The 57,671-nt window shown below is 44.0% G+C and carries 37 protein-coding genes and 1 tRNA gene (2 of these 38 cut by a window edge); 24 read left to right on the top strand and 14 right to left on the bottom strand.

Going from position 1 to position 57,671, the window contains the following annotated elements; genetic code table 11:
• Positions 1 to 698 carry the 5' portion of an NfeD family protein gene (locus ACZ5ZC_RS00415; protein ID WP_085344417.1) on the bottom strand. Its footprint begins 679 nt before the window's first position, so only the first 698 of its 1,377 coding nucleotides appear in the window; the start codon lies at positions 696 to 698; the stop codon falls past the left edge of the window.
• Positions 699 to 953: 255 nt separating this feature from the next.
• Positions 954 to 3,677, bottom strand: coding sequence for an EAL domain-containing protein (locus ACZ5ZC_RS00410; RefSeq protein WP_464931617.1), 2,724 nt, complete (start codon positions 3,675 to 3,677; stop codon positions 954 to 956).
• 645 nt (positions 3,678 to 4,322) lie between these two features.
• Between ACZ5ZC_RS00410 and ACZ5ZC_RS00405 the strand changes: the two genes are divergently transcribed.
• The 3 genes from ACZ5ZC_RS00405 (at position 4,323) to ACZ5ZC_RS00395 (ending at position 8,207) form a co-directional block, all read left to right on the top strand.
• Positions 4,323 to 5,291 (top strand): cytochrome-c peroxidase, encoded by a 969-nt coding sequence (locus ACZ5ZC_RS00405; protein WP_065645877.1) that lies wholly within the window; start codon positions 4,323 to 4,325, stop codon positions 5,289 to 5,291.
• Positions 5,284 to 7,641, top strand: a complete 2,358-nt coding sequence (locus ACZ5ZC_RS00400; protein WP_054867443.1) for an ATP-binding protein — start codon at positions 5,284 to 5,286, stop codon at positions 7,639 to 7,641. The genes ACZ5ZC_RS00405 and ACZ5ZC_RS00400 overlap by 8 nt, the downstream gene beginning before the upstream one ends.
• Positions 7,642 to 7,739: 98 nt before the next feature.
• Positions 7,740 to 8,207, top strand: a complete 468-nt coding sequence (locus ACZ5ZC_RS00395; protein ID WP_167427412.1) for an OsmC family protein — start codon at positions 7,740 to 7,742, stop codon at positions 8,205 to 8,207.
• 75 nt (positions 8,208 to 8,282) lie between these two features.
• Here the strand turns inward: ACZ5ZC_RS00395 and gdhA are convergent, their stop codons facing one another.
• Complete coding sequence (gene gdhA, locus ACZ5ZC_RS00390; protein ID WP_039437518.1) at positions 8,283 to 9,635, bottom strand: NADP-specific glutamate dehydrogenase; 1,353 nt, start codon at positions 9,633 to 9,635, stop codon at positions 8,283 to 8,285.
• A gap of 302 nt (positions 9,636 to 9,937) precedes the next feature.
• Here gdhA and ACZ5ZC_RS00385 point away from each other — a divergent pair, with 302 nt between their 5' ends.
• Both ACZ5ZC_RS00385 and ACZ5ZC_RS00380 read left to right on the top strand, forming a co-directional pair.
• Positions 9,938 to 10,948: a DUF2804 domain-containing protein gene (locus tag ACZ5ZC_RS00385; RefSeq protein ID WP_395204745.1), complete on the top strand. Its 1,011-nt coding sequence runs from the start codon at positions 9,938 to 9,940 to the stop codon at positions 10,946 to 10,948.
• Positions 10,949 to 10,955: 7 nt separating this feature from the next.
• Complete coding sequence (locus ACZ5ZC_RS00380; protein ID WP_464931616.1) at positions 10,956 to 11,813, top strand: sterol desaturase family protein; 858 nt, start codon at positions 10,956 to 10,958, stop codon at positions 11,811 to 11,813.
• Positions 11,814 to 11,830: 17 nt separating this feature from the next.
• Here ACZ5ZC_RS00380 and ACZ5ZC_RS00375 read toward each other — a convergent pair.
• A tRNA-Gly gene (locus tag ACZ5ZC_RS00375) sits at positions 11,831 to 11,905 on the bottom strand.
• 371 nt (positions 11,906 to 12,276) lie between these two features.
• On the opposite strand from ACZ5ZC_RS00375, the gene ACZ5ZC_RS00370 reads away from it, so the two are divergent.
• Complete coding sequence (locus ACZ5ZC_RS00370) at positions 12,277 to 12,795, top strand: DUF4136 domain-containing protein (RefSeq protein ID WP_074190566.1); 519 nt, start codon at positions 12,277 to 12,279, stop codon at positions 12,793 to 12,795.
• 575 nt (positions 12,796 to 13,370) lie between these two features.
• Complete coding sequence (locus ACZ5ZC_RS00365; RefSeq protein ID WP_464931615.1) at positions 13,371 to 14,051, top strand: DedA family protein; 681 nt, start codon at positions 13,371 to 13,373, stop codon at positions 14,049 to 14,051.
• Between the two features lie 125 nt (positions 14,052 to 14,176).
• Here ACZ5ZC_RS00365 and ACZ5ZC_RS00360 read toward each other — a convergent pair whose 3' ends face one another.
• The 4 genes from ACZ5ZC_RS00360 to ACZ5ZC_RS00345 all read right to left on the bottom strand — a co-directional run bounded on the left by ACZ5ZC_RS00360 (position 14,177) and on the right by ACZ5ZC_RS00345 (position 19,222).
• Positions 14,177 to 14,500 (bottom strand): hypothetical protein, encoded by a 324-nt coding sequence (locus ACZ5ZC_RS00360; RefSeq protein WP_006741016.1) that lies wholly within the window; start codon positions 14,498 to 14,500, stop codon positions 14,177 to 14,179.
• A gap of 86 nt (positions 14,501 to 14,586) precedes the next feature.
• Positions 14,587 to 15,045, bottom strand: coding sequence for a hypothetical protein (locus ACZ5ZC_RS00355; protein WP_226420541.1), 459 nt, complete (start codon positions 15,043 to 15,045; stop codon positions 14,587 to 14,589).
• A gap of 330 nt (positions 15,046 to 15,375) precedes the next feature.
• Positions 15,376 to 16,017, bottom strand: a complete 642-nt coding sequence (locus ACZ5ZC_RS00350; protein WP_005397144.1) for a murein L,D-transpeptidase catalytic domain family protein — start codon at positions 16,015 to 16,017, stop codon at positions 15,376 to 15,378.
• A gap of 838 nt (positions 16,018 to 16,855) precedes the next feature.
• On the bottom strand, positions 16,856 to 19,222 hold the full coding sequence (locus ACZ5ZC_RS00345; RefSeq protein WP_257081274.1) for an EAL domain-containing protein: 2,367 nt from the start codon (positions 19,220 to 19,222) through the stop codon (positions 16,856 to 16,858).
• A 471-nt stretch (positions 19,223 to 19,693) separates the two neighbouring features.
• Here ACZ5ZC_RS00345 and rbsD point away from each other — a divergent pair, with 471 nt between their 5' ends.
• The 13 genes from rbsD to vctC all read left to right on the top strand — a co-directional run bounded on the left by rbsD (position 19,694) and on the right by vctC (position 32,295).
• Positions 19,694 to 20,113 carry a D-ribose pyranase gene (rbsD, locus tag ACZ5ZC_RS00340; RefSeq protein WP_005397153.1) on the top strand — a complete coding sequence of 140 codons (420 nt, stop codon included), beginning with the start codon at positions 19,694 to 19,696 and terminating at the stop codon, positions 20,111 to 20,113.
• A gap of 23 nt (positions 20,114 to 20,136) precedes the next feature.
• Entirely contained in the window at positions 20,137 to 21,642 is a 1,506-nt protein-coding gene (rbsA, locus tag ACZ5ZC_RS00335) for a ribose ABC transporter ATP-binding protein RbsA (RefSeq protein WP_104972464.1), read from the top strand.
• Positions 21,639 to 22,622, top strand: a complete 984-nt coding sequence (rbsC, locus tag ACZ5ZC_RS00330) for a ribose ABC transporter permease (protein WP_464931614.1) — start codon at positions 21,639 to 21,641, stop codon at positions 22,620 to 22,622. The genes rbsA and rbsC overlap by 4 nt, the downstream gene beginning before the upstream one ends.
• A gap of 77 nt (positions 22,623 to 22,699) precedes the next feature.
• Positions 22,700 to 23,578: a ribose ABC transporter substrate-binding protein RbsB gene (gene rbsB / locus ACZ5ZC_RS00325; RefSeq protein WP_464931613.1), complete on the top strand. Its 879-nt coding sequence runs from the start codon at positions 22,700 to 22,702 to the stop codon at positions 23,576 to 23,578.
• A 225-nt stretch (positions 23,579 to 23,803) separates the two neighbouring features.
• Positions 23,804 to 24,721, top strand: a complete 918-nt coding sequence (gene rbsK, locus ACZ5ZC_RS00320; RefSeq protein WP_005397162.1) for a ribokinase — start codon at positions 23,804 to 23,806, stop codon at positions 24,719 to 24,721.
• Positions 24,722 to 24,754: 33 nt separating this feature from the next.
• Entirely contained in the window at positions 24,755 to 25,777 is a 1,023-nt protein-coding gene (locus ACZ5ZC_RS00315; RefSeq protein WP_005397164.1) for a substrate-binding domain-containing protein, read from the top strand.
• 500 nt (positions 25,778 to 26,277) lie between these two features.
• Positions 26,278 to 27,009: a nicotinamide riboside transporter PnuC gene (pnuC, locus tag ACZ5ZC_RS00310; protein WP_464931612.1), complete on the top strand. Its 732-nt coding sequence runs from the start codon at positions 26,278 to 26,280 to the stop codon at positions 27,007 to 27,009.
• A gap of 10 nt (positions 27,010 to 27,019) precedes the next feature.
• Positions 27,020 to 27,751, top strand: coding sequence for a nucleoside phosphorylase (locus ACZ5ZC_RS00305; protein ID WP_046875984.1), 732 nt, complete (start codon positions 27,020 to 27,022; stop codon positions 27,749 to 27,751).
• A 132-nt stretch (positions 27,752 to 27,883) separates the two neighbouring features.
• A complete protein-coding gene (locus ACZ5ZC_RS00300) occupies positions 27,884 to 28,564 on the top strand; it encodes a Crp/Fnr family transcriptional regulator (RefSeq protein ID WP_006741007.1) in 681 nt (226 codons plus the stop codon).
• 163 nt (positions 28,565 to 28,727) lie between these two features.
• Positions 28,728 to 29,636 (top strand): siderophore ABC transporter substrate-binding protein, encoded by a 909-nt coding sequence (locus ACZ5ZC_RS00295; protein ID WP_048624947.1) that lies wholly within the window; start codon positions 28,728 to 28,730, stop codon positions 29,634 to 29,636.
• 22 nt (positions 29,637 to 29,658) lie between these two features.
• Positions 29,659 to 30,594 (top strand): iron chelate uptake ABC transporter permease subunit VctD, encoded by a 936-nt coding sequence (gene vctD / locus ACZ5ZC_RS00290; protein ID WP_041853077.1) that lies wholly within the window; start codon positions 29,659 to 29,661, stop codon positions 30,592 to 30,594.
• The gene (vctG, locus tag ACZ5ZC_RS00285; protein WP_012842333.1) at positions 30,587 to 31,537 is read left to right on the top strand and encodes an iron chelate uptake ABC transporter permease subunit VctG; all 951 of its coding nucleotides are present in this window, start codon (positions 30,587 to 30,589) and stop codon (positions 31,535 to 31,537) included. Before vctD ends, vctG begins: the two co-directional genes overlap by 8 nt.
• 2 nt (positions 31,538 to 31,539) lie before the next feature.
• Positions 31,540 to 32,295 (top strand): iron chelate ABC transporter ATP-binding protein VctC, encoded by a 756-nt coding sequence (gene vctC / locus ACZ5ZC_RS00280; protein ID WP_005397181.1) that lies wholly within the window; start codon positions 31,540 to 31,542, stop codon positions 32,293 to 32,295.
• A gap of 54 nt (positions 32,296 to 32,349) precedes the next feature.
• On the opposite strand, the gene cueR is transcribed toward vctC, so the two are convergent.
• Complete coding sequence (gene cueR, locus ACZ5ZC_RS00275) at positions 32,350 to 32,736, bottom strand: Cu(I)-responsive transcriptional regulator (protein ID WP_012842332.1); 387 nt, start codon at positions 32,734 to 32,736, stop codon at positions 32,350 to 32,352.
• 87 nt (positions 32,737 to 32,823) lie between these two features.
• Positions 32,824 to 33,792, bottom strand: coding sequence for a helix-turn-helix domain-containing protein (locus ACZ5ZC_RS00270; protein ID WP_047008259.1), 969 nt, complete (start codon positions 33,790 to 33,792; stop codon positions 32,824 to 32,826).
• Between the two features lie 116 nt (positions 33,793 to 33,908).
• Between ACZ5ZC_RS00270 and ACZ5ZC_RS00265 the strand changes: the two genes are divergently transcribed.
• The gene (locus tag ACZ5ZC_RS00265; protein ID WP_464931611.1) at positions 33,909 to 35,915 is read left to right on the top strand and encodes a TonB-dependent siderophore receptor; all 2,007 of its coding nucleotides are present in this window, start codon (positions 33,909 to 33,911) and stop codon (positions 35,913 to 35,915) included.
• A 42-nt stretch (positions 35,916 to 35,957) separates the two neighbouring features.
• On the top strand, positions 35,958 to 36,239 hold the full coding sequence (locus ACZ5ZC_RS00260; protein ID WP_046875989.1) for a DUF2218 domain-containing protein: 282 nt from the start codon (positions 35,958 to 35,960) through the stop codon (positions 36,237 to 36,239).
• 99 nt (positions 36,240 to 36,338) lie between these two features.
• On the opposite strand, the gene ACZ5ZC_RS00255 is transcribed toward ACZ5ZC_RS00260, so the two are convergent.
• A complete protein-coding gene (locus ACZ5ZC_RS00255) occupies positions 36,339 to 36,584 on the bottom strand; it encodes a YgjV family protein (RefSeq protein ID WP_005397186.1) in 246 nt (81 codons plus the stop codon).
• Positions 36,585 to 37,444: 860 nt separating this feature from the next.
• Between ACZ5ZC_RS00255 and ACZ5ZC_RS00250 the strand changes: the two genes are divergently transcribed.
• Entirely contained in the window at positions 37,445 to 52,816 is a 15,372-nt protein-coding gene (locus ACZ5ZC_RS00250) for a retention module-containing protein (protein ID WP_464931610.1), read from the top strand.
• Positions 52,817 to 52,975: 159 nt separating this feature from the next.
• Here ACZ5ZC_RS00250 and ACZ5ZC_RS00245 read toward each other — a convergent pair whose 3' ends face one another.
• The 3 genes from ACZ5ZC_RS00245 to yccS form a co-directional block, all read right to left on the bottom strand.
• Complete coding sequence (locus tag ACZ5ZC_RS00245; RefSeq protein WP_053807815.1) at positions 52,976 to 53,278, bottom strand: hypothetical protein; 303 nt, start codon at positions 53,276 to 53,278, stop codon at positions 52,976 to 52,978.
• An 80-nt stretch (positions 53,279 to 53,358) separates the two neighbouring features.
• Entirely contained in the window at positions 53,359 to 53,520 is a 162-nt protein-coding gene (locus tag ACZ5ZC_RS00240; RefSeq protein WP_005396671.1) for a hypothetical protein, read from the bottom strand.
• A 252-nt stretch (positions 53,521 to 53,772) separates the two neighbouring features.
• On the bottom strand, positions 53,773 to 55,926 hold the full coding sequence (gene yccS / locus ACZ5ZC_RS00235) for a YccS family putative transporter (protein ID WP_005396670.1): 2,154 nt from the start codon (positions 55,924 to 55,926) through the stop codon (positions 53,773 to 53,775).
• A 323-nt stretch (positions 55,927 to 56,249) separates the two neighbouring features.
• On the opposite strand from yccS, the gene helD reads away from it, so the two are divergent.
• Positions 56,250 to 57,671, top strand: the 5' portion of a protein-coding gene (helD, locus tag ACZ5ZC_RS00230; RefSeq protein WP_006742784.1) for a DNA helicase IV. It continues 648 nt past the right edge of the window; 1,422 of the gene's 2,070 nt are visible here — the first part of the coding sequence; it begins with the start codon at positions 56,250 to 56,252; its stop codon lies beyond the right edge, outside the window.

The following is a 57,671-nucleotide window of genomic DNA, read 5'->3' as shown; positions in this document are numbered from 1 at the left end:
TCGCGATTATTAACTTTAACAGTTTGTCCATCAATGGCTTTGACTAAATCCTCTGGTGAGTTGGCTATATAATCAATAACGTTTAATTCCAATGCCTCTGTGGCGTCCAAACTCGCTGCTTCGCTCACTGCTTTCTCTGCCCACTCTGCATTTCGGCCATGAAGCTTTGCTAAGCCTTTAATATAGGCTCTAGCATCATTAATCACCTTTTTCTCCATCGCGGTTTTCGCAGGAACTTTCTCTGAACTTTCGTTGGTTCCTTCTGACGTTTCTTCCGCGTTTTGATCTTTGCCATCATCCGATGAAGGGGGCTGAGGGGCACCACCTAACGCGACGGGTGTTGCCGCGCCAAGGTTAGTGGCTTCAGCCATGGCAGCAACGTGGCTGGCGAGTAAAATGTACGTCCCTGCGCTAGCCGCTCTAGATCCTGACGGGCCAACCCAAGTTGCAATTGGAGTGGAGGAGGTGGTAATTGCGTGAATAATATCTCTCATTGCGCTGTCTAAGCCGCCAGGAGTGTCCATCTCTAAGATCACTAAACTGACACCGTTGAGTTGTGCCTCTTCTATCTCACGAGACAAATAGTCGCTGGTAGCAGGACCTATAGCGCCTTTGACGGGAACAATCCAGACAGTATTGGCCAGTGCTTGACTAGCAAACAAAAGTAAAGGTAAGACCCATATCCATAGTCGTTTCATGCAGCCCTCCTTGTGCGGTCACAGGGACTTTTTGAAAACCTAATTCAAGTATATACGCAGTAATACTAGTGCAAATAAGTAATTGATCACTCGAATTAGTCATATCAGCATTTATCATGGCACATCTGAGGCTACGGGCCTTGATATGAATATCGGTAGCCACTAACCGTGGGGCGTCTGGTGTGAAGAGGCTCAACAAAAAGGCAAAGTGACGGGAAGCACTTTGCCTTCCTAATGTGTTTTAGAGGAGAGAGACTAACTGTTTACGTGGCGAGAAAATTGAACAAGTGCTTGCTCGGCAGGCATCGGTTTGTGGAAGTAAAACCCTTGCAACTCATCAATATTCCAAACTTTAAGCTTGCGTACTTGGCTCGCGGTTTCAACACCTTCGGCGACAATAGTTAACCCTAATTCTTGAGACATGTTGGCAATGTTTCTTACCAGTGTTTTCGCTCTGTCATTGGTTTCAATCTCGTCGATATAAGATTTATCCAGCTTCACAATATCCAATGGAAAATTACATACGCTACTGAATGATGCGTATCCAGTACCAAAATCATCCAAAGCGAGTCCAACACCAAGTCGCTTGATGTCTTGAATGCTTTGGATAGATTCTACTTCTCCGCCCATCAACATACTTTCAGTAATTTCAAGCACAAGCTGGCCCGCAGAGAGGTTGTATTGAGCCATCACTTTTTTTAGGTAGGGCATCAGTCCTGCATGATAAAAGTGCTGCGCGCTTAAGTTCACATGCACGCTTAACATCGACAGACCTTGCGCATGACGAACTCCGTTGAGCCGACTGATAAATTCGCACGATTGTTTGAGAATGGACTCTCCCAATTCGACGATAAGTTTTCCTTGTTCTGCCATCGGAATAAATACTTCTGGTGAAATCATCCCTAATGTTGGATGTTGCCAACGAGCAAGTGCTTCGAAGCTAATGACTTCAGTGGTTTTAGCATCCACGATAGGCTGGAAAAAAGGTTTAATCGCATCTTGTCTAATGGCATTTTCTAAATCGCGATTGATCACCATAGACGTTTCCGCTTGCTCTGATAGTTCTTCATCAATGACTAATACTTCGTGAGAGTGACGACCCTTAGCGGATTGCGATGAGAAACGTGCTGCAAGCAGCAAATGCTCGACAGATTGGTGAGTAATGTTTAGGTCCATCATCACCGCTTTACTGTCTAATGACATCATGATCCCAGAGAGCTGGACCTTATGTGACAAATGATTCAGTAATCGATTGGTAGCATCTATCGCTTTTTGGTGGTGCTCGATATCTGGAATCAAAACGATAAATTCATGCTCACTAATTCGGCCTATTTGGAATGCCCCTAATTGCTCGCGTATTGCGGATGCGATGTATTGAATCACTTCATCAAAAATGAGGTGACCGTATACCCCTGCAATTTGCTTGAGAGTTTTACTGTTAATGTACACAAACGAAAAATGGTTTGGCCGTGTCTCTACGAGCTCGTGCAGTGCATTGAGAATGACAGGACGATTACAGAAACCGGATACCGGATCAAAGTCGGTGAGTTTTTGGATCATTTCTGCTTGCTGTTTTGTCTCTCTCATATCCTGAAGCAACAACATCAGTGCACTCTGACCATGATGTTGAATGAGCGTGGCTTCTATCAAACAGTCGATTTCTTCGGTATTGCTATCGAGCACTTGCGCTTCGAATTGTGTTTTACCGTTTTTCAGCTCTCTGAACATGGCGTCAACTCGACATTCATCGTCCTCCGATGGGCACAAGGTGTCTAGAGGACGATCTATCAATTGCGATTTGCTGTAGCTCAACAGATCTAACGCTCGTTGGTTGACATCGACAATTTTACGATCGATAACAATTAGCATGCCTAGTGAGGAGCTATGGTACAGAGCACCAAACTTTTCCATCGAGTCTTTCAATTGCAGTTGGGTTAACGATGTATTTTCAGAGAGCTTTTGTACCAGTTTTGTCGCTAACTCTAATTCATCTACTTTTACAGAGTGCAACCCTTCAAGTTGGTATTGAGAGGCGATTTCGCTTATCCCTTCTGCAAAATGATTAAAGCGAGTGGCGACCTTATTTTTAAACGTGATGTAGGTGCCGGCAGCGATGATTGATGCCACAACGCCAACCGTTGCAAACAGATACATGAATAGCGTATTACCTTTCGCATAATGCTCTCGCTGTGTTTTCGTTTTTAGCCATGCGATCGGTTCACCAGATAAATCAGAGAGTGAGGCCCATTTTGTGATTGACCGCGAGGTCTTCTCTATATCCCGCATCTGACTACTGTCTGATTCGCTTACCATCTGCGTCTCTAATGAGTTTTCCGCAGTTAAAATGGATTTAAAGTCTCCAGGAAAGCGCAAAGATAGGTTTCTTCCCCAAAGCATCCATCCGTTAGAAGGGCGGTCGCCTTCACTGTTTCTAACTGGGCTGAGGCTAAGCCCCCAAATAGTATCGTTGATTTTAAACAACCCTGAGATGCTCTCTCTATGGATATCAAGCTTGTGATTCATGGACTTGATGTAATCTTGAAGAATAGGTTGATTCGCCATTTTAGCGGTGAGTTCTGAAGAAGTATCGGGGTTATCCTCACGAGTCAAGGAGAGCAGAGTTTGCCCATTAGTCGTGATAAACGCCATCATATCGAGGTTTAACGCATCAATGCTCTCTGTGTAAAGGTTTCGCTCGGTATATTTCGCAATATCACGATCAACAAACAGATCGTACGTTTCGTCCCAGTACGCCCAATCGTATGAGGCGCTTTCTTGCTGGCTCACCATCATGTCGATGACAGCGAGTGCTTGCTGATTCGCATGGTTAATTTCCATGTCTTCGAGCTCATCTAAGCTATACAGGAAAAAATAACGGCTAATAAAAAGGAAGCTGATGACCATGCCCAGCAGTCCTAATGAAAAATATAAGGCGGTTTTATAGCGAAGATTCAAGTTAAACAAGCGAAGTGTTTTCATTAAAAAATAGTTATAGATGTTAATTCACTGAAAGTGTACGACATGTTCTAACAGAAATTGTTGATATAGATTCAAATTATAGAGATAAAATGAAGGATTTGCTGAGCTGATATGGTAAGTGAAACGTTTGCTCTAATTACTAGATTTTCGTGTTTGCAATTAAAATGCTCAATAACGTACCGCGCATTCAAATTACGGTTTAATCGTGCAGCTAGTAAAGGTATAAATCTTTTTATAAAACAGTCTATTAGTGTAATTAGTGCTTTTCTTCTGTATCTAAACTTCTTTTGTAATAGTAAACTGCGAAAAAATGATGGGTAATTATGATGTTTATTGTTCAACGCTTGGTCAAACTGGCCATTATCTGTGCCATTTTCTTTACTATCTTCGATCTCATCTCCTATGGTGAGATTACTTGGGTTCAAAGGTTGCTGGCTTCTATAAGCTAAATCTAGAATTCAATATGCACACATAACTCCACGAAGCGAGTCAATTCTTCGTTACTCGCCTTCGTCATTTGCTCCTTATCTGAGCTTTAAATAAAAGTCCCTCCACGTGCAGCTCTGGTAACCGTTTTCCATTAATGGAAAAAACCTAAAAATGCAACTAACTTCATACTAATGGCAAGTGTAAGGTATGCAGTTGATGAGGCAATTCAGCATAATCACATTAGTTGTTGTGGCACTCATTTTGAGCCAAGCAACAATCGCAAGAAATGCTAAGGTGCTAGGTGATATTTCGTTAGTTCAGCCGATAGAAGGTGACCCTGTCGTAGATATTAAGCTGGCGAGAATTGGCTGGCATCTCTTTCGTGATCCTCAGCTATCTTCAAACGGTAGCGTCAGTTGTGCGACGTGCCACAACTTGCAAACCAATGGCGCTGAAAATACACCAGTTTCTACAGGAGTGAAAGGTGATGGAACTCGAAATTCCATCACAGTGTTTAATGCGGCGTTAAATTATCGTTTTTTATGGGATGGTACCGAAAACACCTTGATGGCTCAGATTGATGGGCCAATCCACAATCCAATAGAAATGGACTCAAACTGGCAAACAATAGAGCAGTACGTGAAAGGAAGCGAACGTTATCAAGCGCTATTTAGCCGTGATGGTGAGCTACCGATTAATATTCATAATATCAAGTCCGCTATTGTGGAGTTTGTCGAAGGGCTCCAAACTCCAGGTGCACCATTCGATGCCTACTTACTGGGTTACACCCATGTCCTCAGTGAGCAGCAAATTAGGGGGTGGAAAACATTTCAGTCTTCAGGTTGCGTACAGTGTCATCAGGGCAAAAATATTGGCGGAGCGATGATACAAAGGTTCGCCTATTTCAAAGATAAGCCAGTAGTAGAGGACTCGGGACGACACCTGATTACGACGGAAAGTGAAGAACAATTCTATTTTAGAGTCGCCAGTTTACGTAATGTCGCCCTAACGAGCCCTTATTTTCATAACGGGCGAGTTGACCAGTTATCCGAGGCGATACAGATTATGGCGAAAACGCAACTCGGTATTACGATGAGCGATGAAAGTGTCGCTGATATTGAAGCGTTCTTACAGTCCTTGACAGCACCCAGACCCGTGATTTTAGAGGTGTTGGAAAATGAGTAAATTCAAACTGGTTAATCTCTGCTTTTTTATTGCCATGCTGACGTGTTGTGTATTGGCGTACATGTCACATGTGAATTCAAAAAGTGCACAAGAATTCCACGCGGAGTTGACGGATATTGGGCACAAGTTGATTGAAGAGCGCGATGTTATCGTGAATCGATATGCGGTTGAAGATAGGAAGAACTATGAACTGACGACATCTTTAGTGGATATAGAAGTCGCTGCAGAGAAATTGCTAAATTCATCAAGGGAGTCAGTTTGGTTCCCTGTGACGCCCAATCATAAAAAAGTTGAGGATACGCTCAATCTATTCAAAAACCGTGTGCTTGATACAACGCTGAAGCTCGATATGTTGATTGGCGTTCAGGTAGAGAATCAATACGCGTTATTAATGCTATTCAACTTATATCAGCAAGATATTTCTACCGATACCGGAAAGACGTTGAGTGGGCATCACTATTTTGAGTTTCTCAACCAACTGCTTTTGACACAAAACGTAGTTGAGAGTGAAAGTGAAGCCAATTTCTTAGATCGGCTTCAAGCGAGCGATAAAAGGATAGAACTACTCACGAATGAACTGCTTGATCATGGATACTTTGTTTTTATCGAGGATGCGGAGCATCGGCTACTCAATATTGCCCAAAGTGAAGCGCGTTTCACTTGGTTGTTTGTTTTTATTGCCGTGATGTTGTTAGTCAGTGCATTTTTGTATCAGTCGCAATATCGAATGTACAACTTGAAACAATTGAACCTCGAAATCGAGGAGGCTCGAAATAAAGCCGAGCGAGCAGCAAAAGCCAAATCAAGTTTTCTCGCCGCAATGAGTCACGAATTAAGAACGCCGATGAATGGTGTATTAGGCCTTTCTCAAATGATTGCAGAGGAAACCAAAGAGCCGACGACTAAAGAGTACGTGAAAGTCATTCTTGATTCTGGCCAACACTTGATGACGATTCTTAACGATATTTTGGATTTCTCTAAAGTTGAAGAAAACAAACTGGAATTTGAGCAGGCTAAGTTCAATTTAGACCAAGTCATTTCTCCTGTGTGTAGCGCAATAAAACCGCTCATCGATGAAAAAAATATCGAATTGATCGTGGAAAATGAAGTGCCTGAATACATTGAATTTACCGGAGACTGCGCACGTTTACGACAGATTTTGTTTAATCTTGCTGGCAACGCGGTGAAGTTTACCAGTGAAGGGCATGTGTTAATCAGAACGGAACTTGATAAGGTAAATCAGTGCTTGGTGATGATTGTGAGCGATACTGGTATTGGTATTGCGCTAGACAAGCAAGAACATGTTTTCAATTCGTTTGAGCAAGCCGATTCTTCAACTACCCGAAAATTTGGAGGCACAGGGCTTGGTTTGGCAATAGTTAAAAAATTAACTGGCTTGATGGATGGCAAGATTACATTGAAAAGTGTGGAGGGCGTCGGAAGTCAATTCATCGTCGAACTGCCCATTCCTTGGGTTGAATGCGAACTTCCAAAGGCACAAGAGCCACCAAAAACGCGCAAGAAAACACACAATTTGCAGATATTGCTTGCTGAAGATAACCGAGTGAACGCCATTGTGGCGAAAGGGTTTTGCGAAAAGTTGGGACATGAAGTGGATGTTGCTGAAAACGGATTGGTGGCGGTTAAAAAGGCGAGAGATAACGAATATGACCTGATTTTGATGGACAATCACATGCCTGAGATGAATGGTGTTGAAGCGACGCGTGTGATTCGACAAGAGTTAGGTATCAAAACATTACTCTTTGCGTATACGGCAGATGTATTTCGTGAGGCGCATGATAGCTTTATTGAAGCCGGAGCGGATCATGTGCTTACAAAACCGCTACAGCAAGAGAGCTTTTCGGACGCTCTTAAACAGTTTGCTGCGAGGCTCGAACCAAAAGAGAATTTACCATTAACGAATGACAACAACGTTCTCCAGTTGCAGCGCAAGCCAATAGAGAAGTTACGGCTGACAGAAGAAGAGTTATCCAGTTCAGAGATGCTCATTTCTTTGCAAGAAGCGCCGGAAGCGATAGATGAGCTACTAAAAAGTATTATTGTCGATTTTGAATCATCGGTTGATGAACTTATTGATTATTTTATGGCTGAAGATTTCGCGTCTCTAGAAGACACGTTGCATAAAACAAAAGGTATGGCATTGAACCTTGGTTTGCCGATTTTAGCTGGACAAACGGAGGCGCTAGAAAACGCGCTCAAAGCGAAGCAAACTCCTGAAATTGAGCGGTTACAGATGCTAATCAACCGATTACAAGTTAACATCCATCAGGCTAATCGACTTCTGGATGACATACAGAAAAAAAACGTCGATCCTCAACAAATTTTGTAACGTCTCTGAGTTCATACGTTCCTTACCTTGTTTCGTTATGGTTTACTATGACGTGAATGGATGTGTTGATTCGTCAATGAGAAAATCAGGGAGTTAGAATGAGTAAGCATTCCGCTTTAATCGAATGGCATCGCGAAGCTGACGAAGTGTTCAGTGATAACCAGTATAGTCGGGCGCACATTTGGAAGTTTGATGGCGGGTTGCAAGTCCCTGCGTCACCATCTCCACACGTAGTGCCGTTGCCATTATCTGTAGAAGAAAACGTTGATCCGGAAGAAGCATTTGTTGCGGCACTTTCCAGTTGTCACATGCTTGTTTTTCTCTCTATTGCGGCGAAACGACGTTACGTTGTGGATCGCTACCTAGATGAAGCAGTAGGAGAGCTGACAAAAGGTGAAAATGGAAAAGAATGGGTGTCTAAGGTAACACTAAACCCTAAGATAACATTTGCTGGTGATGAACAACCGACACGATCTCAATTAGAAAAAATGCACCACATGGCTCATGAGAATTGTTTTATCGCCAATTCGGTTAAAACTGAAGTGACGACGCTTATTGCGGATTAAATGAAACTCTGTGTTAAAGCGCAGTGTATCACCGAATAGTGTTAAGCCAGCAGTCCGGCTGCTGGCTATTGTGAACTAAACGATGCCTTGCTCGATCATCGCATCAGCGACTCTTCTAAAGCCGGCAATGTTTGCGCCTAAAACTAAATTACCAGGTTGACCAAACTCTCGACTGGTTTCGTTTGCATTAATAAAGATGTTTTTCATGATTGTCTGTAACTGGCTATCGACTTGCTCAAAGGTCCAGTTTTGCATGCTGGCATTTTGTGCCATTTCAAGCTGACTGGTTGCAACGCCGCCTGCATTGGCTGCTTTCGCTGGCCCATAAGCCATTTCGGAATCCACGATGATATTGGCCGCATCACGAGTGGTTGGCATGTTTGCGCCTTCACTAATCAAAACACACCCATTATCGATAAGAGCAAGAGCATCGTTTGACGTTAGTTCATTTTGGGTCGCGCAAGGGAATGCGGCGTCAGCTTGATATCGCCATACAGCATGCCCTTCATTAGGATAGTCACCCAACGGCGTATACTCTGCTTCAGGGTAAGTGTCTAAATACTCTTCTAAACTTGCTCTTTTCACTTCTTTAAGTTGCTTGAGGAGCTGCAGGTCAATACCGTGCTCATGATAGATCGTGCCTCTAGAATCGCTGCATGTTACTGGGGTTGCTCCCATGTGGTATAGCTTTTCAATTGCATAGATAGCGACGTTACCTGCGCCAGAAACGAGGCAAGTTTTGCCTTTGAGTGAATCATTACGGTCATTGAGCATGCACTCCGCAAAATATACGGTTCCATATCCCGTTGCTTCTTTCCTAACAAGTGAGCCCCCCCAAAGAAGGCTCTTGCCTGTAAGTACCCCTTCGTAGCGGCCCGTCAATCGCTTATATTGACCAAACATATAACCAATTTCACGCGCACCGACGCCGATATCGCCAGCAGGAACATCGGTAACAGGACCAATGTGGCGGTATAACTCGTTCATAAATGATTGGCAAAATCGCATGATTTCACCGTCAGATTTTCCTTTAGGATCGAAATTTGAACCGCCTTTTCCGCCACCAATTGGAAGGCCAGTAAGCGCGTTTTTAAAAATCTGTTCAAAGCCGAGGAACTTTATGATGCTCGCGTTCACTGAATGATGGAACCTCAGTCCGCCTTTGTATGGACCTAACGCGGAGTTAAACTCGACGCGGTAGCCTTTGTTTACTTGCACATTCCCTGCGTCATCGACCCAAGGAACTCGAAACATGATTTGACGTTCTGGTTCTACGATTCTTTGGATAATCGCTTGTTCTTTATATTTATTATTGCTTTCTATGACTGGAGCGAGAGAAGTTAATACTTCTTCTACGGCTTGGTAAAACTCTTTTTGAGCCGGGCTACTGTGTTGCAACGCAACAATAGTATCGTGTATGTGTGACATAGATCTCTTCCTTGATATGAATAAGCAATCATTTTATATGAATTTATTCCCATTAAATAGTGATTTTGACCAATTCTCAATGGCGATAATGGTCTTTCCTGCGGATGAGAACGATCAATTTCCACCTTCTGTTCGTATTGATGAGGAAGATTAAGTGAGTGACATGAGTGGGTAGTTGAGTGATCGGTTTCACATATAGCGAGCAGAAGCCAAATTAGTCGATATTGTTGTGCTGTCACGCAAACTGTTTTTGTTAACGTGGTGTTAACATCTGAGCGTGTTGACTCGAAAAAGATAAAAATATGCATGAGCTTAAGACTCTGGACTCGTTTATTCAGCAAAACGGTCTACCAGTGTTTGGCCATCTTGATGGGATTCCCACATCTTTACAGTTAGATAAGTTTACCTACCTTGATGAGATGGATAAGCCAGCGTCTAAGTGGCGCCGTTACTGTGACTATAAGCAGTTTCAGTTCGTTAATTTGGTCACACCTAACTACGTGATTGGGGTTGCGATTGCGGATATTAGGTATTTAGCATCTGGTTTTTGCTATCTGTTTGATATTCAAAATAATGAGTTAGTGGAGCAGCAGTGGTTAAAGCCTTTTAATATTGATTATCAAACTCAGCCTTCCAGTTGGTCTAGTCATGCCCATCTTGCTGACAAAAGTATTCAGTTTTCTATTCAGAATGGTATTTGGCACGTCCACTTTGTGACGAAATCTGTCAATGCTGATCTCTACTTACGTCCAGAAAGTATGAGTTTGCCATTAATGTTATGTACACCAACCGGTTATGCGGGTTGGACTTATACGCAGAAGCACAATGCGTTAACGGTAGATGGCAATTTATTCATATTAGGAAAGGAACAAGATCTCTCAGAAGTGGCTGCTGGTTACGACTTTTCCGCGGGGTACATGCGACGGGAGACAAGCTGGCGGTGGGCGAGTATTAATTGCTTTGAAAGCGGCAGACGGTTGGGGCTGAACTTAGCTGCGGGTGTCAATGAAACGGGCTACTGTGAAAATGTATTCTGGATTAATGGTGAACGGCATTTTTTACAGCCTGTTCAGTTTCAATTTTCACGAAATGATGAAGGACAAAGATGGCATATCACGTCGGAAGATAAACGGATTGACCTAGTATTCACGCCTTTAAATCTGCGTTTAGAAAAGAAGAACTTTTGGTTTCTCAAAAGCAATTTTCGTCAATATATCGGCTATTTCTCTGGCTACATCGTTGATGGGAATGGCATCAAACATCAGTTAGAAGAAGTCATAGGTCTTACTGAAGATCATTATGCAAAATGGTAGAAACACAATGGATTGGACACAGTTGATGGAACGGCCTGAATTACTTCTGATGATTTTGGCGCCTGTTTTCTTTTTATGTATGGTTGCAGAGTACTGGTTTGGACAACGAAGGGGACATTTGCCTGAAAGCGCGACGTATTATATTCCGGAAGTTGTGTGTAATTTTGTGCTTGCGGGCTTACACCAAGCGACAGACATACTCACGGGTTTACTGATTGCTCAGTTATATTTGTGGTGGTTTGATTGGCGATTGTTTGATATCGAAATGAGCGTTTCAGCGTTTTTGTTACTTGTCGTTCTGCAAGACTTTTTCTATTACTGGTTTCATCGGGCTAGCCACCGTATTCGTTGGATGTGGGCTGCGCACGTGGTCCATCACAGCTCGGAGAGAATGAATTTCAGCACCGCGTTTCGTCAAAGCTTGATGTATCCGTTAGCGGGAATGTGGATTTTCTGGTTGCCTTTGGTGATTATTGGCTTTGATCCTAAGTGGGTCGTCTTCGTTGTGCTGTTTAATCTGGGCTTACAGTTTTTTGTTCATACTCAATCAATTCGCTCGCTTGGACCGCTAGAGTGGGTATTTAACACGCCATCTCATCATCGTGTTCATCATGGTATAAACCGTCAGTACATCGACAAAAATTACGCGGGAGTGTTGATTATCTGGGATCGGATGTTTGGAACGTTTGAACCAGAAGTGGAAACCGTTAGGTATGGAATTTCTAAACCTGTAAACAGTTTTAATCCCATTCGAGTGACGTTTGCAGAATGGAAAGATATGTTTTATGGCGTAACACGACCAAATTTAACGTGGAAACAACGTTGGCGCTGTCTATTTGCTCCGCCATCGGATTTTTTTGAGTAGATTGAGATAAAAGAGATTGGAGCGGGCAGCGGGAATCGAACCCGCATCATCAGCTTGGAAGGCTGAGGTAATAGCCATTATACGATGCCCGCGCATCGATAGGACTCAGCTAATATGCCACACTGAACGAAAAAGAAAAGTCTTTTCTCATCAATTGTTTGTCATGTGCCTAAAAAAGTAGCGTCTTGGTGTTAAAGTGTTCATTGTCTCTGATTTTCAGGAGGGTCAGCGATTCCGCTTCTAAAATCGATGGCTGCTAATTAGGGGCAAACACACTGTCTACTAGCGTTTAGGCATTGATGATATTCAAGATTGTCAGTGTAAAGGTTAATCGCGTTTATTGAACAGTCAGGTTTCATGGTCAAGACTAGATATTGAAATGATTACTTTTTACTGCTGAAGCGTATGTATAGCACTAGCGTAATTCCGCTGAAACAGTCAGCTTAACCAAAGGAGATTTAACATGTGGAAAGGTTTGATATTAGGGGCGGTGATGATGCTCGTATCGGCTTGTACAACCGTAACAACGGATGTTGATAAGCAAGCCGATTTTTCAGCTTACAGAACGTTTGATTTCGGTGCCCAAGCAGAAACCCCTACGAGTATTGATGGGCGACGTATTGAACAAGGATTGGCTGAACAGCTTGAAGACAAGGGCCTAATTAAAGTGAATAGTGGTGGGGACCTTTACGTTCATCATGATATCGTCGAAGAGTCCGAGCTTGTCTCTTCTGGGTCTTCGGTGAGTTTCGGTTATGGTTGGAATAGCTTTGGCGTGATCACTTCAAGCCCGGAACGATACAAAGAACGTAAGTATGGCAAACTGGTGGTAGAGCTTGTTGATGCAAAGGCTAATCAGGTTGTGTGGAAAGGTGTTTCAAGTAGGAAACTATCTGAGTCTATGAGCTCTGAGAAAAGAGAGTCTCTGATTGAAGAAGAAATTGCGAAAATGTTTGAAAACTACCCTTACGGTGAAAAATAATTAGTATTCTTAACGATTAAGAATACTAATTGCCAATCGTTACGCACAGGGTTAAAAGAACTTATTATTTTGGTTTTGGTTACCTTTGTGCGTACGACTCTGATTGCTTTACTCGGACTACTTTTCTGCTTGTTGGCTCCGAGCATGAGTCTGGCGCACTCATACCCAAATTTTCTTTCCTTTCATAACCAGAATATTGCTGTTGACGCTAAGTCGAAGCACTTTTCAGAACACCCTGCCTCTCCAATACAACAAGACTATCCGAGTTTAAACAGCCGGAATATATTGAGGGTTAGCCATTCTAAGGAAACGAGCTCGAACGACGGTGTAGAACTCGAATGGTTTGAAACGCTTGCTGTAGTTTGGTGGACACATCGTTCGGCATTTCACTCGATGGGGCTGCTAAAACGCATCGGCAATGAAGCTTTAGGTCGTTGTGTTGAAAGTATTTTTACTCATTCTAAATACAGAATCGGTGCGAGGAAAGAATCGAATCTTATATACCGCTTTATACATGCTCGCTAACACATTCCATGTTTTTACAATTTTTGGTTAGTTATGCTTAGGAGCGGTTTATGTTTGATTCGATAATTCAGGTCTTGAGTGCATTTTGGCATCAAGATTTCACGGCGTTAATGGCGCCAGGCGGTGCAGGATTGGTTTATTTTGTTGTTGCTGCGCTTATCTTTTTGGAAAGTGGTTTTATTCCTGCTGCGCCATTCCCATGCGACAGTGTCGTCGTATTATCCGGTACGCTGGCGGCGGTTGGCGTCCTTGATCCCATTATGATTATGTTGGTGATAGCTGTTAGTGCGGGATTGGGAAGTTGGGCGGCTTACTTACAAGGCAAGTGGCTAAATCGCTTACCTAAGGTCCAAGGCTGGGTGAGCGCGGTTCCTCAAAAGCGTTTGGAACAGGTCGACGTATTACTCAGTAAACATGGATTGATTGCGCTTTTTTGTGCGCGGTTTATTCCGGTTGTTCGTTCCCTATTGCCATTAATGATGGGGTTGCGAGTGAAACGTATTAGTAAATTCCATTACTTTGCGTGGCTGAGTGCGATTTTATGGACGATGATATTATGCGGTTTTGGTTTATTGCTTCCTTTGCTACCAGAGAATATGAGCAAAGCGATCACAATGCTATTAATGGCTGCCCCAATAATTACTCTTGTGATTGGGGTGCTTAGTTTCTTGTTTGTTAAAGCACGTCGAGCGTTCTGTAAATCCAAGGATGTGTCAGAGTTTTCTCAGTAAGTTTACTTTGATTTGCACTTTTAAGCTTGTATACAGATTAGACATCTAATCGGCTGGTTTTTATCAGTAAAAAGAAAGGCGCAATGTATGCGCCTTTCTTTATGAGTGTCGTTAGGGTTTCGAGTTTAATAGCCAATGCTATATAGGTACTCGCCAACCTCTTTACACTGAGACTTGTAGATATTTTCTACTTCGGATTCATTCTTATCTGCTGCTTTAAATTCAAGCTCAGCAGAAGATAACTGGCTGAAACTATAGTTTCTTTCAGACATTAGGTAGTGTCTGAACATCGCTCTGTGTTCAGGAACCGCAATACGTGCATTAGAAACATTGGCACATTCTAGCAGAGTCTCATTGCTCATTTCTTCTGGCTTTGCTTCCGTGTTAGCGAAGGCAGAGCTCGTTGCAAATAGTAATGCTAGTGCGATAGTCGTAGCGAATTTTGTCATTATATGGACCTCAAATTGGTTCTAGTAACAATGAGCGTATTGGTTCTCATCGTTACATTTCCGTGTTCTCTGTATGTCATAAAAAGTTAAACAACAGGGAAGGCGTTGCGACCATGAGTAAAGACGTACATTAAATTGGCTTCTTTTCTTCCTGAGAGTCGATAGAGAGAGCGTTTACTCATCAGCCCGCCATAACCATCAAGAGGTAAGCGAGATGCTTGTTTTGCCAATTCCAATAGTGGTGGGGAAGAGAAAGCAACAAGTAAAAAATAATCAGGAGTAAAATCTGATGATAAAACACCATCAGTGGCGGATGTTCGGCGGCAGGAAACCAGCGCTAACAACTCGCGCTTTATGTGCAGATAATAACCTTCTGAGCCCCAAGAACTTGGAGAGGCAAATGTATGGAATTCGCTGTGTGCTAGTTCAAAATCGTCTTGTTGCGCAAGTTTAAGCAAGCGTTCAGAGGTGTAATGTTTAGTGTGGTGATACGTATGCGCATATGAGACAACGATGAACCCTGAAAATAGGGACAATGAAAGCATCAATAATATACGGTGTAGATAACGCAAGAAGTAACCCTAAACATATAACGTCATAGACTATCACTATGACTACGGAATCTTAGTGACACTATGATAACAATGAAAATCGGTGTTTGACCAACTCAGCGTATACTAACGAGATGGAAGAGGGATGAACAGAGTTTTCTGATGTTATCTAGGTATAAGCTAATACCTAAATAATTTTAGCGTTGAAGCAAGCGAAAACTGGATAAACAGGTAAAGAGAATCTTGATAAAAGGAAGCTTGAGCCAATCCGATTATTTGTTGGGGAAGAAATAGAGCATTCTTCCCCACATAATTTGCACCGTGTTATGCGCTTGCATAAATAACACTGCCGCCTTTTATGGTGTCAATGATCTCACGAGACAACTTCTTTGGCAGTGCAGGGCAACCCCAACTGCGCCCAAGGTAACCATTCTTCTTGATAAAAGAAGGGTTAGCATAGTCGGCACCGTGCACCACGATATAACGCTCGCGAGCTTTATCGTTCAACCCTGAGCTTAGACCATCTAATCGAAGTGAATAACCATTTGATCCGTAGTAGGTGGTGTCAGTCAAAAACGTACCCAGCGATGTTTTACGCGAGTTCACCACATTTGAAAACTGCGTCGCTGTTTTCTTTCCACTGTTCACACCGTGAGAAACATAAGTATTGTAGATAAGCTTCTTTTTATCTAAATCAACCACATAAAAGCGTTTTTCAGTCGATGGTTTACTATAGTCGATGATGGTTAGTACTGATTTCTTTCTATCTGGTGTTTTTTTGTACGCGATATAAGCGTCACGAAACAATTTAAAGTCTACTACGCCATCTAACTTTGCTTGTTTGAACACTTGTTCAATTTGATTCTGTGGTATGTGACTTTTGACTTCGTTATCTGCTTGTTTTGCAAAGGCAAAAGGAGAGGCAGACAGAAATGTCCATATAAATAATAAAATTAACTTTTTCATCTTGGCTAAATAAAACTCTATGGTGTTACAAATTTACCGATTGCTTCATGCATTCGTTAAAACAACATGCACATCAATATAATTCTATTCCCAATGTTTCTTATTGTACGCTTAGGTACTTAATATTGGGTTAACGATAAGTTTTCAAGTTAAAAACTAACTGTTTGAAACTCAAATAAATTATGAAGTTAATCGATTGTTTCGATAAACTTCGGCATAAATAATATCTGATATGCGTAATTAATAAAACTGTGTTTAAGGATATTTGTGAGATGGCGAATTTATAAAAACGACGTTTTATTTTTTCTAGATTAGAAACTCTTTTTATTTCAATGTGTTTGTCTTTTGTGCGTCTATTCAGCCTGCGTTTAGATTTGTGATTTGACTCGTAACAAATCGTAACGTCAACTCGTTATGTGTGTTAGTGCATTTTAAGTGAGTGGGTAAACAACAAGATGGATAAGAAAGGTAGAGAAATACCGAGAAGAAGGGCATTTCCTGTTCACAAGTGATAAGTCTAAGTGGAGCCGACAAATGAGCTTCTACACGAATCATCTAAGCCGGTGATTAGCAGTACAAAAGTAAGTTTTGTCAGCTTTTACTTATTTCCTTATGTTTTCAATTAAATACATAAAAGTCTGAACTAAACTTACCAAAAAGTAATTCTATCGTTTTGATTAAATATTTAAATAACTGAGAGCTTTCATCGAAAAATAATAATGCCAAAAATTAACGTACGAACTTATGTGGTTGCTTATATTATTGAAACTAGGGGTAAAGTCTTGTTTCTATATTATATAAGTACAGCAGCCACATACATGGCTTCTGTACTTAATCTTTAATAAGATGTCCCTTGAACAGTAATTGAACCAACTATGGAACCATCGAAGCGGCTATCGTCATTTGCGGATTGCCACCACAAATTCAGTTGTTCCTTACTCATTGGCTTACCAAATAAATAGCCTTGCATATAGTCACAGCGGTAGGACGATAACCATTCATGCATCACATTGTGCTCAATACCTTCTGCGGTGACCGTTTTATTTTGAGCGTGGCATAGATCGATGATGGGTTTGATCACATGACCGTTGTTGGTTTTCATCAATGTAACGAGGAACTCTCGGTCAAACTTGATCTTTTGAACTGGATATTGAACAAGTTGAGTCAGCGATGTATAGCCAGAGCCAAAGTCATCAATGGCGAGACGATAGCCACGCTTCGACAGCTCATCAAGTAACGCTGTACCTTGTTGTTCTGCGGCAAAGGTTTCTGTTATTTCTAACTCAATACATTCTGGCTTCACGCCGTTTTTGCTTGCTTGGTCGTGAATATAATTCGCCATTTCGATGGAGTTAAGTTCTGCTGAAGAGAGGTTGATCGAAAGGACAATGTCTTTACCAAAAATATTTCTTAATTGGTGATATTCCGCTGTAGCGTTGGCGAAAACCCAGCGATCAATTTTATCAAATAAGCCCGCCTGTTCCGCGATTGGGATAAACTCTTTTGGAGGTACGGGACCAATGCCTTCCGCTTCCCAGCGCAATAATACCTCTAGTCCTTCAATCTCGTTGTCCCGATTATTCATATAGGGTTGAAAAACGAGATGGAACTCTTCTTCTACGTTGCTTTTTCTGAGCGCTCGCTCAAGCTGACTGCGTCTTTGAGACTCAACATTGAGAGCTGCTGAGTAATAAGCGTACTGGTTTTTCCCGGCTCGTTTGGCTTGATACATTGCCGCATCGGCACTGGAGAGTAATTTCGCGACGTCTGTACCGTCTTGAGGGTACTGAGCGATACCTACGCTTGCAGTCACGGGGAATGAATTACTCCAAGATGGACTGAGATTGCTAATCGGTTTTAGCAACTCTGAGGCCAGCAAGTCGGGTAGGCGTTGTGCATCCTGATTTGAGCTCAATAAAATAGCAAATTCGTCACCAGACAATCTTGCTGCAAAACAGGGACTATCGTAGTCGTGCGAGAATTTTTGACAGACATTTTTGATGTGTGATGAAAACACCTTTAATAAGTTGTCTCCCAATTCATGCCCGTATTTGTCATTAACGTACTTAAAGTTATCGAGATCGACATAAATGACCCACAAATGCTGCGAAGGGGAGACGAGTTCACGAGTTGCAAGTTCATGGAAACGATGGCGATTAGCGAGTTGCGTTAGGTGATCCGTTTCAGCCAGGCGTTTTGTCTTCTTATATATGACGTTGAGCTCTTCATACATATCAAAAAAGCGTGAGGATAAGCGTCCTATTTCATCGTTTGTTTCTAGCTTTTCAATGTTGCCGCGTTGATTTGTTTCCAGCTCTTGTAGCTGTTTATCGAGGCGAGAAACGGGGTGTAATACATAACGATACAAAACCAAAACAATTAAGGTGATGGTGCAAAACGCTGCCACACCAAAGGAAAGGGCCAGTTCTAGCCACACTTTATCGACTTTATTCCACATCAAATATTCAGCGGGGGAGAGTACCGCATAAAAGTGTGGCAATAGTTCAATCGTCTGAGCGAGAGGAATATCGAGATAAATAGGCTTGTCGGCAAAAGTTATCACGCTATGCGTGTCGAACTCGATTTCGTGCTTGATCTCATTGAAGGCTTCGAGCGATACCGATACCACCACGAAAAAGACATTTTGCGGATCAAAACTTAGAGGTTGTGTCCCTGTTCGTTTGTCGATGAGTTCGTATTGCAGAAGAATACTTTGCCCGCTGGAATTGTAAATAAAGCCAGTATGGTTAAACGCTTCTCTCGTACTAAAGCTTCGCGAGATGTAATCCAATACCTTAGGGTCGACTACACCTGATGATTCGTAGTATTTATTTTCTGTGTAATAAAGAAGGTTTTGTTTCCCGTCGAGAATCGCCATGCTTGCATCGCCTGTATAGCCATGGCTTAACACATCTGCGGTTTCATCGAGTCGGTTAAATAACACGCGCTCACGATACGGATTGTTATGATTCACCAAGTAGTCTTGCAATACATCACTTTTGCTTAATGTGTATGCATAACTATTGAGGAATATGTTGGCTTGTCGGAACTGCCCTGCGAGCTTTTCCATTTGCAATTGGATATAGCTGTCTTCTCGCTTGATGAGCGTTACTTTTTGAATGCTGTAAATAATATAACTTGATACCAGCGCGCTTAATAAGATCACTGGCGCGACAAGCAAGATGACTCGATTGCTTAACTTCATTATGGCTTTTAGTTTCCGTTTGTGTCCCTACAAACGTCGCATACCATATAAGGTACTGAACGGATGATGTGTTTTGCAAATTGTAACCAGATTGTAAGGTGAGCGTTCTCCAAAATCAGACAACCATCCAAGAACTGTGACGATGTGTAAGGTTTCCATCTCATTAACTAGAGTGTTTCTCAGTAATGGGACGTATCTCTTTTTCAACTGTCTTTAAAAGTCTCACTTCAAGTGGCGCTTAAACCAGCTATCGAAACGTTTCGATGGCAAAGTGTGACTCATGTACCTTTTTACTATTCGATGACCCGTTAATTACGGATCATTCTCACACCTTATCGATCTCACTCTGGTCAAATTACCACAACGAATTATTATTTCATCGAAACGTTTCGATGAGTTTTCTGTTAATAACGAAAACACTTTAAACAGGCGCTCATGGTTGTATGAACGTGTAACCGAAAGGTCGATGAGATGAAAAAAAGTACCCTAATTAACTCAGATATTTCTTACTTGGTGGCGACGCTAGGCCACACCGATGAGATCACGATATGTGACGCTGGCCTGCCAATCCCTGAGCATGTACAGCGAATTGATTTGGCGCTAACGCATGGCGTACCAAGTTTTCTTGATACTGTTCGCGTGATTCTATCTGAGTCGCAAATCGAAGGGGTCATCATTGCGGAAGAGTTTTCTGATGTAAGCCCTGTTTTGCATCAAGCATTGCTTAACGAACTGAGCAAAGAGAGCGAAGAAACGGGTAAATCTATCGAGATCAGCTACGTGTCACATGAAGCATTTAAAGCACGCACGGCACAAAGCCGCGCTGTCGTTCGAACTGGCGAATGCTCGCCATACGCGAACGTTATCTTTCAAGCGGGCGTGGTTTTTTAAGCCAGAGATATTGAGGACAGATTATGACTCAAGCCATTCTACAACTGAGCGACATTGAGAAAGCGTTCCCGGGCGTAAAAGCACTGGACAAAGCGAGCCTGAATGTTTACCCAGGCCGTGTCATGGCGCTCATGGGAGAAAATGGAGCAGGCAAGTCAACATTGATGAAGGTGCTGACTGGCATCTATCACATGGATGCGGGTAGCATCCAATATCAAGGCCAACCTGCCGCGTTTAAAGGGCCGCGTGACTCTCAGGAAGCGGGCATCAGCATCATTCACCAAGAATTGAACTTGATCCCTGAACTAACGATTGCTGAAAACATCTATCTAGGTCGTGAATTTACCGGCACGATGGGGCGTATTCAGTGGGGCAAGATGTATGAAGAAGCAGACAAGTTGCTTCAACGCCTTAACGTAAAGCACTCATCGAAAACGTTGCTTGGTGATTTGAGCCTAGGTGAACAGCAAATGGTGGAGATCGCGAAAGCGCTTTCGTTTGAATCGAAAGTCATCATTATGGATGAGCCAACTGACGCGCTGACCGATACCGAGACGGAGTCACTATTTAAAGTGATCAACGAGCTTCGAGAGCAGGGCTGCGGCATTGTTTATATCTCACACCGTCTTAAAGAAATCTTTGAAATCTGTGACGACATTACCGTGCTTCGTGACGGTAAATTTATCGGTGAATGCAAAGTAGCAGACACTGATGAAGACGGCCTGATCGAAATGATGGTTGGTCGTAAGTTAGAAGAGCAATACCCACGTATTGATGTGCGACATGGCGAAACTTGCCTTGAAGTGATTGGCCTGACTGGCTCTGGCGTTCACGATGTGAGCTTCACGCTGAAACGCGGTGAGATATTGGGTATTTCTGGTTTGATGGGGGCAGGCCGCACCGAACTGATGAAAGTGATTTACGGCGCGTTGCCAAGTGAGCATGGTGTTATCAACCTCGATAACAAAACCATTAACCCGGTTAGCCCACAAGATGGCTTAGCAAATGGCATCGCTTATATCTCTGAAGACCGCAAAGGCGATGGCTTGGTGTTAGGTCTCTCGGTTAAGGAGAATATGTCACTTTGTTCACTCAATCAGTTGACTAAAGGCTTCCAAATCCAACATAGCGATGAAGTGATTGCCGTGGAAGATTTTATCAAGCTATTTAATATCAAAACCCCTACGCGCGACCAAATCATTGGTAACTTATCCGGCGGTAACCAGCAAAAAGTGGCGATCGCGAAAGGGTTAATGACCAAACCTAAAGTTCTGATTCTCGATGAGCCAACACGTGGCGTCGATGTCGGTGCGAAAAAAGAAATTTATCAACTCATCAACAAGTTCAAAGCCGAAGGCATGAGCATCATCTTGGTGTCTTCCGAGATGCCAGAAGTGCTCGGTATGAGTGACCGCATTCTGGTTATGCATGAAGGTCGTATTACCGGCGAATTCGATGCGAAAGACGCCGATCAAGAAAAATTACTCGCCTGTGCCGTAGGCAAAAAGATCAATGAGGAAGCAGCATGAGTACTAATACCATGAGCAAACCAACCGAAGCTAGCAACAAGAAGTTGTTCACAAAAGAGTGGTTGATTGAGCAAAAATCACTGATAGCACTGATTTTTTTGATTGTTGTTGTGTCATTTTTGAACCCGAACTTCTTTACGGTCGACAACATTCTCAACATTCTTCGTCAAACCTCAGTGAATGCCATTATCGCGGTAGGTATGACACTGGTTATTTTAACCGCAGGCATCGACTTGAGTGTTGGTTCCGTACTGGCGCTATGTGGTGCCTTTGCGGCAAGCATGATTGCGCTTGAAGTCCCGGTGCTGGTGGCGGTTCCGACTGCTTTAGTCGCAGGTGCAGCGTTAGGTGCAATTAGCGGCATCATCATTGCGAAGGGCAAAGTACAGGCCTTTATCGCTACGCTGGTTACCATGACGTTACTACGCGGTGTGACTATGGTGTACACCGAAGGTCGTCCAATCTCGACAGGTTTTACTGACACAGCTGATGCGTTTGCATGGTTTGGTACCGGCTACGCGCTAGGTATTCCAGTACCTGTTTGGTTGATGGTAGTTGTATTCGCTGCGGCTTGGTATCTACTTAACCACACTCGCTTTGGTCGCTACGTTTATGCACTAGGTGGCAACGAATCAGCGACTCGTCTATCTGGTATCAATGTAGACCGAGTGAAGATTGGTGTGTACGCCATCTGCGGTGTGCTGGCAGCGCTTGCAGGCATCATCGTGACTTCTCGTCTGTCTTCGGCGCAGCCAACAGCGGGGATGGGCTACGAGCTAGACGCTATCGCAGCGGTTGTTCTTGGCGGTACCAGCTTAATGGGCGGTAAAGGCCGTATCATGGGTACCTTGATTGGTGCGCTGATCATCGGTTTCTTGAACAATGCTCTTAACCTACTTGATGTTTCTTCTTACTACCAAATGATTGCCAAAGCAGTGGTTATCTTGCTCGCAGTACTGGTAGACAACAAAAACAAATAATCCATAACCATTAAATCCTGAATACAAACCGAGCCAGTGGGCGTGTGCTGGCTCACCCTACACAAAGGACTAGAACGATGAAAAAACTTGCAACTCTTATCTCTGCTGCACTTCTTTCTTCCACTGTATCAGTAGCGGCACAAGCTCAAGATACGATGGCGATTGTGGTTTCGACGCTAAACAACCCGTTCTTCGTAACGATGAAAGACGGTGCGGAAGCTAAAGCGAAAGAATTGGGGTACGACTTAATTGTACTGGACTCGCAAAATGACCCGAGCAAAGAACTGTCGAACATCGAGGATTTAAGTATTCGCGGCGTAAAAGCAATTCTTATCAACCCAACGGATTCTGATGCTGTGTCTAATGCGATTCGTATAGCGAACCGTTCTAAGATCCCTGTATTGACACTAGACCGTGGCGCAAGCCGTGGTGAAGTCGTGAGCCACATCGCGTCCGACAACGTGATCGGTGGTGAAATGGCAGGCCACTACATCATGGAAAAAGTTGGCGAAAAAGCAAAAGTAATTCAGCTTGAAGGTATTGCGGGCACATCGGCGGCGCGAGAGCGTGGTGAAGGTTTCATGAATGCCGTGAAGGGCAGCGATATGGATCTTCTTGCCAGCCAGCCAGCAGACTTTGACCGTACTAAAGGCCTAAACGTGATGGAAAACCTACTCGCGGCTAACCCTGATGTGCAAGCGGTGTTCGCACAGAATGATGAAATGGCGCTAGGTGCACTTCGCGCAGTTCAAGCATCTGGCAAAGACGTCGTTATCGTTGGTTTTGATGGCACGGAAGACGGCATTGCGGCAGTTAACCGTGGCAAACTAGCAGCAACCATCGCGCAGCAGCCAGATCTTATCGGTGCTTTAGGTGTTGAAACGGCTGACAAAGTCTTGAAAGGTGAAAAAGTAGAAGAATACATTCCGGTACCACTAAAAGTAGTGACTAAATAAGTTTGACGTTCAATAAAGCGTCCTAATTTTTGCTCTCTCCTCCGTTTATATCTGTCGTTTAGGAGGAGAGGGCAAACATACCAAAGAGACTTAAAAATGCAGGGTATAGATGCCTTTGACTTTTTATCGTGACTCCTTCGTTAGGAAGAGAAGTTAAAGTCATCTAATGTATTTTCCAAAATAGTTTTTCAAAAAAAGGGTTCATTCAGAACCGAGGATAACCGTATGAATAAGTTAGTGGTGTTAGGTAGTGTAAACGCTGACCATGTTCTTCAAGTGCCTTCTTTCCCTCGCCCTGGCGAAACGCTACATGGTCGCAACTATCAAGTTATCCCAGGTGGCAAAGGTGCCAACCAAGCTGTTGCTGCAGCTCGACTCAAGGCTGATATTGGCTTTATTGCTTGTGTAGGCGATGACTCGTTCGGCATCAATATTCGTGAAAACTTCAATATGGACGGCATCGACATCACTGGTGTGAAGATGCAACCAAACTGCCCAACTGGCATTGCGATGATTCAAGTGTCGGATAGTGGTGAAAACAGCATTTGTATTTCAGCAGAAGCGAATGCCAAATTGACAGCAGAAGCGATTGAGCCAGATTTAGATCGCATTCGCCAAGCGGATTACCTGCTGATGCAATTGGAAACGCCGATGTGCGGCATTGAGAAAGCCGCGCGAGTGGCGAAAGATGCAAAAACTAACGTCATTTTAAACCCTGCCCCTGCTCGTGAACTGTCAGACGAACTGCTTGCTTGTATTGATGTCATTACACCAAATGAAACCGAAGCTGAAGTGTTGACGGGGGTAACGGTAACGGATAATGACAGCGCGCAAGAAGCGGCGAATGTGCTTCATAGCAAAGGTATCGAAATTGTCATGATCACTCTCGGTGCGAAGGGTGTTTGGTTAAGTCAAAATGGTAGAGGTGAGCTCATCCCGGGGTTCCGTGTTGACGCGACTGATACCACCGCAGCAGGGGATACGTTTAATGGGGCATTCGTCACTGGCCTGTTAGAGGATTTACCTTTAGAATCAGCAATTAAGTTTGCACATGCGGCGGCTGCAATTTCTGTGACCCGCTTTGGCGCGCAGACGTCGATCCCAACTCGCGAAGAGGTGGACGCGTTTCTCGCAGCACAATAGGGCTTAAACGCCTCATCAATTAGGAGTAATAACATGGCGACGATGAAAGACATCGCAAAACTGGCAGGGGTTTCCACTTCAACAGTGAGCCATGTTATTAACAAGACGCGTTTTGTGAGTGAAGAGATCTCCGAACGCGTCAATAATGCCGCAAAAGAACTCAACTACTATGCGCCATCAGCTTTGGCGCGTAGCCTCAAAGTCAATCGTACCAAAACCATTGGTATGCTAGTGACAACTTCAACCAACCCATTCTTTGGCGAAGTCGTAAAAGGCGTCGAACGCAGTTGCTATCACAAAGGCTATAGTCTCATTCTATGTAACACAGAAGGTGATAATGAACGCATGCGCCAATCCATTAATACGCTTTTGCAAAAGCGTGTCGATGGTTTGATCTTGATGTGCTCCTCGCTAGAAGGGGAGCGTATCGATGTATTTGAGCGTTATCCTGATATCCCTGTCGTGGTGATGGATTGGGGGCCGATGCTGTTTACGAGCGACAAAATTCAAGATAACTCGCTTCGTGGCGGTTACCTAGCGGCGAAATACCTGATTGATTGCGGCCACACAGAAATAGGATGTATCACCGGCCCTTTGATTAAACACCAAGCACAAATGCGATACGAAGGTTACAAACGTGCGATGAACGAAGCTGGCTTGGAATTTAATGCCAACTGGATCATTGAATCGGACTTCGAATGTGAAGGCGGATACCAAGCATTTATGAAAATGGCGCAGCGAGGCACCTTACCCAGCTCGATTTTCGTTTCCAATGATATGATGGCGATGGGGGTGATTAACGCCGCAAATGAGCTCAATATTAAAGTCCCGGAACAGATTTCAATCATCGGTTACGATGACATACATATCGCGAAGTTCATGTCGCCATCACTCACCACAATTCACCAGCCTAAATACCGTCTTGGGCAAGCTGCCGTGGAAACGCTTGTCCGAAAATTGGATGATAAATCAACAGAAGCGCAAGTCGTGCAATTAGAACCTACCTTAGTTGAACGAAAAAGTGTCAAGATATTAAAGTCAAGCAGCACTAGATGACCTGTGATGTTGAGCTAAAAAATCAAAAAAGTCGTTTCTCTTTATACTATAAAGCCTTACTATCACCATTGATTATAAATAAAAATATTAATTGTTGTCTGGCGGATTAGTTAAATGTTATCAAAAGGTTACGCTAAGTTCTCCGTAAAGCATCCTTGGTTTCACCGAGTTAATGTTATTGCGGTCATACTGATTTTTTTTGTGAGCTGTTATCAGCTCTTGGTGAATGAAGCATTCGAGTACGCAATTGGGTTTGTTATTACACTTTTGGCGTCAGCTTTATTTGCATCAGCTTCCGCATTCAAAAAGCGCTATTTAGGTTTGGATTCTTAGGCGTGTTAATTTCCAAGCGGTTCAATTGAGTCATTTATTGCTTTCAAGCAAATATTGAACTGAATTATGATCGAGTGCATCAAGAGGGGGACAAATGTCCTCCTTTTTGTTAGGTGTCACGCCCTAATATAGGCATATTCCCAAACAAAATAATAAAGGACATCGACATGGACCTACTTGCCTTACTCGATATAAACAACACCCTGGTTAACATTCCAATTGGCGGCGGTTACGCAATGAGTTGGATCGAAGCTTTCGGTACGGTTTTTGGATTGCTTTGCATTTGGTTTGCTAGCCAAGAAAAAACCATCAACTACTTATTCGGTTTGCTGAATGTCACTCTTTTTGCCGTTATCTTTTTCCAAATTCAGTTATACGGATTATTACTTCTTCAACTGTTTTTCTTCTGTGCGAACATTTACGGTTGGTATGCGTGGACTCGTCCAAACGCGGAAGGTGAAACGCTGGAAGTACGCTGGTTAAACAAACAGAAACTCATCGCCACTGCTTCTATTAGCGTTGTGTCTATCGCGTTGTTAACCATCTACATCGACCCCTTTTTCTTTGCATTAGCAAACATTGCTGTTGATAGCTTGAATCTATTTGGTGCAGGTTTGGCTGATCCGGTACTTGAACCTGATGCGTTCCCGTTTTGGGATGCAACTATGACAGTACTTTCTGTTGTTGCACAAATTCTGATGACACGTAAATATGTGGAAAACTGGATTCTTTGGGTTGTGATTAACATCATCAGTGTTGGTATCTACGCGACACAGGGTGTTTATGCGATGTCCGTTCAGTATGCGATTTTGATGTTCATTGCTGCCAATGGTACGCGTGAATGGGCCCGTAGCGCCAAGCGCAATGGCGATAAAGCCTTAGCTCAAGCTGCAGCTTAAGGAACGAAAAATGGCGAAACAACCTCATATTGGTGTTGATGAAACACAAGTCGCTCCTCTCGTCATTGTATGTGGTGAGCCAGACCGAGCTAATCGTATTGCCGCATTATTGGATGATGCAGAAATGATCTCGGAAAATCGCGAGTACCGTGTTTTTACTGGCAAATACAAAGACCAGCCTGTTTCAGTATGCAGCACAGGCATCGGCGCCCCATCGATGATCATCGCAGTTGAAGAGCTAAAACAGTGCGGTGTCACTCATGTAGTACGTGTTGGATCGGCCGGTGCGATGCAATCAGGCATTCAGCTTGGCGAGCTAATCATTGCCGAAGGTGCGGTAAGAGATGAAGGCGGCTCCAAAGCGTATGTGGATTCGGCTTATCCGGCGTACGCAAGCTTTTCCTTATTAAAGGAAGTTGAGCGTTACCTGTCAGTACAAGAGGCGCGTTATCATTTCGGTGTGGTACGTTCTCACGACAGTTTCTATACCGATGACGAAGATGCGATATGCCAATACTGGAACAAGAAGGGCGTCTTAGGTGCCGATATGGAAACCTCAGCTCTGTTTGCCGTTGGCCGATTACGTGGCCTTCATGTGGCTTCGATCTTAAATAACGTCGTTTTGTATCAACAAGATGTGAAAGAAGGGGTTGGCCAGTACGTTGATGAAGCGAAAGTAATGATGCAAGGTGAGAAGCTTGCTGCAATGACGGCGTTAGAAGCGCTGATTGCTCAGAGATAGTCCGTACTAACTTCAGTAACTCTTATAAATCAATGAATGTAAAGCGACAGGCCACTGTCGCTTTTTTATTTGGTGTTACGGAGTACAATCCACCTGAGATAGTTATCAGTAACTTTTCTGAGAGAGCAGAGAATGAAAATCAGCCCGTATCCAACTGGCCGCTTCAAAACATACCTTGAAAAAAAGAGCGTTGCCTTTCGTGAGATGATCTATCAGTGTCAAATTAGTACGCGTTACTTTGATGCTGGGGAAGAAATTCTCCGTCAAGGTGAGCAACTTCAGTACTTATATGTTGTGCCGGTAGGTCGAGTTTCAATGAGCATATTGGCCGCGAATGGGCGACGCTTTCAATTAGGAGAGGCAAACTGCGACTACCATATCTATGGTGAAATGGAGTACTTCACTCAGACTCCTTGCCAATGGAACGTGATTGCAGACGAGCACATGCAGGTTGATGTCATCTGCATCCAAAAACTAACTGAAGCGCTACAAAAGCATCCAGAAATGATGGTGTTCTTTGCTTCAGCGTTGGCCGAAGATTATCAAGACTCTATGGATATCTATACCAATCGGTTATTGCATCCCATTACTTATAATATTGCGTATGATCTTTTCGTCCGTAATCAAACCAACACATTGCTCGGTGGCTTTGACAAAGTAAATCAAGAAGCTGAGCGATTTGGTACTTCTGGTCGTGTTTATCGACGTGCAGTTAAAGATTTGATTGAAAAGGGATTGATTGCAAAAACGGAAAACGGGTTGGAGATTATTGATGAGCTTGCACTCAAAGCATTTATCGAAGCGCATGAATGATACACCTAGATATTGCAATGAATGGTTTTTATAAGTCTTTGATATAGTTGGAGCTCGAATAAGCGTAACTAATGTAAAGTACCTTAAATTTTGTTGAATGCAGTAAAGAGTAACGTTATATTGCGAACGCGCATGATAATAGATCTCATTAAGGCTTAACAAAATGAAAAAATTCGTCGGTGCGGCTATGTTGTCGCTATTTACTGTTTCTCCTTCTTTCGCTGCTAAGGTTGTGATTGACCATTACATGGGTCAAACCGAGCTAGAACAATCACCAGAACGCGTGGTTGTGATTGGCTTTGGTCCGCTAGATGCGCTGGACAACTTTGGTATCGATCCTGTTGCAGTCTCTAACTCTTCTAATCTGCCTAGCTACCTTTCAAAATACAGCAAAGATAACTACACCTCTGCGGGTAGTTTGTTTGAACCTGACTTTGAAACCATTTACATGCAAAAACCAGATTTGATATTGGTTGGTCCGCGAGCGTCTGCGAAATATGAAGAGCTGAGTGAAATTGCTCCTACGGTCGTTTTTGCTGCGAAAGAGAATCAAGGTTACTGGGAAGGTACGCAAGCACAGTGGCGCAATATTGGTAAAATCTTCAATATCGAAGAAAAAGTAGAGCAGAAAATTGAAGCGCTAGATGCTCAATTCAAAGCAATCCGTGACTACAACCAATCAAATAACAATGATGCGTTAACGATTTTAAGCATGGGTGACAACATCAGTGCGTTTGGATCTCAATCGCGATTTGGTGTGATTTATAACGATTTCGGTTTCTTGGAAACGGTTGAACACGTGAAAACGGGCACTCACGGAGATGTTATTTCTTATGAATTTATTCGTGAAGCTAACCCGAAAAATATACTCGTAGTTGACCGCAATTCGTTAAAAGGCACGCCAGATAACGATATTCGTAAGTCCATGGATAACGACTTAGTCAAAGCAACCGCCGCATATAAGAATCACAAAATCACTTATTTAGATGTGGACGCGTGGTACTTGTCGATGTCTGGTGTGACTGCAACAGAAAAAATGGTCAGTGAGATCAAGCAAACCGTTGAACTGTAATCCAAGATAGCAGAGGTTAACTTTGAAAAAGTTATTGCTAACCCTTGTGGTTTTAAGCACGGTTTCGTTGTTTGTTGGGGTGGCAAACATGACGCCCCAACAGTTATTTTCGGGTGATGAGAAAGCGTTAGAGCTTTTCTTTACCAGCCGTATACCACGTTTATTCGCCATACTGCTTGCTGGTGCAGGCTTAAGTATTGCAGGCCTTATTATGCAGCAAATCAGCCAGAACCGATTTGCTGCACCTTCTACAACCGGTACGATCGAATGCGCCATGCTGGGCTATGTACTGAGCGTGGTTTTCTTTGGCAACGACAATCACCTTTGGCTCGTATTCGGCATCTCGGTATTTGGGACGCTGGCGTTTATTTTCTTTATTCAGCGCATTCAATTTAAGAGTGTGGTTTTTGTGCCTCTTGTCGGGATTATTTTCGGCAATGTCATCCAATCCATGACCACGTTTATCGCTTACAAATACGATGCACTTCAAAGTCTGAATGCTTGGACAGTCGCAAACTTCGCCAACATCTTGCGTGGTGATTTTGAACTGCTGTACATCGCGGTACCAATGGCTATTCTCAGCTACCTTTTTGCCGCAAGGATTTCAGCCGTGGGTATCGGAAAAGATTTCGCGGTTAACTTGGGGTTAAATTATCAGCAGGTTGTCACGATTGGCGTGCTGTTGGTGTCCATCATGTCGGCAAGTGTCGTGATGATTGTGGGGCAGCTGCCATTCCTTGGTCTGATTGTGCCGAACCTCGTGAGTCACTTTTATGGTGATAACCTCAAAAAGAACATTCCGCTTACGGCCATGTATGGGGCGACTTTAGTGTTGTGTTGCGACTTGGTGAGTCGTTTGATTATCTTCCCTCATGAAATGCCAATCTCTATCGTGATCAGCATATTGGGTGGCGTGGTATTCATCGCGATGTTGTTGCGAGGTAAACAACATGCGTGATTCAACGAAAATCCTACTGTTAGGCGGCATTGCGGTACTTTTCGCATGTTTGTTTATTGGTATTGGGCTAACGGCTGACAACTACCAGTATTTTTTATCTCGTAGAGTTCCTAAAGTATTGGCGATAGTGCTAGCGGGTGTGGCTATTGCTCAGTCTTCACTTGTATTTCAAACCATTACGCACAACCGAATTTTAACGCCAAGTATCATGGGGTTTGATGCGTTGTATGTGTTGACGCAAATTTTGATCGTGCTGATTTTTGGTGGTTTGAGTACTTTAGTTCTTAACTTGTACGTCAATTTCACGATTGCCGTAATTGTAATGGTGTCGTTTTCATTATTGTTGTTTGGTTTTTACTTTTCTAAAGGAAGCAAGAACTTGATTACGTTGCTATTGGTCGGCTTGATCTTTGGTCAGCTATTTTCCAATGCGGCGTCATTTTTCTCTTTGCTGATGGACCCAAATACGTTTGCAATCGTTCAATCGAAACTTTACGCCAGCTTTAATAATGTCAAAGTGAATTTGGTTTACTTTAGTGCACCAGCTTTGATGTTTGCATGTTGGTTGCTATTTAGTATGCATCGCACTTTAGATGTGTTTTGGCTCGACCAAGACAATGCGAAAAGTTTGGGCGTCGACGTACCTAAGGTGACGCGAAATGTATTCATTATCTCGGCGGTTCTGATTGCTATTTCTACGGCTCTAGTGGGACCAATCATGTTCTTTGGTTTGCTGGTGACCAACTTAAGCCGAGAAATGTTCCGAAGTTACCAACACAAAACGCTATTGGTTGGTTGTTCGTTTCTCTCCATCAGCTCGTTACTGGCTGGGCAATGGATTATCGAGAACGTGTTCAGTTTTGAGACGACGTTGAGTGTCGTTATTAACTTTATTGGTGGTGCGTATTTCTTATACCTACTACTGAAAAACAAAGTTGTATAAATATGATAGTGATAGACAAATTAACGAAGGCCTTCGGTTCAAATAAAGTGGTTGATGAGGCCAATACTCAGTTTGAAAAGGGCAAAGTGACGTCCATTATTGGCCCGAATGGCGCGGGAAAGAGCACGCTGTTATCTATGGCTTCGCGCTTAACGGAGCGGGATGGTGGTAGTGTTATCATTGATTGTAAGGAAATTGCGGAATGGGACACTAAAGAGTTAGCGAAAAAGCTGGCGGTACTTCGTCAAGCCAACTCTATTACCATGCGATTTACCGTGAAGGAGTTGGTCTCTTTTGGCCGTTTCCCATACTCCAAAGGAAATCTGACCAAAGAAGATCATGCGGTGATTGAACAAGCGATCGACTATCTAGATTTACAAGGTATACAAGACAAATATTTGGATGAATTAAGTGGTGGTCAGCGACAGCTTGCGTTTATTGCCATGGTGATTGCACAAGATACAGACTACGTTTTTCTTGATGAACCACTTAACAATCTAGATATCAAACACTCTCTTCAGATCATGAAAGTCGTGCAGCGGTTAGCTCATGACATGAACAAAGCCATGGTGGTGGTAATTCATGATATTAATTTCGCAGCGTGCTACTCGGATGTCATATTGGCGCTTAAGCAAGGCAAAGTTGTGGCAAGTGGTGCGGTGGAAGAGGTGATTCAGGCGTCTACGCTAGAGGATATCTACGAAACGCCGTTTAATATTATCGAATTAAACGGCAAGCGCATGTGTACTTACCACTAATCCAACCTCAGGGCTTAATGAAAGCGATTCCTCAATGAGGATAGATAGGCGAGTTTACTTGGTGAGCTCGTCTATGATTGGGCATCGGCTTTCAGCGTCTCCCGGACAAGAAGAAACCCAACCCTCAAGTTGCGTTTTGATCTCCATGAGGTGCGCGATTTTTTCTTCAACCTCTCTCAGCTTATCCATGGTTCTTGCTTTTACTTCGCTGCTTTTTCGGTTGGGATTATGGGCAAGTTGCACAAACTCTTTGCATTCTTGCAATGAAAAGCCTGCGTTTTTTGCGCGTGATACTAAGTTAAGCTCTTGAATATGATTATCTGAATATTCGCGATAGCCAGAGTCACTGCGCGCTGGTGGAGATATGATCCCTTTGTCTTCATACAATCGAATCGACTTAGATGAAAGCCCAGTAAGCTTTGCGACAGCACCAATATTCATGTTTAACCTCCATAACGTTTAAGGCGAGTATATACCGATGTTGTGGATAAGACACTCCTAAATAACAGTCAGTTACCTGGGGCCTCTTTACTCTTTTATCACTTCATGCGGTGGTACACCAAATACCTTTTTGAAAGCGCAGGTGAAGTTGGAAGGGTGGTGGTATCCGGCTTCATAAGCCGCTTCCGTGATCGTCACTAGGCCACGTTCCAAGTGTTGCCTCGCAATCTCAAGGCGACGAAAGCGAATATAACCATTTACGGTCATATTGAGTGATTGTTTAAATCGGCGCTGCAGGTTTGAAACGCTCATTGAAAACACGCTTGCCAACTTTTCTAAGCCTAGTTCTTGCTCAAGGTGAGTTTCTATATAGCTAACAATATCCTCTATTCGACCATCTGTGTGCCGTTCATGGTTATTTTTATTAGCACTGAAGTTTTTGGGGATTTGCTCAGTCGCTTGATGCAAAATTTGATAGATCAAGCTTTCAACTTCCAACTTATCTTGGAATTCTTGTGGTGTTTCTCGGCTTGTCAGCGTTTCAGCCAGTTCGCATAACGCCTGGTTAAGCTCTAGAGGATGAAACGCCTGATGAGAGTTAAAAAAGGACCGATGACGACAGGTTTGGTCAAGGCGAGCCTCTAGCCACTGGGGCTTAACCAATATGTTGATCTTATTAATGACGTTATCTTTGAGCAGTGAACGACGAAAGTTTGCAGGTTTGAGTAGGTTCACCACGACACCTTTAGGGCCGTCGCTTGCGTCTAAATCAAATTGCAAATCGTCATAGCCAAACGAGAGCTTACCTTCTAAAAGAATAGTGACCAACAGTGAGGCGTGTGCAGTAGAAACAATATGTGAATCAACAAGCTCTAGGCAACGTCCACCATGAATAAAGATTTGATCATTGTACTGATATGATAGGAATTTGCCTTCTGCCAGTTGAGTTTGACAAGGTTGACCTTGCGTGACGATCCACTGCTTTTCTGTGGCTTCCAGTTTTTGGGTTAAAGCGATCTTGGCAATTCTAGTTCGTTTTGGTGTGACTTCCCGCATTTGACACTTCCTCATAACACTTGTGCGATTTCGCATAATCAAATCGCCTTTGTATTTATAAAACTCATGCTTATTATACCTGAGAATTATTATCATTAATATTTAGGAATGAAGTTATGGAAAGCCCTGCTTGTTCATCTATCAAGCTTTCAAGCCTTTGCCTTGCAGTGGGAATGGCGCTATCAAACCCTGTTTTAGCTCAAGATACCGAGTCACATTTTGAAGAAGTCGTTGTATGGGGAACAAAAGTTTCTAGCAATACTGAGTCGATGTTTGCGGACGACATGTCACTGAAGCAAGCGGATCATATGTCTGATTTACTGCGCGATATTCCCGGTGTTGATGTTGGTGGAACACACTCTGTGAATCAACGTATTACCATTCGTGGTTTGAGCGAAACCGATTTGGACATTCGTCTTGATGGTGCTTCTCAGCATGCGAGCATGTTCCATCACATTGGTAACTTGACGCTAAACCCTGACATTCTCAAATCTGCCGATATCCAGGTAGGTAATAACTCTGTGACTCAAAATGGCTTAGGCGGCTCGGTTTATTTTGAAACGAAAGACGCTCGCGATTTACTTCGTTACGATGAAAAGTTTGGCGCTCGTGTTTATGGCGGTTATGCATCCAACGACAACCAACAAGGCTCGTTGACACTGTACGGGCTTTTGTCCGAAAACATTGATGCGATGGTTTATGGCCATTACGTTACGCGCGATGACTTTGAAGATGGTGACGGCAACAAAACCTATGGCGCTGCGGGTGATGTTTACAACATTCTGGCTAAGTTGGGGTATGAACTAAACGACATCCATCGTTTTGAGCTCTCTTATGACATGTACCGAGACAGTGGTGATTACAGTCCGCGTCCTGATATGTCGGGTAGTGCGAACAATGGCTTATCGAGCACGTTACTTATTCCTACGGATTATGACCGAGATACCGTTACCTTGAGTTACGAGCTGCGAGGCGAACAACATCAGGGAAACGTCACGCTTTATAATACCGAGACAGAAATTAAACGGGATGAGAGCGTTATGGCTCCTCGCTGGCCTTCGAACCGTTTATCGAAGAACACCGCTAAAAACCAAAACTTTGGTTTGAATGGTAAGTTCCAGTCGGATGTTATGTTAGGTGAGTTTGATAATCGAATCACCTATGGTTTCGACTACATGGATAAGACATCTTCAAGTTACTACGGTAGCCGTAAGTTCATGGATGAATCGGCCATTTCAACCGCGCTGTTTGTAGAAGACCAGTTCTTCTTCTCTGATGCTTTCTTTGTTACCGCAGGTATGCGTTTTGATGATTACAAACGTGAAGCGGAAACGGGGACGAGTAACTATGATGATGTGACCTGGGCCCTAGCGGTAGAATGGGCAGTCACTCAGGATTGGACGTTGTTTGCGAGCGCACGCTCTCTATTCAAAGGCCCTGAGCTGATGGAAACCTTTATTGCTTACCAAGACGTTGCATTTTTAGAGGATGGACTAAAGCCAGAAACGGGGTTGAACACACAGGGTGGTGTCCATTTTGATAAAACCTTTGATAAGCATTTCTTTGGAGCGAATATTACGGCATTCCAAACGGAAATTGATGATTACATTGCAGACCAGTACCAAAACGCGACTCAAACTTACCTGATTTACAACTTAGGTGATGTCGAGATTAAAGGCTTTGAGGCAAGTGCTTCTTATGGCTACGACAAGTTTAACAGCAAACTTTCTTACTCTAAGTCGGACACCAAAAACAAGAATACTGGTGGCCCTGTTGCTGGGGGTAATGGGCGTAGCATTGATATGGGTGATAGTATTGCTCTAACTTTGGATTACCAGTCAGACGCTTTAGAAACGATCTTCGGGTGGAACTCAATGTTTGTTCTAGAGGAAGACAACGTCTTTGATGGTCAGCCAAAGAAAGCAAGCTATGATGTACATAATCTATATGCTCAATGGGTGCCGTCTGATATTGATGGACTGTCGGTGACCTTTGGTATTGATAATGTATTTGACGAGTTGTACAGCTCTCATGCGTCTCGTTCGGGTACTGCACGTGGCTTCACGCTTGATGACTACGAGCCTGGTCGCAACTTCAAACTTTCTGCTGCTTATCAATTCTAATAGGGCTCCCGAGAGGGGGCGCTTCAAAACACGAGTAAATTCATGATTAAAGAAAGCACCCGAATAGATAGCGAACATGCTGACAAATATTTAGTGACGCTTTGTCGGCATTTTGGACGAAAGGTTCCTGCTACTTGGAATGAAAACAGCGGTTTGGTGACATTCCCGACGGGAAAAGCGGAGTTTGCTCTTTGCGAGTCTAGCTTGACCATTATTTGTGAGGCGGATTCAGAAGAGAAACTGAGCACAGTGAAGGCGATAATCTCATCGCATGTAGACATGTTCTCTCGTCGAGAAACATTAGCACTTAACTGGGTTCGCTAGAGCTATTGATGAATGGGCAGAAAATGAGAGCGCATTAAAAAGCAAAAAGCCCGCGATCTTATCATTCGCGGGCTTTTATTGTTCGAATGCTATTGCTTTTTAGGCTCTAGATTCTAGGCTTTTTTTTTCCTGTTGCATTTTTGCTAGGAAGTAGATATTAACGCAAGCAATAAAGCCGTTAGTTAATACTACAGGCCAAGAATCAATCATTAGTCCGTAAGCAGTAAATAGCGCACAACCAATAAAGTTAAGGATACGAAGCTTAACAATATCTTTCATAGTTAGCGAAATTGCGACCATGATTGAAGCTGCATAACCTAAAATCTCAACCATATTCATGTCCATTTTTTGACCCTCTTAAAATCTGCCGAATTTTGTCGGTACCAATTCTTCTCATCTTGAGATTAATGAGGAAGCTCCATGCCTCGAATGGTCTTTTTTTGTTGTATGGACGCACTATATCAATGGAAAAACCGTGATAAAAGCCTCAAATCAAGGTTAAGAGAAGGTTAGCGATTACGCAAACGTTTAGGCCGGGAATTACTGATAATTTTACTTATTGTGTTGATTGATAATAACGATGGTATTAATAGCTCTCACATCATTGAAAGTGGGGGAATATTTACATATGATTGAAAATGATAATTATTTTCAAGTGTGATTTTTATGTATTTTCTTATTAGCTTGCTCGTATTTTTTTTACTGTATATCAGGACAAAGCCGAATTCGTGGTGCTCGGGAATTCATATTGTGAGCCACATTTTTATGGTTATATTTTGTCCAACGATTTATGTCATTCAATATTTAATCGTCACGTTTTTCTCGTCACCGATATTGATTAAGTTGTCATCACGTTCAGGTGTATACAACATTCTTATTGCTTTTCTTCCATTATTGATTGCAACCGGTAGTTTGGCGTTTAGCTGAGCGTTTTCATCTATCTTCTTTTTTAAAACGACTACACTTATACGGAATAAGATATCAATTTCATATAATTAATCGATATTGCGGCGTTAGGACATGTGTCACATTTCTGTGACTACTAGTAAGTTTTACTTACTTTGCTCATTAGTGCGCCATTTATCGATTGTTTAATGAGTTGATACTTAGTCTAATCGTCTAAAGGTGTGCAGTATGCCGCACTAAATCATTTAAAAACTATCTAAAAAGGTTAATGGGAAACGTAGGCCATTAGCGGAGGTCAGATGAGTACGCAAACCGTGCCGCAGAACGCGATTGTAAATGCTGTCAAAGGTGAAGTCTTGGTTTTAGGTCTGGATGGAAAAGTCAGGTCTATAAAAGCGGGGGATGAGTTAATATCTGGCGAAGTGATCATTACTGAAAATAACGCTTCTCTTGATGTACAGATACATAATGAGCTGTATCTGGTTGATGCTAATTGTGTCGCGTGCCTTCCAGAACCTTCTTTTGAACAACCAGAAACCTTGCTGCAATCTCCAGTTAATGGCCAGGTTACTTTCGATCCAACAGCTATCGAAGGTGCTAACTTTGACGCTAATGATGTCGCGGCCATCCAACAGGCCATTTTAGATGGTGCTGACCCGACTGCTATTTTGGAAGCAACGGCTGCTGGTGCTGGCGCTGAAGGCTCAGCCAATGCTGGCTATGTGACCGTTGAATATAATAATCCGGAAGTACTTGCCTCCACCTTTTTTGAGACGTCAGCGACTCGTAGCGGTGTAGAAGAACGCGATGAAGCTGATGATTTAGATGTCACTATCTTTGCCGATGGCGGACAATCATTGCAATCTAGCGTAACAGAAGGCTCAATTTCTCTATCAAGCTATCCGCAAACCATTTCTTCTAGTGTGCTGGTTGAAGCAGGGGATCTCGCACTTGATACCGCTTCATTTGTACCTGAAACGTCCTCATTAGAGTCTCTGTTAACCGAGCTAAATAGTGATATTACCTCTGCTGGTCAGCCAGTGGCGTTCGTTTATGACGAAGCGCAAAATGCCATTATCGGCACTCAAGAAGGTAACGAAGTGCTTCGTATAGAGATCGAAGCGACATCTTTAGGCCGTGATTTAGAGTTAGAGGTCGTTACCACGATTAGCCAGGGCATTGACCATGTCGCGTCTGTTGCTGATGGTCAAGTTTTCATCTCCGGTGATCAAATCAATATCGCTTTTGACATTACAGGCGCAGATATTGGTGGTAACAGTATTCAAGCACCTATCGGTTTCACGACAACTGTTATTGATGGCGATGATCCGGCGCCGCAAAACGTTACTTTTGAAAACGTTGAATCTTCTTCTACACCAATCACTGGCACCTTTGTTGATATTGGTAGTGATCAATTGGCAACGGTCACGTTTAATCAAGAAGGGCTTAGTCAGTTCGATGGCCTACTGAGTGATAATCAGGCGACAGAAGCAGTACTCTCTGAAGACGGCAGTACTATCACCTTGTCCATTGCTGGCTCGAATGAAACCGTCTTAACCATCAGTCTGAACACCGATGGCACCTACCAATTTGAGCAATTTAAGCCGTTAGAACAAACAAACGGTGAAGATACGATTGAGCTCTCTTTGCCAACCACAATCGTCGATTTCGACCAAGATACGGCAAGTAACACGTTTACGATGACCATCCTTGATGGCGATAACCCGGTGATTGAAAACGTGACGGGATTGTCTTTAGACGAGGCGGGGGTTGACCAAGGTTCACAGGAAGGCGCGGCAGTAACAAGTGGTACTGGGTCGATCACGACAGCGGTCGGTAGTGACATCATTGACCACTACGAGTTGGAACCTACAGAGTTTAACGTTGGTGGAGAACTCCAATCTCAAGGGCAGGTTGTTCAACTGGAAATAGCGTCCGAGAGTAATGGCGTGCGTACTTACGAGGGCTTCATCGAGCTGGATGGCGTGCGTATCACAGTATTTGATGTGGCGATTGATGCCCCTGCATTGGGCGAATACCAATTCAACTTGTATGAACAACTTGACCATACGGGTGCTAACGATGACTCGCTTACTTTCTCACTGCCAGTTTACGCGGTAGATGCGGATGGCGACCGCTCCTCGATTACCGAAGGTTCGAACACACCAGAAGCGGCGCAAATTGTCATTCAGGTTCAAGATGACGTTCCTTCGATTGATGGCGTTGATGCGCTGGCCGTCGATGAAGACGATTTATCAAGCATCGGCTCCGATCAAAGCGACTCTGTGCTCGCGCAAGGTAGCTTCACGACGACTCAGGGCTCAGACCGTGTTGTAAGTTATCAATTAGAGAGCGGCACTGATCCACTCAATGGGTTGGAATCACAGGGTCGATCTATCTCTCTGACGGAAACTGTCAACTCAGATGGCAGCTTTACCTATTCTGCAACGGCAGAAGGGGAGGCTATCTTCACCTTACAAGTGAACCCTGATGGTTCTTATTCATTTAGTCTTGAAGGCCCAATCGATCATGCTGTGGGTAGCGATAGCTTAACTCTAAACTTCACTATTGTCGCAACGGACTTTGACGGTGACACCAGTTCACTTGTTCTACCGGTAACCATTGCTGATGATGTGCCAACCATTAACGACGTTGTTGCTCTTACCGTCGATGAAGATGACTTAAGTTCGGTAGGCTCTGACCAATCACAGCCAACGTTGGTTGAAGGTCAGTTCACGACGACTCAGGGCTCAGATGGCGTCGTACAGTATCAGTTGGATGTAAACGCTGATCCTTTAAATGGCCTGCAATCTCAAGGTCAAACCGTCTCCATTGCCGAAACGCAAAATGCAGACGGCAGTTACACCTACAGCGCAACGGCAAATGGCAGTGCAGTTTTCACATTAATTTTGAATACCGACGGCTCGTACAGTTTTGAGCTGCAAGGTCCAATCGACCATGCGGCAGATCGCGACAGCTTAACCCTTGATTTTAGCGTTATTGCGACAGACTTCGATGGTGATACAAGCGAAATCGTGTTGCCAGTCACCATCGTGGATGATAAACCGACTATTACCGATGTTGATGCGATTACCGTTGATGAAGATGATTTAGGCACGATTGGCTCAGATCAGACTGACCCGATTTCTATTGATGGCAACTTCACCACCACACAAGGCTCGGATCGAGTGGTGAGCTATCAGCTTGATGCTTCTGCAACACCAGTTGACGGCCTTACATCGCAAGGCGTTGCAGTCACGCTGACTGAAACCTCAAATGGCGACGGCAGCTTTACCTACCAAGCAACGGCAGGCACACAAGCAGTCTTTACGCTGACGGTGAATACTGATGGATCTTACAACTTCATGCTAGAAGGGCCAATTGATCATGCTGTTGATAGCGATGAGTTAACGCTCAACTTTCCAATCATCGCAACCGACTTTGATGGTGACACCACAAACGCGACTATCCCTGTCACCATCGTGGACGATAAGCCAGTGATTACTGACGTGGATGCCATTACGGTTGATGAAGATGATCTAGCATCAATCGGTTCAGACCAAAGTAATCCAATTTCTATTGATGGCAGCTTCATAACCACGCAAGGCTCAGACCGTGTGGTGAGCTACCAACTCGATGCTTCATCAACACCAGTTGACGGTTTAACATCTCAAGGTGTGGCGGTAACGCTAACAGAAACCGCAAATGGTGATGGTAGTTTCAGTTATGAAGCGACAGCGGGTTCTGAAGCGATCTTTACGCTGACTGTGAATACTGATGGTACTTACAACTTCACGCTTGAAGGACCAATTGATCATGCGGTTGATAGTGATGAGTTGACACTGAACTTCCCAATTATAGCCACCGACTTTGATGGCGACACAGTAACTGAAATCATTCCAGTCACGATAGTTGATGATGTACCGACTATTACAGCGGTTGATGCGCTGAATGTTGATGAGGATGACCTTAACGTTGTAGGTTCCGACCCAGGCGGCGATCTGTTTGTTGAAGGCGCATTTACCACCACTCAAGGTTCTGACCGAGTGGTGAGCTATCAATTGGATTCAACAGCCGATCCTGTTGCGGGCCTGACGTCTCAAGGTGAGGCGATTACCTTGGTGGAAACCGCGAATGGTGATGGCAGCTTTACCTATGTTGCGACCGCAGATGGCAATCCAGTATTCACGTTAAACGTCGCAACAGATGGTACTTACGACTTTACGCTGCAAGGCCCAATCGACCATGCCGCTAACAGCGACAGCCTAACGATTGATTTCCCAATTGTTGCCACCGACTTTGATGGTGATACGGCCACGGCAACTATTCCAGTCACGATCACGGATGATGCACCAATCATCGATAATGTCGTGCCTCTGGCTGTAGACGAAGATGATCTATCAGGTATTGGCTCAGACCAAAGTGACGCTGTTTATGTAGAAGGTGCGTTCACGACCACTCAAGGCTCAGACCGTGTGGTGAGCTACCAACTTGATTCAACGGCTGATCCTGTTGCAGGTTTAACCTCTCAAGGTGAGCCTGTTACTCTGGTAGAGACTGCGAATGCCGATGGCAGCTTTACTTACGTTGCTACCGCGGATGGTAACCCTGTATTCACCATGAATGTGAATGCAGACGGTACATACAACTTCCGTCTGGAAGGGCCGGTCGACCATGCGTTAAACAGCGATGAGTTAGTACTGAACTTCCCAATCATTGCGACGGATTTTGATGGTGATACGACTACTGCGACCATTCCAGTCACCATTACTGATGACGTTCCAAGCATCGACAACGTTGTTCCACTGACAGTAGACGAAGATGATCTCGCCACAATTGGCTCAGACCAAAACGATGATGCGTTTATGTCTGGTTCGTTTAGTACGACAGAAGGATCGGACAGCGTTGTTAAATACCAGCTTGATGCAACCGCGGATCCTCTAGCAGGGTTAACTTCTCAAGGTGAACCTGTTGTGCTTGCTGAGACGGCAAACGGTGATGGTAGCTTTACTTACACTGCCACAGCAGATGGCAATGCCGTATTTGAATTAGTGCTGAAGCCAGATGGCAGCTACACCTTTACTCTGCAAGGTCCACTAGACCATGCGATGAGTAGCGACAGCCTACAAATCGATTTCCCGATTATCGCAACAGACTTTGATGGCGACACTTCAACTAAAATACTGCCTGTCACTATTGTTGATGATCAGCCAAGCATCACTAATGTTGATGCGATCAGCGTGGATGAAGATGACTTGGCGACGATTGGCTCTGATCAAAAAGAGTCCGTGTCGATTGATGGTCACTTTGTCACGACGGGCTCTGATCATGTTGTGCGTTATCAGTTAGACGTGTCCTCTAACCCTGTTGATGGCTTAACCTCACACGGGGTAGTGGTGACAATGACGGAAAGCGCGAATGCGGATGGCAGTTTCACCTATACCGCTACCGCAGGATCAGAAGCCGTATTTACCTTGACGGTGAACAGCGACGGCAGTTACAACTTCACGCTTGAAGGTCCAATTGACCATGCAACAGGTAGTGATGAGCTCACGCTGAACTTCCCAATCATCGCGACAGATTTTGATGGTGATGCCACCACAGAAACGATCCCAGTCACCATCGTGGATGATAAGCCGACCATTACCGATGTTGATGCGATTACCGTTGATGAAGATGATTTAGCCACGATTGGCTCAGATAAAACTGACCCGATTTCAATCGATGGCAACTTCACCACCACACAAGGCTCGGACCGAGTGGTGAGTTATCAGCTTGACGCTTCTGCAACACCAGTTGATGGCCTTACATTACAAGGCGTGGCGGTCACGCTGACTGAAACCGCAAATGGCGACGGCAGTTTTACCTATAAAGCAACGGCAGGCACAGAAGCAGTCTTTACGCTGACGGTGAATACTGATGGTAGTTACAACTTCACGCTTGAAGGACCAATCGACCATGCTGTTGATAGCGACGAGTTAACGCTCAACTTCCCAATCATCGCAACAGATTTTGATGGCGACACGTCTGCTGAGACAATTCCTGTCAAGATCGTTGATGACAAGCCGACACTTGGTGGCATCGAAGCAACAAGTGTGCAAACGGTTGACGAGGACGATATCCCAACAGTTGGATCTGATGGTACGCAGTCGAACAGCATTGCCGGTAACTTCATCGCGACTGATGGCTCTGATGGCATCGTCGAGTACGGTGTTTCTGACCTAACCACGCCAGTACAAGGCCTGACCTCTGGTGGTCAATCACTGGTCATGGTTGAAGTCTCAAACGCAGGTGGCGTTTCAGTTTACGAAGCTCGTATTGATGGCACGACGACACCAGTATTCCGTGTGACCCTTGATGCCTCTGATGACAGCTACACGTTCGATTTGCTTGCTCCTCTCGATCATCCAAATGCTGATGGCCAAAATGAACTGGTCATCAATTTGCCGATAAACGCGACTGACTTTGATGGAGACGTGTCGAACAACATCACCTTACCAATTACGGTTGTGGATGATGTTCCGACCATTGATGGTTTACTAGCAGGCAGTGAACAAACCGTTGATGAAGATGACCTACCAGCAGGTACTGATGCTGCAAGTGCAGAAGATACTGTTATTTCAGGTACTTTTGATATCACTGAAGGTGCTGACCAAGTTGCTTCTATTCAGCTTAGTGACCTGACCACGCCTGTTGCGTCACTGACTTCAGATGGTGAAGCTATCACCTTAGTTCTGTCTTCTAGCGCAAATGGCGTGAACGTATACCAAGGTGTTGCTGGCAATCCTGCTGAAGTGGTTTTCGAACTGACGTTGGATGCAACGAACAACACCTACGAGTTCGATTTACAGAAGCCGCTTGATCATCCAGATGGTAATCAGCAAAACGAGATTGTTATCAACCTCCCTGTGACGGCGACAGATAATGATGGTGATACTTCACCAGCCTTCACATTGCCAATTACCGTTGTGGACGATGTTCCAGTTGTTACCAATATTGAAAGCCTACGTGTCGATGAAGATGACTTACCTCTTGGTTCTGATGGCACGAAAGAGCCATTAACGATATCAGGTGAGTTCGAAGTCACTAGCGCAGATGGTATTGATGCTTTCGAATTGGATCTAAGCTCAAATCCTATCCCGAATCTGAAGTCGGGTGGAGAAGAGGTAACACTTTCTCAAGACGTTGGTGCTTCAACTGCTGACGCGCTTGTTTACGTGGGACAAACTCCGGGCGGAGTGACGGTCTTCACGCTGACACTTCATCAAGATGGTAAATACGACTTTGAGTTATCTGGTCAGTTAGATCACGCGGTTAACTCTGATGAGATTTTGTTGAATCTACCTGTGAAGATTACAGATGGCGACAACGATACCATCACTGCGACCTTGCCAGTGACCATCGTAGATGACAAACCAACCATTGATGCTATTAGCTCTGGTAGTACCTTGTCTGTGGATGAGGATGATATTCCAAGCCAAGGGTCGGACGACACGCCAGAATCCAATATCATTGGTGGCAACTTTGACGTTACCGATGGTGCCGATTCTATCGTTAGCTTCCAGTTGGATAGCTTAACATCGCCTGTTTCTAGCCTTACCTCAGGTGGTCAACCGCTTGAGTTGGTTGAGTTTTCAAATTCAAATGGCGTGATTGAGTACCGAGCTTACGTACAAGGTACGACGGATACCGTCTTTAAACTGACGCTAAATGGCTCAGCTGACAGTTATGAGTTTGAACTATTAGGTGCACTTGATCATCCTGCGGGTAACGATGAAAACTCGTTGGTCATTAACTTCCCAGTCAACGCGACTGATTTTGACGGCGATGTGTCCAATAACATTACCTTGCCGATCACAGTGGTGGACGATGTTCCTGCGATTGTGAAAGTGACTGACTCTAGCCAACAAACCGTTGATGAAGATGATCTTGCTGGTGGCTCTGACACGACAAGTGGGGATTCGACGGTACTGACTGGCGGATTTGAAGTCGTTGATGGCGCAGATGAGATTGTCAGCTACCAAATTTCTGATCTCAATGCGGTTGTGTCTGGCTTAACTTCGAACGGCAACAGCATCGAGTTGAATGTGGTGAGCTCGGTTGGTGGTGTAACCAGTTACGAAGCGGTCATTACTGGTACATCAACTAAGATCTTCACGTTGTCTCTTGATGCGAATAACGACAGTTACCAATTTGAACTATTGGGACCAATCGACCATGACGCTATTCAAGGTGAAAACAACCTTGTCATTGATATCCCAATTACAGTCACAGATTTTGATGGTGACACGTCATCTTCACTGAATCTTCCAATTACCGTGATTGATGACATTCCCGAAATTAAATCAGCAGATGCTTTGGCTGTTGATGAGGACGACCTCACTAATGGCTCTCAGGCAACCAACAAAGACAGCCTTGAAGCAACGGGTAATTTCGATACGGTGGAAGGGGCAGATACCGTTGTCTCTTACCAACTGGACCTGACATCTAACCCGATCCCGGGAGTCACTTCAGGTGGTCTTGCGGTGACGTTAGTTCAAACTGCAGTAAGCAACAACAACTACACTTATCAAGGGCAGACTCCGGATGGAAACTCAGTGTTCACGCTAGTTTTGCACGCTGACGGCTCTTACAAGTTTACGCTTGAGGGTGTGCTAGACCACTCAACCCAAGGCGAAGATACACTCATACTCGATCTTCCAGTCTTTGCTACAGATGTCGATGGCGATACGGCCGGTATTAACTTACCAGTGACGATTACCGATGATGTTCCAACCTTGTACGATGCATCTATTTCGCGTGTTGAGGGACAAGGCAGCCGCACGGTTCACTTATTCCAAGACCCTGTAGAAGGTGATGACGATCTTGGTGCTGACGGCGCACAAGTGACTTCATTTTCGGCTGATGATTCAGGCATTTACTTTAAGCAAAACGGTGTTGATTCTGATTCTGTCGATTTGAACGGCAGCGACCAAGTCGTATTTGTTCACAAGGTTCTTGACGGAGTGGATACTGAAATCGGTCGTTTGGTTGTTCGAACCGATGGCAGTGTGTCATTCCGTCCGAATGACGATCTTGACCATACAGAAACCGACTCGATTGATTTCACCATCAACGTTGTTGCAACCGATGGTGATGGCGATATCGCTGATGCCGATGTGGATATCTCGATAAGAGACCGTAATGCGCAAATTGACACGTCTACCGTTACTGCGTTCGAGGACCAAGGGCGTGATGGTGTCGTTGTGGGCGTTGACTCTGCAAATACTCAGGATAACTTGTCGACGCTGGATGTGACGCCGGCGAAAGTCGACTTGGCTATCAATTTACACGATATCGACCGTAACGAGAGCTTAGGTGATATCACTATTCGAGATGCTGATACTCACAACGGTACGTTCTACTACCGAGACGGCAGTGGCAACTACATTGAATTAACATCTGTGGACAATACGGTTGTTCTCGACGCCTCGAATGTCGAGCAATCATTTAGTGGCGAGCTTGTCTCTTTAGATAACTTGTATTTTGTCCCAGATCGTCATACCTCAACCGATGCTTCTGGTATCGATCCTCGTATCCGTGTGGAAATTCTTAACAATGGTACGCCAGATCATACGATTAATGGTCGTTTAGACATTGAAGTTGCTGCCGTTGCAGATATTGCAACGTGGACGGCAAACAGTGAATTTAACTACTCGGTTGATGAAGACGGAAACAACGTCTCACTTAATATCACGGCTGAAACTCAAGATACTAGTAACCCTGAAGGCATTGTGTACGAGCTCGTCTTTACACAAGGGGAAGGTAACGCAGAGTTAGTATATTCGGATGGTAGTGCGATTCCACAAACTGGTGGTGTTTATCTCGTAGATGCCAGCCGAATTGGTGACGTTCAAATTGACCCAATCGATAATTTCTCGGGCGAAATAAAGATTGATGTAACCGCGATTACAACAGAAAACAATAATCCGTTATCAGGGAAAGAAACGGCACGTTCAGAGACGGAAACTATCATCATTGATGTTAACCCAATCGCGGACCTAGGTAGTTTTACGGTCAACCGAATCAATGTCTTTGAGGATAACGCTCGAACTCAAGACACTGTCAATCCTGTCACGGATCATGATCCACTTCAGTTAAGTGAAGTGATTACCATGAAGCCGTCTGCGGATTTAGATGGTTCTGAAGCACTGTTTGTGCGTATTTCTGACTTCTCAATTGATGGCGTTACGTTAGTGTGGCTTGATTCAGCAAACCCAAGCCAAATCGTGGAAGTGACCGATTCAAGTGGCAATGTACTCTATTACGAAGTGCCAGAATCTGAGTTAGCCAAGGTCGAAGTGCTTCCTCCGTTGCACAGCAATGATGACTTTACTTTCAACGTTGAAGGTATCGTCAAAGACACGGCATCGTTATCTAATGGGGTTGCCGAAGATATGTTGTCACTAGGCAACAAAACAGTGATCGTCGGTGTGAAAGGCGTAGCTGACATACCATTTATTGAGCTGAATGATAAATCAGGGATCTGGCATGAGTTTAATGACGGCAATGTAAGAGGTATTGAGACTAATATCGATGAGAATGGTCAAGTAGAGTTGGGCTTTAGTGTCATCTCTGGCGAGTTACCAGATAACTCGAATGATCACTCAGAGTCGGTTACGGTTCTGCTGTCCAATATTCCGGCAGGTGTCGAGGTATTTGATAGCGATGGTGCATCCGTCGATCTGACCTTTGTAGGCTATGACGCGCAAAATCAGCCAATCTATGAAGCCAATATCACCACGGCGAATATTAATTCTGGAATTGTTATTAAACCGGAAGCGTCATCGACGGAGAACATTCATATTACAGCGACGACGATCGTCACAGAGAATGATGGTCACAGTCGAACCTCATCGGGTGAGATCCGAATTATTGTCGCTCCTGTCATTGATGCGCAAGATAACTACACGGTTCAATCAGAAGGTGATGAAGATACACGCTTTAATATTGATTGGAAGCCAACGTTGGCTCAAAGCCCTGATACAGACGAGTTCTTTAGTGATGTGACGATTTCTGGATTTCCTCCAGGCAGCACGGTTTATGTCGATGGCGTAGCACAAACATTGGTTTCTGGAACATTAACACTTTCGCCACTAGCGAACGAGTCGGAGCAAGACTTTTCTGCTCGAATCTCTCAAAGCGGGTATGTCCAGGTGCAATTAGAGCAAGACTCTAGTACTGACTTTGATTTGAATACTACGGTGACGGTGAAAGAGATTGACCACGAATATGTCGATGCTTCTAATCCAGGGCAGGGAATTGCAGAAAAAACCATCAATGGCATGGTGCATGTCCAAGTCAATCCAATCGTTGAGCCAGAAAATACAACAGGATCGCTAGACGCCCAGACACGTTTGCTTGTTACTGAAAGCACTGGCGTTGTCACTGACATCGTGAAGTCAGACGGTCAAGGGAACATTGATTTTACGATCAATACTTCAACGGGTGGGGAGTCTGGTGCGAATATCATCAAATACCAAGAGTTTGACGCCTCTTCAGATGAAGTAGTGACTCAGTTTGTTGTTCAGTTCCACAATGTCGACCCTGAGATTCTCAATCAATTGGTCATTGTTGGTGCATTGAACGAAGGCGGCGGTCGATGGACAGTCATTGACGAAGAAAACTTCTCGATTAAAGCGCCTTCGGGTCTTGATTTAACGCCAAACGACGACAGCGATGATGGTGACAACGGCGGTCTATCTCAAATTGGGTTAACCATCTATGCCGAGGTCAACGATTTAGGTGAAGATGCCGTTGAAAAAGACGCAACAGTGGTAAGAGAAACTGACGTGACACTTGAGTTTCCGACGGTTCTCACGCCGCAAACGAGTGTTGCCGCTGAAATTCAGGTGGCTGATGACGTCCAAATTGAAGCATCGGAAGATAATGCGATCGACCTTGGCACTCAATTGACGTCGAAAGTCGATGCGATTAATGCGGATGGTGTGGAAGATGTTTTGACTGTTGTTATTGATCCATCTGCACCCGGTATTCCTCCAGGCTTGGTGATAACAGGCACTGATATCGATTTTGTCAATGGTAAATACGTTTTCCAAGCAGATATTGATGCTAGTGGCAATATCACAGGTTTGGACGGTTTAACGATGCACTTGGCAGAAGATTACGCTGGTGATTTCGAATTGCCTGTGAGGTTTGTCACCAAAGACACAGAGTCTGGCGACGAAAAAGAAAACAACGTGCGAATTCCAGTTCAGGTTTTACCGATTGCAGATGTTCCGAGTTCGGCGGGTGATCAGCCATTAGATGGTGATGTTACACCAAATGTGACAGTGGATATCACAGGTACTCTCGGTTTAGACGCTAACAAACAACCAGTTAATGACCTAAATAACGATGTACCAACGGCGGATGGTGTGGGTTATGAAGATGGTTTAATCCAACTTAATCTAAATGTCGATTTTGCTGACCGTTATAACAATATCCAAGGTGGTCAGGAAACGCTAACGAATATCAAGTTAGAGCTCGATGACCCAACACTGGGGGAGTTTGTTGACGCAAATGGCAATAGCTTAGGGACAAGTATTGAGTTTAATGAAGCAGAAATTTTAGCGGGTGCGCTTGATAATGTTCTGTTTAAGCCGAAAGAAAATTATCCCGTAGGTGGGGGACAAAACACCGTCAAGATTAATATCGAAGGAGAGATCACGGACGAGGCTGTATTTGATCAGTCTATCCTAAATAACCCTGGCGATAATATCGACATAAGAACTTTTACTGATGACGTGACATTCGAAGTTACGCCAGTGGTGGACGATATTACGATTACAGGTGCCGATCCTACGAAGCCAATTACCGTGGTTGGTGACGAAGATACTTTAATTTCGTTGAATCAATCGGGCTCAGGGGTTTCGATCAGCTTAAACGATAATGATGGCTCTGAAAGTTTCGTTTCACTCAAGTTAATAGGGATTCCTGACGACTTTGTCGTTCAATCCAATTCCTCTGATTATGTTGTTAAGAACAACGGCGGAGGAGAATGGAGTATTCAGCTAAAAGACCTTACTCAGACATCCGTTGATTTGAGTGACATCCAAATCAAACCGCCGAAAAACTTCAGTGGTGAGGCAGAGATTGGAATTACCGTGTTCATCCAAGAAGAATTGTTACAAGTACCAACTGAGCGAACTAATAACTTTACGCTGGTTGTGAATCCTATTGGCGATGATGTTGATGTGAATCCTGATACTTCAGCTGCGGGGAATGAGGGAGAAGATATTGTTATCAACGTCAATGCGTTGGTGGTTGATAACAAAGAGTCCATCGGAGATGGCGCAACCTACCAGGAAAATGATCCAGAGACGCTGAGAGTTGAGATTTCAAATGTCCCTGATGGGGCGAGTGTTTCATTACCTGATGGAACGGTGTTTACTGACCAAGGAAATGGCGTCTTCGTATTAGAAATCGATGCTCAAGATTTGGATCAAGTGGTCTTTAATTCTGGTGATCGAAACGATAACTCATGGGGAGGGTCACTGCATTTCAAAGTGCAAGCGGTTGATACCGGGCTCGATGGTCGCCAAAGTTTAGGTTCAGCCGAGGAGTTTGACGTAGCTGTTGATGTTGAAGCGGTGAATGATCGACCGGAGTTCGCGAATGTCATTGACGTTGAAACACCAGAAGACAACGCTATCCTGCTGGATACATTTGGTATTTCGGATGTGGATGCGGTACTTGATGATCCTACCGCAGAGTATGTCTTGAATATTGCTGTCGATAGCGGTTACTTGGTGCTCAATCCATCGATTATTGCCAATTACGGATTGACGGTTTCTGGAGACGGCACGGGTTCAATTGAACTGAAAGGAACCGTATCTGACCTTAACGCCGCTATCGCTGATGGTTTAGTGGAGTTTAACCCAGCGCTTAACTTCTTTGGTAACGTCAATGTCGACATCTCTGTCGATGACCAAGGCAACGAAGGTATCGTGATTAGCGGTGTCGATGAAACACTCAATTCAAATAGCAGCCAATTTGTAATTGAAGTCACAGAGGTGAATGATGCGCCAACAACATCGGAAGTGACGCTGACAAGTATTGATGAAGACAGCGGCGCTGTTATTGTTACCGCAGCGGACTTGCTGGTTAATGCGGTTGATATTGAGTCGGACAATTTAACCGTTAGCAATGTTACGCTTGTCGACCCTGCAGCAGGGACGCTTACTCAACTGAGCTCAACGGAGTGGAGCTTTGAACCTGCTCTTGATTTTTACGGGGATGTAAGCTTTAATTACGATATTACGGATGATGGCATGACCAATGGCGTCTCGGATCTGAAGACCGTCAGTGGCTCAGCCGTGATGACAGTGCAGGCGATTAACGATGCTCCGGAGATTGATGGCTCAATGGTCACAAATACGATTATGGAGTCATCGGATCAAAAAATCTCAGGTTTCGAAATTACCGATGTTGATTTTGCAGGTATTCATGAGAATGAAATCATGACGGTGTCACTCAGCATCGATGAGGGTGATATAAGTGTCGTTGTCCCGGCGGGGAGTGGCATTACTCAAGGCGTTGGTTTAGCAGGTGAAACTGTACTGATGGGGACTTTGTCTCAGCTTAATAGTCTTTTCGCTTCGACGGATCCGGATGTCGGTGTATTTATTGATGCCAGTGACGTGAACAGCAATTCTATTGCGCTTACCGTTACCGCTGATGACAACGGTATCTTCTATGACAACTTAACGGGTACCTCACTACAAACATCAGAAACGTTTGATATTAACGTAACGCCTGTCGCTGACGTACCAAACTTGGCCATTGATCAGAACTTTAGTTACATTCAAAGAATTAGTGCGAGTCAAAGTGCAAGCCGTCAAGGCATCGCGCTAGTGGGTATTATGGCGGCGTTGACCGATGTCGATGAAGTACTGGCCTTAGAGCTCACTGGCGTGCCAAGAGGAGCCACTATCACGAGTGAAGCTACAACATCGAATATCAGCTTTGATGGTACAACATGGACTGTTCCAGAAGATGAAATTGATACGCTACATATCAATAATGCGATCCCGGGAGATTACGATATTACATTGACTGCGGTTTCTACTGCATCAAATGGTGACCAAGCGTATTCAACGCCATTAGACATTAATCTAAACGTTACACTAAATAGTCAAGATATTGATCAGTCAGCTGAAAGTGAAGACAGCTATCTTATTGGTAGTGATGCAGGCATTACTTTAGCAGCCGGTACGGGAGATGATTATATCCTAGGAGGAGATGGAGATGACGTGCTTATTGGCGGACTAGGCTCTGATATTCTGACTGGTGGTGCGGGTAGCGATATCTTTAAATGGACAGAAGACACGGTGGATAATGGTGCGATTGACACCATCACTGACTTTAGCGTCAATGAGGACACCATTGACCTCAAAGACGTGATCGCTGATTTGAATGATCCAACGGCAGGTATTGATGATTTACTTGCGCACATTCAAGCCGATTACGACGCATCAACAGAAAATGTTTCTCTGAACATTACGACGGATGCAAATGTCCAGCAAACCATTGTTGTGGAAAACTTAGGTACATCGATAGACTTCAACGGTCTTAGCTCCAATGAGATTGTAGAGTCATTGCTGAATCACGGTGTTATTGATAACGGATAAATTTGGATTCAACATAAAACGGGCGGCTTTAACAAGGCGTCCGTTTTTATTGGGAGTTATTGATTTTTATTGAGACTTATTGAATCGAAATAGCACAACATTAGGTAGCAAGAGAGGGCTTGTTACGGATTTGTAGTGACAGGTCGGAACTAAGAAGTTTTAGACGTGAATATCGAGTAAGCTGCCAATGACTTCATTGTTTTTCTCAATGACGGACGCACCCACTCGGTTGTAACCTGCAGCTTGCGTAAGGTTGATGAGTGATTCAACTTTTTGAGAGGGGAGACTAGGAGTTGAAGCGGTTATTGCGACATCTGCCACTTTAGCCAAATCGATGTTGTGAGAAGCGATCTCTTCTTTCACTTTACCTAAATTATCATTAATGCCATGCGCAGCTTTTTCAGCCATCTGCTGTGACATCTGAACAATTTGTTGCCCAGATTGAATTCCTGATACAGGCATATCACCACTCCCAACACTATGCTAATGAGAGCATAGGTGGAGTTTATAAAACGTTCAAGTGTTTTATATCAATGATTTGATTAAGCAAACAGTTTAGAAAGCATTTCTCTTTCTTCAACAGAAAGTACTGGGTTTTGTGTTTTGTTTAACTTTACGCTTATCTCACCCTGTAATGATTTCAACTGACTCGCCGTTAAATCACTGAGCTTTTGTTTAAGTTCATTAAATTGTTGTGCGTTCATCTCAATACCCTCGTTGTAATTCGGTTTATCCTTCATTTCCCGAAATTCTTCGTCCTTTGGATACAACATATTTATTCAACCTAGGTAGATTAGAATTTGATCGATTGCTTTTTGTCCGAATATTGTCAAGGTGCGTTAAGTGATACGTCAGATTTTTCCTATGAAGGTAATAATTACCCACTTTGGGGTAGATAGAAAAGTAGAAAGAAAAAAGGAAGCGACAATCCGCTTCCCTTTTATATGCGTGTGTTACTAGTTAACCCTCACTGCAAACTTACTGGCGAGTGAATGTAGCTCTGGGAGCATGCGATAGATAAGGTGAAGTTGCTGCAATACCATGCGAGCCGAACTATCATCTTCATCTCGCCACTCATTCAAGCGTTGCTCAAGCCCTGCGTCGTCAATATTAGATAAATCGCACTCTTCGCAATGCTGGTGAAGCTGTTTATGGAGAACGTCTAAATGCTGATGAATACAGCGGTGTGCATCTAAAACGAGCTTATGAATTGACTCATCTTCAATGCGAGTTCGGTGCGCACCAAGAGCAGAAATATAGTTCAGCATTGCGTGATTTAACGTTAAGAAGCGGAAGCTTTCATCAACGGCAGCACGATATTTACCAGGTTCCGCAAGCATTGTACTGATGGCAGAAGAAAGTGAGGCATCACTGTTATGGGCCTGACGACGAGCAATGCGATAGCTCAAGTTGTCCTTTTTACCAATTCGATACTGACCAATGATCTGATCGAGATACTGTTTGTTAGCATCTATCGCATCCGACATGACTTTGTGCAGCCTTCTCGATTGCCAATCTGGCAAAATAACCAGCACGGCTCCTACAGCAAGCACACACCCGATGAGGGTATCAGCCAGTCGAGGAAGCACAACCGCGTAACCTTCACCTAACTGGTTGAATAAGAAGAGGACCAGTAGTGTGATAAAACCAGTTGCGTATCCGTAATTGTTCATCCGAAAGGCGAAAAACATCACGCCAGAAATAACGATGAATACTAACTGGCTTTCTTGAGAAGGGAAGAAAGTCAGTAATGGTACGCCAATTAACAAACCAGCTAAAGTGCCTATGACTCGCGCTGTCAGTTTTTGACGTGTTGCGCTGTAGTTCGGCTGACACACGAAGAGAGTGGTTAAGAGTATCCAGTAACCTCGGTCGATGTTGAATACTTGAATGATTCCATAACCAATCGTCAAGGCAATCGACATACGCAATGCGTGTCGAAACAGCATCGAATCTTTGTGTAAATTCGCGGATATACGCTGCCACATGGCTTTTAATGTGTGCGGGTTAGTATCGGCGAGCGTATCTTCCTCTAGGCCCTCAACATCTGGGTTGTTAATGTTATTCAGTTGCTTTTCTACCGTCGCTAAGTTATTGAATAAATATGTTAACTGCATTAGCAGACGTTTCCAGTGTCCTTGCTTTTGTTCTTCTAAGTAAGCAAGTGAATTTTGCACTTCAGCTAAGGCCAAGATGGACTGATCGGTATGTGAGTATTCATTCCCTAGCTGAATCGCTAATGCAATATCGCGACACGCTTGGGCTTGAGATTCCAAAAGATATTTAAAACGAAACAGCACATCAGAACGTTCAAATTCAGTTGCTAAATCTTGATAGCGGTAATGGCTAGAGCTGACTCGTTCGTGGATGTCTTGAGCGATGAAGTAGATATTTAAGAATCGGTCACTAGGGCCATCAATGTGGCCGCGTTTCGAGCGGTTTAGTAATGTGGCTTTGCAAGCGTTTAGCGCCATCACCGTCGCTGCGTTGCACTTGGCGGCTTCAATCCGAAGTGGCTGTGGCGTTAGGTTGGTGACAGGGTGAAAAAGCTTGGCTTTCGCATCGAGATAATTTGCCATTTGGAAGAACACATTGGCTAAGCTTTGTTGTACAGGCTGAAGAGGCCAAAATATCTGCCAAATCATCGACATGAAGTAATACCAAGCCGCACCAGTTAAAAGCAGCAGTGGCTGAAACCAAATGTTAGTACTCTCATGTGCGCCAAGCATGGTGTAAATGGCGATCAGCAAAGAGCCGAAAGCAATGCTCGCGTATTTAGGACCTATCGCTCCAAGAATGATAAAACCAAAGGTTGAGATAAATAACCCTAATGCAAATGCCCAAGGGGTGTCGAACAAGATTTCAATTGAGAAAGCGGCGAGCGCAAAACAGAGAAAGGTCAGAATCAGCGCCTTGATGCGTCCAGTGAAACTATCATCACTCTCTGCCAAAGCAGCAGCAATAACGCCCAGTATTAGCGGCGTGATCAGCGTGTTTTGCTCGAAGTACCAAGTCGGGATAACTACACCCAGTAAGGTGATTAGGATAAGAACGCTGTAATTTATGGTCTTGTTTGCCCAATAGAGCCGAAATTTAGAAGTTGCTTGCACAATGCGCCTTATGTTTCCGATGAAGAACGGGGGAATACTACCAAACCCACTATAGCGCGTTTATGATTTACTTTAAGAAAAATTCGTTGTTGCTGATAAAATCAACAGGGATGTCATTGACTTATACTAAAGCAGCCATGCAATGTGTCTATAATTGTAAAGTCAGCTTCAAATAGAATGAGCTTTAGGTTACTAAATCGACAGTAATGTGAATTTTATTAAAGAATAAAAGAAGATGCTTACTTAGGTGCTCGCCATTGCTACAATTTGACGCCTTAAAATGATATAAATCGACAACTTCTAAATTAAAAGGCGCACGTTTCATGCAGCTCACTGCCACTAGCAAAGCACAGTTTTTTATTCAAAATGAGTACCATCACGTCGAAATAAAAGAGAACAGTGTTTTATTAAGCTCAATAGGCAGTGAAGAACATATTCCTTTTACGATCTGGAATGGCAAAGTTAGCGTAAAGCGTGGGTTGTTATGGAGCTCTTTGCAGTTTTTTGCTCATGAGCACGAAGGCAAACAACAAAGTTGGCTAGTACAAGGGCTACCGTGGCCACAATGCCGTAAGTTTGCTCTTGAAGCTGTTCGTCAGTATCAAGAATGGCACAATACTCAGTGCCGAAAACTGGCTGAGTATCTACCTAAGTGGGAAGAAGAGCTCTACAAACTTAAGCATCTTCCTGCCTATCTATCGCACTCTCAAGTGGTCTCCTGGGTGGAAAGTCTTAACCAAGAGTTAAGCGAAATGAAAACCACTCTAGAAGAAGCCAAAATGCGGATGCCGAATCGCATGGCGGAAATCGAACCTTGGCTTATTGATACGTCTGCGACGCTTGGTGAGCGTAATCGTGATTGGCTTGAGGAAGAGCGTCCGAATTGGGAAGTGCTGTTTAATCGCATAGAATCTTCGCCTTTAAACTTATCCCAGCAATATGCGGTGTTGCTCAACGATGATCACAACTTAGTCCTTGCTGGCGCAGGCTCTGGCAAAACCAGTGTTTTAACGGCTCGAGTTGCATACTTGTTGCAAAGCCACCAGGCTCAAGCAGAAGAGTTGCTTATGCTGGCTTTCGGTCGTGATGCCGCGACTGAAATGAAAGAGCGTTTAGTGGATAAAGTAGGCATGGCCGCAGACGGTGTGCGTGTGAATACGTTCCATCAACTAGGCTTATATATACTTAATCAAGTTGAGCAACAGCCTGTTGAGATCAGTCCGTTGGCGTTAGATGACAACCAGCGAACGGCATGGTGTGTAGATTGGCTGAAAAAGCATTGGATGACGCCTACTAACTTTAAACGTTGGCAAAAACATTTAGACAAATGGCCGATTGCCTATTTAAAAGGGGACGATGAGTTAGGAAGTCACTCTGAAAACCCAAAACTGATCGCGTGGCTAGACTCTCAGCTGTCTCACTTAGCTGCGGTAGGGCTAACCAAAAAGCAAGTGCAAGAAAAGTTGGTAAATCACCAAGACTATACTCGTTTAAACAGCGAACTCGCCTTGTGTTGGCCATGTTTTACGGCGTGGCAGAAAATGCTTAAAGAAAGCAATCAAGTGGATTTCCCTACCATGATCAGTCGTGCGACAGATTATGTAAATAAAGGGAAATTTGTCTCCCCATGGCGCTTCATTATGGTCGATGAGTACCAAGATATCTCTCCAGACCGTTTAGCACTGATTGAAGCACTGTGTGAATCCACACAGAAACAAGCGGGTGCGACGTTGTTTGCGGTTGGT

The organism is Vibrio sp. JCM 18905, from assembly GCF_055393305.1.
This window is presented reverse-complemented; position numbering and strand designations above follow the sequence as displayed.

Bases quoted from the DNA above. Each gene is read 5' to 3' on its own strand.
- ACZ5ZC_RS00300 (WP_006741007.1), top strand. From the start codon at position 27,884: ATGAAAATCAGCCCGTATCCAACTGGCCGCTTCAAAACATACCTTGAA.
- ACZ5ZC_RS00385 (WP_395204745.1), top strand. From the start codon at position 9,938: ATGCATGAGCTTAAGACTCTGGACTCGTTTATTCAGCAAAACGGTCTA.
- ACZ5ZC_RS00345 (WP_257081274.1), bottom strand. From the start codon at position 19,222: ATGAAGTTAAGCAATCGAGTCATCTTGCTTGTCGCGCCAGTGATCTTA.
- rbsB (WP_464931613.1), top strand. From the start codon at position 22,700: ATGAAAAAACTTGCAACTCTTATCTCTGCTGCACTTCTTTCTTCCACT.
- ACZ5ZC_RS00265 (WP_464931611.1), top strand. From the start codon at position 33,909: ATGGAAAGCCCTGCTTGTTCATCTATCAAGCTTTCAAGCCTTTGCCTT.
- ACZ5ZC_RS00250 (WP_464931610.1), top strand. From the start codon at position 37,445: ATGAGTACGCAAACCGTGCCGCAGAACGCGATTGTAAATGCTGTCAAA.
- rbsC (WP_464931614.1), top strand. From the start codon at position 21,639: ATGAGTACTAATACCATGAGCAAACCAACCGAAGCTAGCAACAAGAAG.
- ACZ5ZC_RS00395 (WP_167427412.1), top strand. From the start codon at position 7,740: ATGAGTAAGCATTCCGCTTTAATCGAATGGCATCGCGAAGCTGACGAA.
- rbsD (WP_005397153.1), top strand. From the start codon at position 19,694: ATGAAAAAAAGTACCCTAATTAACTCAGATATTTCTTACTTGGTGGCG.
- ACZ5ZC_RS00255 (WP_005397186.1), bottom strand. From the start codon at position 36,584: ATGGACATGAATATGGTTGAGATTTTAGGTTATGCAGCTTCAATCATG.
- rbsK (WP_005397162.1), top strand. From the start codon at position 23,804: ATGAATAAGTTAGTGGTGTTAGGTAGTGTAAACGCTGACCATGTTCTT.
- ACZ5ZC_RS00260 (WP_046875989.1), top strand. From the start codon at position 35,958: ATGATTAAAGAAAGCACCCGAATAGATAGCGAACATGCTGACAAATAT.
- ACZ5ZC_RS00360 (WP_006741016.1), bottom strand. From the start codon at position 14,500: ATGACAAAATTCGCTACGACTATCGCACTAGCATTACTATTTGCAACG.
- ACZ5ZC_RS00380 (WP_464931616.1), top strand. From the start codon at position 10,956: ATGGATTGGACACAGTTGATGGAACGGCCTGAATTACTTCTGATGATT.
- ACZ5ZC_RS00295 (WP_048624947.1), top strand. From the start codon at position 28,728: ATGAAAAAATTCGTCGGTGCGGCTATGTTGTCGCTATTTACTGTTTCT.
- rbsA (WP_104972464.1), top strand. From the start codon at position 20,137: ATGACTCAAGCCATTCTACAACTGAGCGACATTGAGAAAGCGTTCCCG.
- gdhA (WP_039437518.1), bottom strand. From the start codon at position 9,635: ATGTCACACATACACGATACTATTGTTGCGTTGCAACACAGTAGCCCG.
- pnuC (WP_464931612.1), top strand. From the start codon at position 26,278: ATGGACCTACTTGCCTTACTCGATATAAACAACACCCTGGTTAACATT.
- ACZ5ZC_RS00410 (WP_464931617.1), bottom strand. From the start codon at position 3,677: ATGAAAACACTTCGCTTGTTTAACTTGAATCTTCGCTATAAAACCGCC.
- ACZ5ZC_RS00370 (WP_074190566.1), top strand. From the start codon at position 12,277: ATGTGGAAAGGTTTGATATTAGGGGCGGTGATGATGCTCGTATCGGCT.
- ACZ5ZC_RS00245 (WP_053807815.1), bottom strand. From the start codon at position 53,278: ATGCCTGTATCAGGAATTCAATCTGGGCAACAAATTGTTCAGATGTCA.
- ACZ5ZC_RS00405 (WP_065645877.1), top strand. From the start codon at position 4,323: ATGAGGCAATTCAGCATAATCACATTAGTTGTTGTGGCACTCATTTTG.
- vctG (WP_012842333.1), top strand. From the start codon at position 30,587: ATGCGTGATTCAACGAAAATCCTACTGTTAGGCGGCATTGCGGTACTT.
- ACZ5ZC_RS00315 (WP_005397164.1), top strand. From the start codon at position 24,755: ATGGCGACGATGAAAGACATCGCAAAACTGGCAGGGGTTTCCACTTCA.
- ACZ5ZC_RS00400 (WP_054867443.1), top strand. From the start codon at position 5,284: ATGAGTAAATTCAAACTGGTTAATCTCTGCTTTTTTATTGCCATGCTG.
- ACZ5ZC_RS00305 (WP_046875984.1), top strand. From the start codon at position 27,020: ATGGCGAAACAACCTCATATTGGTGTTGATGAAACACAAGTCGCTCCT.
- ACZ5ZC_RS00270 (WP_047008259.1), bottom strand. From the start codon at position 33,792: ATGCGGGAAGTCACACCAAAACGAACTAGAATTGCCAAGATCGCTTTA.
- ACZ5ZC_RS00365 (WP_464931615.1), top strand. From the start codon at position 13,371: ATGTTTGATTCGATAATTCAGGTCTTGAGTGCATTTTGGCATCAAGAT.
- cueR (WP_012842332.1), bottom strand. From the start codon at position 32,736: ATGAATATTGGTGCTGTCGCAAAGCTTACTGGGCTTTCATCTAAGTCG.
- vctC (WP_005397181.1), top strand. From the start codon at position 31,540: ATGATAGTGATAGACAAATTAACGAAGGCCTTCGGTTCAAATAAAGTG.
- ACZ5ZC_RS00240 (WP_005396671.1), bottom strand. From the start codon at position 53,520: ATGAACGCACAACAATTTAATGAACTTAAACAAAAGCTCAGTGATTTA.
- ACZ5ZC_RS00350 (WP_005397144.1), bottom strand. From the start codon at position 16,017: ATGAAAAAGTTAATTTTATTATTTATATGGACATTTCTGTCTGCCTCT.
- ACZ5ZC_RS00355 (WP_226420541.1), bottom strand. From the start codon at position 15,045: ATGCTTTCATTGTCCCTATTTTCAGGGTTCATCGTTGTCTCATATGCG.